The organism is Shewanella sp. ISTPL2, assembly GCF_013283205.1.
Lineage (GTDB): Bacteria > Pseudomonadota > Gammaproteobacteria > Enterobacterales > Shewanellaceae > Shewanella > Shewanella oncorhynchi.
Genome location: NZ_JAAPAV010000001.1, coordinates 4,827,082 through 4,884,752 on the forward strand (window position 1 = coordinate 4,827,082; position 57,671 = coordinate 4,884,752).

The window sequence follows — 57,671 nt, forward strand, 5'->3', positions numbered from 1 at the left end:
AACCGTTTCGATGTCTATGTAAAAGCTGCGATGAAATAGCGAAGATTTTTCTCATCGCGAACATTGTATGCTTTCAGTGACAACGGCTTAGCTCATGTCGATATTTCAGTTTTATGGGCTATTTTCTTTTTTATACCCACTTGTGATTTTTTATATGAAACTCATTCCTCTGCTAAAACAGCCGCGTATTCACTGACTATTCTAATGTAAAACTTCTCATAACATTATGTTTCGTATTAATAATTTTGTTTATAAAGAGGATTTGCAATGCAGAAAAAGCATTGGTCAAAAGTTCAGTTATTGCACGAGGTGGTCACCAATCCCAATATTATAGTCAAAGGCCAACATAGCTATTACAGTGATTGCTGGGATGCTGGCTTTGAGGGATCAGCAGTGAGATATCTTCATGGTGATGAAGTGAGCCGTGAGTGGGAGCCTAAGTGGCCTATCGATAAACTTTATATCGGGAACTATGTGTGTATCGCCGCCGAAGTTGTGATCTTAATGGGCGGAAATCATACGCATAGAGCGGATTGGTTTTGTTTATATCCCTTTATGGATTTCATCGAGGAGGCCTATGTAGGTAAAGGCGATACTCATATTGGTGATGGGGCTTGGTTAGGCATGAGATGTATGTTGATGCCAGGGGTGACGATAGGTGAAGGTGCGGTTGTTGCCGCAAATAGTGTTGTCACCCAAAATATCGAACCCTACAGTATTGTGGCGGGATCACCCGCGAAATTAATCAAGTATCGGTTTGATAAAGACGTTATTACTGAGTTACTGGCGTTAAAAATCTACGATTGGCCTGCCGAAAAGTTTGAAAGCTTAAAGCGGTATTTGTGTTCGGCGGATTTTGACGCGCTCAGCAAAGCGATCACTCGCTATGACCAATCCGTACATCAAAGCAAATAACCGTTAGTCCCAAAGTGAAAGGTCGCGCTCAGTCGAGGCCTTTTACTTATCCTGCCTTAAATCTGCTTTTGGGCGCTTTCGCTAAGTCGACCAGTTCTTCGATGATCACCCGTAGCTTGGGTTGGAGGTAAGGGGTTTTAAGCCAAATCAGGTGGATAGGTGTGTCGTCACTGGCGAGTTCGTCCAGTACCGAGATAAGTTCACCAGTTTTAAGATAGTCCTCAACCAACCATATTGGCACTTGCGCTAAACCCACTCCCGCCAGTGTGGCCGCTAAAATGGCTTCGCAATCAGCTATTTCGTGGCGTACTGGAATGTCATAGGCCTCAGTGACCCCATCCTCATTTTTAAGTAACCAGCGATGTTGCTGCCCAAGCGGCCAGCCGACAATGCATTGGTGCTGGCTGAGATCTTCTTTGTCTTGTGGCGTACCAAGTCGAGCGAAATAGGCGGGAGATGCGCAGATCACTCGGCGTTGTTCCCCTAATCTGCGGGCGACTAAATCCACAGTGTCGCCGAGTTGTCCGACACGCACCGCCAAATCAATGCCATCATTGAACAGGTCAGTCGCTCTATCGTTAAAGGTAATAGATAACTCGAGCTTGGGATATTTTTGCGATAGCGATAATAGGGTTGGCAGTATATATCGCCGCCCAAACGTCACAGGTAAATCTACTCGCACTCGACCTGAGGAATTTGCTGTTCGCTGCCGAGTCGGCTCTGTGCATTGTCTAGGATTGCCATGGCATTTTGGCAATCTGTGAGGTATGAATCGCCATCATTGGTTAAGCTCACACGCCTTGTGGTGCGGTGCAGCAGCTTAGTGCCTAAGCGGGTTTCTAATCGCACTATGCTTTTACTGAGTGCCGAACCAGTCATGCCTAACGCCTGCGCCGCTAAGGTAAAACTGCCGAGCTGGGCAACTGTGACGAAATGGCGTATCTCAACAAATTGATTATTTATCACGGCAATTAATTCCTTATAGGACTTAGTGAAGGTCATTTTAGTGACTTAATCATGGCAAGTGAATCGCGTAAGCAACTACCACAGTATGAAAATGAGCGTTAACGTACAAGCGAACGTCATTTTGTAATTGATTAAAAAGGTTTTTCTATACAATCAACCTTAACCTCCTATTGAGTGAGCTAACTATGAAATCGTCGAATAATCTGCAAGGTAAAGTGGCTTTTGTACAAGGTGGTAGTCGTGGTATCGGTGCCGCCATTGTTAAACGTTTAGCGAGTGACGGCGCAGCGGTTGCCTTTACCTATGTTTCATCTGAGGCGCAGTCGCAATTGCTAGTTGACGAAGTTATCACCCATGGTGGTCAAGTCATTGCCATTAAGGCCGACAGCACAGAGCCGGAGGCGATTCGTCGTGCCATCCGCGAGACCAAAGCGCATTTCGGTGGCTTAGATATAGTGGTCAATAATGCGGGCACGTTGATTTGGGATAGCATCGAGAACCTGACGTTAGAGGACTGGGAGCGAACTGTTAACACTAACGTGCGCAGTGTGTTTGTGGCGAGCCAAGAAGCGGCGCTGCACATGAATGACGGCGGCCGCATCATCAATATCGGTAGCACCAACGCTGAACGTATTCCGTTTGTAGGTGGTGCGATTTACGGCATGAGTAAATCGGCATTAGTCGGTTTAGCCAAAGGACTCGCGCGGGATTTAGGCCCACGAGCTATTACAGTGAACAACATTCAGCCAGGCCCTGTGGATACTGATATGAACCCTGATAACGGTGATTCATCTGAGCCCGTTAAGGCGATGGGCGCCCTAGGGCGTTTTGGTAAAGCCGAAGAGATCGCAAGCTTTGTTGCCTTTATCGCGGGCCCAGAAGCGGGCTATATCACTGGTGCGAGTTTGATGATTGATGGTGGGTTTTCTGCATAAGCTTTGTCTGTATTTATCTTTTCGGCAAAAAGTTTGATTCCAGTCATTAATAAGCCTGCACAAGAGTCACTCTGGCGGGCTTTGCTTAAGTTGTGGCTATTTATGCAGAATCAATATGTTAGAGCATAAAAACTCCTTGAGTATGATGGTAAGAACTTAGGTCGTTGTTACTCAAATTATCCGTCAGCAAAGCGTGGTTTTATTGAAATGGTGGACTATGGCTTGACTCAGGCAAGGCAAAATAATTTGCTTGTTGATGAACTATTGTTACAATCCGCCGGTCTTATCTTCAGCTATCTGTTGAAAGACACTCATTTTTTATCTTTATTATCAAAGAATAAGACGAAGGGAAATCCAAATATCTAAGTTATCGACTAAGCAAACAGGCAACCTATGGGGCGTGATGGTGTTTACCATTCTGACCTTGTTCTGTTTGACTCAAAATAGTGGAATACTTAACTTGTTGCTCAAGGAGTCGAGCGCGCAAGCGATGTCGGCTACGTCTTTTTCTGGTGCTAGTTTTAGCGCCAACTCAGTTTTAAACTCAAGTTCAGCTTTAAACAGCAGCTCAGCTTCAAACAATATGGCTAGCCACGCCGATGCTCAAGCGGCGGGTACTGAGCTGGTCAAAAGTGAACCTAAAAAATGTGAATTGTCTGAGAAATCGATCCGAACCTGTATCGACACTCCGAGTACCATCCCATTTCTTATCCTGCTGTTCCTACTGCCGTTACTTCCCCGCGCCTCCCGCGTGATAACACTGTTACCCATACAAGGTTATCAAGCTAAACCTAGGCGAATACATCTCACACATTGTCGCTTTCAAGAATAAAAACTTATTTATCAATTTGATAGGTGGGTTTGTTTAGGCATGCTTTCTCTCAGTCAATATTTGACTTTTCTCGCCAGTTTGCCGGTAGAAAAGAAAGTTAAGCGGCTGCAGAACATCCGATTTTACACATCACACCTCCCTATCTGACTGCTTGAACTTAAGCCTGCTATCACGCTGATGTTTCTTAAGCCATAACGATATTGGTAACCAGAACATAGCGTTAGCCAATATTTATATGGCCTAGAAGCAAGGTAAGCATGCACGCAGCAGCACAGAGTCTTGTTTAACTTAGTTTGGTCTAACAGCGCTTAAGTATTGCAATGGCAAATGCTGACGATATATCGAAGAGATTAATATGCAATTGAATAACAAACAGTTAATGCATATTTTGGGGGACAAAATGAGTACATTAAAATCCATGTTAACCAGATTCTGGATACTCGCCTTGATAGTGACGAGTCCGTCGCTAATGGCCGCATCGACGGGGTGGTTGGTTAATGATAATCACCCTCCAGCCAAAGTACGTTTTATGCTAACGGGGGAGGTTGATCCTGCAACGAATACTTTGCCCGCTGTGCTTGAAGTACAACTTGAGGGCGATTGGAAAACCTATTGGCGTAGTCCTGGGGAAGGCGGTATCGCGCCGACGATAAAATGGGATGGCTCACACAATCTACAGCAAGTGGATTGGAGATGGCCTGCGCCAGAGGAATTCTTATTATTGGGATTACAAACCTTTGGTTATAAAGGTAATACCACCTTCCCATTAACCCTAAAAGTCGATGATATCGCTGCTCCAACTCAGCTGCGCGGCAAAGTGACCTTGTCGACCTGTACCACCATCTGTGTACTGACGGATTATCAGATTAGTCTCGACTTCACGCCTAATGCGCTGCAAGCGGATACCGATGCTATGTTGGCTTACAACAAGGCCGTGTCGCTTGTGCCACAAAAAGTGTTGACCCAAGAGGGCCAAAATCCTGCCATGACAATGGGTTGGGATGCCGCCAAAGGTCAACTTGAAGTCAGACTCAATGATGCCAATTGGCAGCAACCCACAGTGATTATCGATGGCGAGCCAGATACCACATTTAAGCTAGTGAGCTTAAAACCGAGTGAAAGCGATGTTAACGGCAAGCAATTGGTCGGTATTTTTAGCGGTAAAAGTTGGCTGGGTGAGCCCGAAGTCTTAGGTAAATCGCTGAACATGACTGTCGCCGATAGCGAGCGGGCGTTGGAATACAGCGCCGAGGTTAAGCCTGTGGTAATTACCCAAGAAAGCACCTCGATATTTGGCATGATTTTGTTAGCGCTTATCGGTGGTTTGATCTTAAACGTCATGCCCTGCGTGTTACCAGTGCTTGGCATGAAGCTCAGTTCAGTGGTGGCCGCGCCAGATCTTAAGCGCAATCAAATCCGCCAACAGTTCATCGCATCAGCGCTGGGGATATTGGCCTCATTCTGGTTACTCGCTGGCTTTATCTTAATGCTTAAGCTTACAGGGCAGGCGATTGGTTGGGGCGTGCAGTTCCAAAACCCTTGGTTTATCGGCTTTATGGCGCTGGTGACCACAGTTTTTGCATTCAATATGTTAGGTGTATTTGAGATTAACTTACCCTCTAACGTGCAAACCAAGTTAGCGACGACGGGCGGCAATAATAACAGCGGGCACTTTTTACAGGGCATGTTTGCGACGCTACTGGCGACACCGTGCAGTGCACCATTTTTGGGTACTGCGGTCGCCTTCGCCTTGGGCGCCGATGTACTGAGCTTGTTTGCCATCTTCACTGCGTTGGCCGTGGGTATGGCGTTCCCTTGGTTGATTGTGGCGGCATTTCCGCAAGTGGCGGGTTATTTCCCTAAACCCGGTCGCTGGATGAACACAGTCAAAGTGTTTTTCTCCGGCATGTTGCTCCTCACCAGTTTGTGGCTGATTAGCCTGTTGGCTAGCTTTATTGATGTGTTCTACCTCTGGCCATTAGCTGGTGTCATTACACTGATATTTATGGTGTTTATGGCTAAAAAATATGGCGCGATTGCCATTGTGAGCTGCTTAGGTATCGGCATTTTACTGTCGGCGGTTATTGCATTTATGACGGCGAACCAGTGGGCTAAACCTTTACCTGCGGATCTTGCTTGGACGCCATTGGATCAAGCATTGATTAATCAGCAGGTCGCCCAGGGCAAGACAGTATTTGTCGATGTCACTGCCGATTGGTGCATTACCTGTAAGGCCAATAAAGTTGGCGTGATCCTGCAAGACCCTGTTTATAGCCTGTTGCAACAGCCGCATATTTTGCCGATGAAGGGCGATTGGACTACGCCTTCTGAGCCCATTACTCACTACCTGCAAAGCCATCATCGTTTTGGGGTGCCATTCAACGTGGTTTACGGCCCGGGTGCACCGCAGGGGATTGAGCTGCCGGAAATTCTATCGACTGACCTTGTGCTCGCTGCGATTGAGCAGGCCTCAGCGTCCCTTGAAAAGTCATCAGTAGCGGCAGAGAAATAACGCTAACGAACAGCCATTCACTCGGACATGTCATTCGGCAATATCACTGGCGAGTCTCATTCAATAGCGAGTCGAGTGGCACTCAACAAATACTCAGGTCAGGGATAACTCTGACTTAAGACAATGGAAATCGATTATGAAACAGACAATTGAAGCACAAAACATCACTGAATCAATGCAGAATACTCAAGTCATCGGAGGCACTAAGATGTCGAAATTTAGCTCTTTATTCAAACATCGCAAGTTGCAGATGTTTGCTGTCTCGGGTGTCGCCATGACAATGCTGGTGGTTTCCTTGCCTTCGGTGAGCACCATGGCCTATGCCAAGGACAGCAGTTTATCGGCTGCCCAGCAGCAAGAGGTCCGAGCGATTCTTAAAGATGCCTTGATCAATGATCCTGACCTAATGAGAGAAGCAATTATTGCGTGGCAAGCAAGGGAGCAAGAGGGTGCCAATACAGCCATGCAAACGAGCCTAGTAACCCATCATAAAGCCATGTATGAGACCAAAAGCGATCCGTGGAAGGGCTCTGCGACACCTGAGATTGAGATGGTGTACTTCACCGATTTTAACTGCCCATACTGCAAGAAAATCGAGCCTTCGCTGAACCAGCTGATTGAAGAATTTCCGCAGTTAAAAATCATAGTCAAAATGGTGCCGCTGCAGGGCGAAGGCTCTAAAATGGCGGTCGATTTTGCCCAAACGGTTTGGTTAAACGAGCCTGAAAAGTATCTCAAGGTGAAGGATATGTTGATGTCGAGTCCGCGTGGGCTCGATGCCGCCGCCATCGCTAAGGTCGCTAAACTGACGGCAACCGAGCGTTGGGTTGGCAACACAGATGAGCGCGTGGCTAAAATGGTAGATGACAATGTTAATTTAATGAATGAGTTAGGTATAGGTGGCACTCCAAGTATGATAGTGGCCGATACGCTTATTCCCGGATTAGTGCCTTACGAAGTGTTAAAAGAGCAGCTTGAAGCCGCGATTGCCGCTAAAGATAAGACGCAGAAGAGCAGTTAAGATGCCGCCAAAGGAAACTGAAAATATGAGCGCCGAACAGGTTTCGATATCTTTACCTAAACGCATATTGGGCTGGATTAAGCAGCTGGCACTTTGGCTGCTCATTGCTCTTATCGTGACCAGCGTGATGGACATCTGGCGCGGCAAAGATATCCCGCGGGATAATTTGCCGCAGCTCCAAGGGACGACGTTGGCAGGGGAAGCGCTTGATATTGCCACGTTAAGTCAAGATCAGGCGGTATTAGTGTACTTCTGGGGCACTTGGTGCCCTGTGTGTAATTTTGTCAGCCCGGCAGTCAATCAAATGTCGGCCTATTACCCCGTGGTGACGGTTGCCATGAATTCGGGGGAGGATGAGAAACTGAGAAAATATCTTCAGCATCAAGGCTATGGCTTTGACACTATTAATGATAGTGACAGCAAGATTGCCCGTGATTGGTCATTGCAGGCGACGCCAACCATTATGATCTTTAAAGAGGGTGATCTAAAACACTATACGACAGGCTTTACTAGCCTACCCGGTATGTGGTGGCGAATGATGTTCACTTAGAAGTGATGCTTCAGGGGCTGTTTTAGGAGAGAAAAAAAGCGCTAATCTTGGTTAGCGCTTTTGTATTATCAACTTATTTCAGGACTAGAGAACTAGCTGAAAGCTTAGGATTTACTTCACTAAAGTGAGCAGTGGTGCCTGACTCACAACTTGGAAGTCGAGCGCCATAGTCACACTGAGCGCCGTAATAGTGATGATTGAAAAACCAAACACTTGGCGAGCCCAGCGTTGCATGTCGACGCCGTGGCGATAACCTTTTAGTGCCATGGCAAGCCACCACAGGCTAGTGGCACAGGTGACTGCCATAAAGGCGATACCTGTGTAACCCGCGAGTGGTAACAGCGCACTGACTAAGGCGAACACAGCAATATAAAGCACGATATGCAGTTTTGCCTTGGTCATGCCTTCTGCAACCGGCAGTACTGGAATATTGGCTGCCGCATAGTCATTAAAACGGAAAATCGCGATGGCATAGGAATGCGGCATCTGCCATAGACTGAACATCAACAGCAAAATAGCTGCGCCCATGTCCATTTGCCCTGTCACACTGCAATAGCCAACCACGGGCGGTACTGCGCCCGAGAAGCTGCCAACTAAAGTGCCATACACTGAGTTACGTTTCATGTAGAGGCTATAAACCCCCACATAAACGATGTAACCAATAACGGCAAATAGCAGGGCTAATGCATTGGTAAACAAGGCTAAGATGCTAAAGCCCAACACGCCTAAGGCGAGTCCAAACGCGAGTACGTTACCCACGGCAATTTCGCCCGTGACGGTCACGCGTTTGCAGGTTCGCTGCATCTTGGCGTCGATATCACGGTCAATACAGTTATTGACAGCGCAGCCCGAGGCTACAACTAAGGACAATCCCACTAAGCTCGCCAGCATCAAGACCAAATTTACGTCGCCTTTGGCGGCTAATAAAAAACCGCCAGCAACGGAAATCAGATTCCCGAAAATGATGCCAGGCTTAGTAACCTGCACATACCCTTTGAAGCGTGCTTTCCATTGCGGTGACATAAATCTGTCTTGTGTTTGCATAGACTGTTTCTCGTTACATCATCAAAGCGTTGGCTTCGAGTATGATCCACACCGACAAGCCGACGACCATGACAATAATCAGGGCGGTAAACAGGAAGGAGAAGGTGTTCACTTTGCCTTCTTTCGAGAAATCTAAGTGCAAGAAGTACTTAAGATGTACCACTATCTGCACTATCGCCATCACTAGCACTAAGCTAAGGGTGGTCGCTTTCTCGAAGTGATGGGTCATTACCGCCCAAAATGGAATGGCAGTTAATACCACTGACAGCACAAAGCCCATTAGATATGACTTAATGCTCGCGGCCAGATCGTCAGTGCCATGGCTAGGCTTATCAGTATGACTATGTGCGCTCATTACAGTGCTCCCAATAAATACACGACCGTGAATACACAAATCCACACTATGTCGAGGAAATGCCAGAACAGGCTTAAGCAGCTCAGGCGGGTGATGCTGCGATGACCTAAACCGGTTTTCGCCACTTCAATCATCATGATCGCCATCCAAATCAGACCTGCGGTCACGTGCAAGCCGTGCATACCTACCAGAGTGAAGAAGGACGACAGGAAAGCGCTGCGCTGTGGGCCATTGCCATGTTCAATCAGGTGATGGAACTCATAGACTTCCATCCCGATAAACACACAACCGAGGGCGAAGGTGACGAGTAACCAAGCCAAGGTCGCGGCTTTGTTATGGCGCTTAGCAAAAATCAGCGCCATGCCATAGGTAATACTACTGACGAGCAGGGCGGCAGTTTCGATCAGCACAAAGTCCAATTCGAAAATGTCTTTACCCGAAACGCCACCGTCCGTGTTCATGTAGAGCACTGCATATGTTGCGAAAACCGAGGCAAACAAAATGCAGTCGGTCATCAGGTAAATCCAAAAACCAAACAGGGTGTTGCCACTCGTATCATGGTGTTCGTGATGATCTTCTGCGTGAGCTACTTCTAAATCTGCTGGGATTGCAATACTCATATCAGCCCCTTACTACATTGTTTAAGTGGGCATTTTCAATGCGAGCCACTTCATCGGGTTGCACGTAATAGTCGACGTCATTGTTATAGGCACGGAATAAGAACACGATAAACGCGCCCACTAAGCCCACAATGGCTAACCAGAGAATGTGCCAAATAGCGGCAAAACCCGCGGCAGTGATCCCCAGCGCCATTAAGATACCGCTTGAGGTATTTTTCGGCATATGGATTGGCTGATAGTGTTTGAGGCCTTGATAAGCCACGCCTTTTTCTTTCGCATCGGTAAAGGCATCGATATCAGCAACCTGTGGCAGCTTAGCGAAGTTATAGAACTGTGGTGGTGAAGCGGTTGACCACTCTAACGTATGGCCATTCCATGGATCGCCCGTAGTATCGCGGTTTTGGTCGCGGTCACGGATACTCACATACAGTTGAATAAACTGCAGAATGATACCGACCATGATGATGCAAGCGCCCACAGCGGCTAAGTAGATCCACACGTTCCACGCTGGGTTATCCGTATGGCTAATTCTGCGCGTCATACCCATAAAGCCTAATACGTACAGCGGCATAAAGGCCACGTAGAAACCGATTTGCCAGCACCAGAATGACGCTTTACCTAAACGCTCATTCAAGTGGAAACCTGTCGCTTTCGGGAACCAGTAAGCAAAGCCTGCTAAGTAACCAAATACCGCACCACCAATAATAGTGTTATGGAAATGCGCGATTAAAAACAAACTGTTATGTAGAACGTAATCGGCTCCTGGTAAGGCTAATAGCACACCTGTCATACCGCCTATGGTGAAAGTCACCATAAAGCCTAGCGTCCACAACACAGGTACCGTTAACCGTAGGCGGCCACGGTAGATAGTGAACAACCAGTTAAACAGTTTCACCCCGGTTGGAACCGCAATCACCATAGTCATCACCCCGAAGAAGGCGTTGACGTTGGCACTTGAGCCCATAGTGAAGAAGTGGTGTAACCAAACGATGAAACCTAAAATTGAAATCGCACCGCTCGCCCACACCATAGAGGTGTAACCGAACAAACGCTTAGCCGTAAAGGTTGAGATCACCTCGGAGAAAATACCAAAAGCAGGCAAAATCAGGATGTAAACTTCAGGATGTCCCCACGCCCAAAATAGGTTGATATACATCATGGCGTTACCGCCACCGTCATTGGTGAAAAAGTGGAAATCCATGTAACGGTCGAGCGTTAACATAGCTAACACGGCGGTTAAGATTGGGAATGACGCGACGATCAAAATGTTCGCCCAAGTACAAGTCCAAGTGAAGATTGGCATTTGCATCAGCTTCATGCCGGGGGCGCGCATCTTCAGTACGGTGGCGATAAAGTTCACCCCGGTTAAGGTTGTCCCTATGCCTGAAATTTGCAGTGCCCAGATATAGTAATCGACTCCAACCCCCGGACTGTAAGCCAGTTCTGATAGGGGGGGATACGCCACCCAACCTGTTTTAGCAAATTCACCTAAACCCAATGAAATATTGATCAGCACAGCGCCAGAGGCGGTCAGCCAGAAACTGAGGTTATTCAAGAAGGGGAAGGCAACGTCGCGGGCGCCAATCTGCAGCGGCACCACTAAGTTCATTAGACCTATCATAAATGGCATCGCCATAAAGATAATCATGATCACGCCGTGGGCGGTGAAGATCTGGTCGTAATGTTCTGGCGGCAGATAACCTGCTGCGCCGTTGGTGGCGAGTGCTTGCTGGGTACGCATCATAATGGCATCGGAGAAGCCACGAATGAGCATCACTAAAGCCAACACTATGTACATGATACCGAGGCGTTTATGGTCAACTGAGGTTAACCAATTATTCCAGAGTACGCTCCATTTTTTGTGTTTAGTGATCAAGGCTGCGATATACAAACCTACCACTGCGACGACCGCTAGGGTCACCATGATGATGGGCTCGTGATACGGAATCGCATCTAAGCTTAATTTACCGAGAAATGACATGATTACTCCGCCTCCACTTTGTGAGTGGATGAGTGCTCTAATGATGAAGGTTCTGTGGATGAGTCTTGTGTTAATGACGGTACAGAAGGTGCTGAGCTATCCATGTCGGCCATGTTCTGTGTATTTTCCATCGCGTGCTCGCCTGCCATATGTGCCATGTCGTGCATACCTTTCATGTCTGCCATGTCAGATGTGTGCTCAGTGCCCATGTGTTCCATGCCTGCGTGCATGTCCATTCCTTCGTGACCTTTCATGCCCTCATGTGAGTCCATGTGCATGTATTGCATCACGATTTGGTCAAACATCCCTTTGCTCACTGAGCCAAAGTATTCAACTGGATTGTATTCACTCGGTTTAGCCAGTGTGGCATAGGCCGCTGAGTCCAATGTCTTGCCCTGTTGTTTTAACTTGGCAACCCATGCCTCGAAGTCAGCAGGTGTTTGAGTGGCAATCGCTTTAAACTTCATGCCCGCAAATCCGGCACCGCTGTAGTTAGCCGAGATACCGTCGAAGGTGCCGGGCTCGTTAGCGATCAAATGCAGCTTAGTGGTCATGCCCGCCATAGAATAAATCTGGCTGCCTAACTGAGGGATGAAGAAGGAGTTCATTGCAGTGTCAGAGGTGATCTTAAAGTTCACCGGCACATTGGCTGGGAACGCCAACTCATTGACCGATGCCACGCCTTGTTCTGGATAAATGAATAACCATTTCCAGTCCAGCGACACTACTTCAACCGTGACGGGTTTCGCTTCGTGTTCTAAAGGCTTGTATGGATCAAGATCATGGGTCGAACCCCAAGTGATCACACCGAGCACTATCACGATCACAATCGGCACTATCCACACTACGGTTTCAATCGCCGTTGAGTGTGCCCATTTAGGCGCATAGATTTCCTGATCACGGCCATCGCGGTATTTCCACGCGAAGTACAATGTCATGGCAATCACAGGGATAACGACAATGAGCATGAGTAGGGTGGCGACGATAATCAGGTGTTTTTCATCGATACCGATTTGGCCCTTAGGGTCCAACACACCGCCATCACAACCCGCGAGCATGAGTGCTACTGCCGCGATTGCTGCTTTACTTAATTTTCGAATTAACAAAGGAAGATTCCTCTAACCCTAAGGTTTACAACTCTGCCAAGCGTTAACCGGCAGTCGCACTAAGCGGCGTTATCTGAGCGCAAATCCTGAAACCCAAGAGGCATGACACAACAATGTGCCGCCATCCCGAGGCAAATCTAAGATCAGCTTTCAGTGCTTAATGCTTAATTTGAATTTAAAAACAGAGGGTTAAAATGGCGGAGCGCGACAACCGTGGGCGGTATGTTCGAGGGATTTTAGCCTTGGGGGTGCTAAAAAAAGTGAAGCGTTAGTTAAATCGAGATGATTGAAAAATTTGAAGCAGCAGTCGATTAAATGCCATAACTGCAGAATAACGAGGGGATTGAGTAATAACAGGCTGAGCAAACTAGCGCCGATAAACTCGGCTAAAAAGCCATTGCTGAGGCTGATTAATTCACTAATATCGATACAACCGCCGATCAACACGGATAAAACGTCAGCAATAGGCAGCACAAACAATAACCCGAAAAACAGGGCTAGATTTGTCATGCTAAAGGTTGAAAGCCGAATAGTTAGGTTCAATCTTTCAGCAATGAATTGGCTAAGAGCTAATTTCAATTAATGAGTCCGGCTGAACGGGAAAAGGAGTCAGTTGGCAGAACAAAAAATATTCAGCATGTAACTTTTTTATGCGGCAGGAGGATACCAAGAAGCGGCTATTGAATGAAAGCGGATCCCCGTAGTAAAAGGGCTTAAGTATTAAAAAAACCTTAATTAAAACCAAGTTAGAACGTTAATTTTACAAAATTAACAGTATTTAAACTGATTTTGTTCTCATAAAATAAAAAATTGTGAAGCCTATCATTTATTCATTTTGACTAAAGTTGATTTGCTCGTGGCGTCATTGAGTTGATTACAGCCCCTATAAACATGTTAGCTTTACCCGCAAAAAGACTAAGCTTAACTTCTATGGCGGGGCTAATGTTGCCGATAGTTGTCTTGATGGGTTAGCTTGTTTGTCGCAAGATTGGGCTCGCCAAGTTTGGCTGTGTGATTAAGTGCATTTGAGATCGGCATCTCAAATAAAAACATCACGTTAAATGAGTGATTGTGTCAGTCATTTACGCTATTTACATTAGATAAACCGATTATTAAACTGTGAACTTATCTCGCCCCTGATATGTGCTTGAGATTGAGCCTGTGAGTAGGGCATGATGCTTCTCAATTCTTGAAGTGCGTCATCATGAAGGACTACACATAAAGTCATTTATCCCATACCTTAAGGTAAACATTTTCATCGCCTTAGCTTACGTTATTGTAGGTGAAATTGGTTTGATGATTGCTTTGCCGCCTGGATATTCTGCTGCAATTTGGCCTGCCGCAGGTATTGCCATTGCCGCTTGTGTTTTATGGAAGGAATATGCGCCTTGGATTGGCGTGTTCATTGGTTCTTTGTTGATTAATCTCAACATCAGCGGACATATCCATTGGGGGTGGTTGCCCTTTGCGATTTCAATTGGCTCATCTATACAGGCAGTGCTTTCTGCCTATGTTCTTGGGCGAGTCGATCATTTATTCACCCTAGATAATCCTAACGCCGTCATTAAATCCTGCTTGAGTTTAGCTTTAACTTGTACAGTAGCGACTGTTTTTGGCAATTTCTCCTTAGTGATTAACGGTACGATTCCACAGTCCGATTTACTGGGTAGTTTAATAAATTGGTGGACTGGGGATTTGCTCGGTGCCGTGATTTTTATCCCTCTGACTATGTTGCTATTTGATAAGCGAGTTATTTGGCGTTCTCGCCGCATTCAGACGGGTGTGCCTCTGCTGGTGGGCTTTTTATTTTGCGTGGGGATTTATTACTACTCAGATATGAATCAGCGCCAACAGTTACAGGATAAGTTTCTGGTTCAATCTAATGCGATTATTAGCAATATTGAAAGTTTTCAAGATGCGAACCTCCAACAAATTGTTGCCTTAGCAAGCTTGTTCGATAATAGCGAGCAGGTTTCTGAAGATGAGTTTGTACAGTTTGGCAAACGCAATATGTTGATGAAGGATGGCTTTAGAGCTTGGTCTTGGTCACCGCTTGTGGCGGCAGCCGATCAGCAAAGTTTTGAGGCATCCATTCGTTCTGTGGTTGGTGGTTCCTACAAAGTGACTCGTCCCGAAGGCTGGCAGGCGAATACTGATGGTTGGCTAGTCCCTGTGATGTATATTCAGCCGCAGATAGGTAACGAAGCGGCCTTGGGATTAGATCTCAATAGTGAGCCGACGCGAGCCGCAGCCATCGCAAAAGTGCGTGCGACGTTAGCACCCGTGATGACGGCCAAGATTCAATTAGCACAAGATCCCAATGGTCCTGGTGGTACTTTACTCATTGCTCCTGCTTTTGACCGATTGGGTAAGATCTCAGGGTTCTGTTCAGCCGTAATTGATTTGCAAGGCATTATTGATGATGTTGATAGTGTAAAAGGGTTGCAGTGGCAACTGACAGATATGAGTGCGGGCGGTACCTTACTTTATAGCAATACTCGAAAATCGTTCCCCGAATTTAGCAGCAAGCTCTTCAGCGATAAAACTGGGCAGTATTTTCAGGCAAACCTGATGTTAGCGGATCGTCATTGGCATATAGTGATTTATCAATCCTATGCGGTGCTGATGGGCGATACTTTTAGCTTATCGCTACTGATGCTGCTGCTCGCCTTTATCACTTGTGCGGTCGTGGGCGGCATGACACTGGTTTCCTCCGGCGAGCGCCAACGTATTGCCGAAAAAGTGACAGAAAAAACCATGGCATTGTCGAAGGAAATTGCCCGCCGTCAGGCTTTTCAAGCTACCTTGGTTGAAAGTGAGCAAAAATATCGAAACCTATTTGATAAGGCCCCTGTGGGGCATGTGCTTAAACGTTTAGATGATGGTCAATTTGTGGCGATTAACCCCGCCTTTCAAGCGATTACGGGTTATTCACTCGATGAGCTTAATCAACTTGATCCTTGGGATCTTACCCCAAAGCGTTATCAATTAAGTGAAACTGAGCAATTAGAGCGCTTAAAGCAGACGCGCCGTTACGGCCCCTATCAGAAGCATTATTTACATAAAAATGGCCAATTAGTGGCGGTGCGCCTCAACGGGGCTTTAGTTACTGGTGCTAATGGTGAACAGCTAATTTTGTTTATTGTCGAAGATATTACTGAGCAGGAGCGTACCGTTGCGCGGGTAAATCTCTTGGCGCAAGTATTTCAGCAGAGTGGTGAAGGCATCACGATTATGGATGCCAACGATATTATTGTGGATGTGAATAGCGCATTTTCTCAGATCACGGGTTATTCCCGAGAGGACATTATTGGTAAAAACTGCCGTTTTATAGAGGCTGAACGAACGGATAAAAGTATCGATTCTCAAGTCCGTGCTGCCCTCGAACAAACGGGTTTCTGGCAAGGTGAAGTCTGGGATAGGCATAAACAAGGCTACGATTTCCCGAAATGGTTGATGATGTCTGTGGTGCGGGATGATTCTGGTGCCGTGAGTCACTATATTGGCAGCTTTACCGATATCAGTGAGCGTAAAGTCAGTGAGGAACGCATTCATTTCCTTGCCCATCATGACTCTTTGACCTTATTGCCTAATCGACTGAGCTTGCAGTCGCGCCTCGAAGTGGTGTTTAAGGATGCTCTGGTATCCCACAGCCAAATAGCGGTAATGTTCATCGACATGGACCACTTTAAAAATATCAACGATACCTTGGGCCATCATGTGGGCGATCAACTGTTGCTAGAGGTGGCCCGACGTTTGAAATACATCGTTGGTGATAATGATACTGTGGCGCGTTTGGGGGGCGATGAGTTTGTGGTTGCCTTGTCCGATACGAACCATGATGAAGTGGCCAGTTTAGCCGAGGCGCTGCGCAGTGGTTTGAGTCAAACCTATGTGATTAATAATCAAGCATTACATTCATCGCCAAGTATAGGGATCAGTTTATTCCCCAATGATGGTGACAGTGTTGAAGCCTTGATGAAAAATGCCGATATGGCCATGTACCGCGCAAAAGCGGCTGGACGCAATAACTATCAATTCTTTACTGCGGCAATGAACACTTTGATCACTGAGCGCCAGCATATTGAAACTGGCCTGAGGCAAGTGTTAGCAAACGACGAATTACGACTGCATTATCAGCCACAAATTGATATTAGAAGCGGGCAAGTGGTCAGTGTCGAAGCGCTTGTGCGCTGGCAGCATCCCGAATTTGGCATGATAGCGCCTGACCGTTTTATTCCCATTGCCGAAGAGATCGACATGATCATCCCAATTGGCCAATGGGTGTTAGAAACGGCGATGGCGCAGCTTGCTGTTTGGCGCGCTGCGGGTGCCACTGAGTTGCGAATGGCAGTGAATCTGTCGGCACATCAACTCCGTAAGGATACGATAGTCGCCGATATTACCAATGTGCTGGTGAAGCATAAGTTGGGCAAAGGAGCGCTGGAGCTGGAGATCACCGAGAGTGTGGCGATGCAATATCCTGAGCAGAATGCGCGCCTATTAGCGGAATTACGTCAACATGGTATCGAACTCGCCATCGATGATTTTGGTACAGGATATTCCTCTTTATCCTATTTGAAACTCTTGCCCTTAGACAGGTTAAAGCTCGACCGATCCTTTGTGAAGGATATTGAGACCGACTCGAATGATGCAGCCATTAGCGCTGCAACTATTTCTATGTCCCATGAATTGGGGTTAACTGTGGTCGCTGAAGGGGTTGAAAACGAGGCGCAATTGGTATTATTGTCGAGTATGGGGTGCGACTTAGTGCAAGGGTTTTACTTTAGTAAACCCTTAGCGGCAGAAGAGTGTTTCCGCTTTATCCAGCGTAATTTATAACGGCAGAGTGTTGTTGTTTTTCTAATGCTGGCGCAGAGTTGGACTATACTTGAGTTCGCATTATGCATGCGTTAATCAAAATACTAAGGATGGTTTTATGCAAGTCATCTTCACTAAAGGTACTCAGCGTTATGGCCAGTTGCGCTGTGTGCGCATGGACGGTAGTGCGACCCAAACCCAAATGCCAGAACAAGGTATAGCACCTCACGATATGATCCACTATGTGGTTGAAAAACGCCTGCATATTCAAGGCGCTTTCTTCTCGCAGATCAGAGCTGGCGCCGATATCAGCTTTACCTTAGAGCATAATGAAACCTCCCGCGCCATCGCTGATAAAACGGAGGTGTGGCAAACCGAATCCATAGTTGAGACCCTGCAGTCGCTACTGTGGTCGGGTGAAACGCCAACCTATGACGGCTTTATTTATCTGTTAGAGCAAGCCTGTAGCAGTCGAGACTTAGCCGTTCCTACTGTTAACCAAACAGATTTTGATCATATTCTCAATGAGATTATGGATTTGAGTGTTGAGTGGCAGGGAATGGGTGAAGGTCAGTCCTTGACCTTGAAGTTCTGATCTATTGATTAGGGCGGTGAGTGGCTAAATACCTTCCCCTAAAAAGACTTTGGTATAGCGCGGCTGGATCCAAGCGCTATCACCTTTGTTTATGCCAAGTTGTTTAAATTGCACTTTAGATAATTCAACATGGATCAGTTGGTTATCTAGCTCAGTTAGGACTTCTAATCTTACTGCTGGGCCAACTATGGTTACTAAGTCTAAACTGACTTTAAGGGCATTTTCAGTTGGTTGTGTCAGTACTTCGATTTCGTGTGGGCGCACATAGGCTAAGCCTTGTTGCTCTTCGCTAATAGTGTGCTCTGGTGAGGAAATGTGGATATTGCCTATAGTGCTATGCCCTTGTTTTACCCGGGCATGAAATAGGTTCACATTGCCAAGAAACTCGTACACAAAAGGATTGCTTGGATTGTCATAGACTTCTTCTGGCGTACCTTGCTGCTCGATACGACCTTGATTCATCACCACGATTTTGTCTGCGACTTCGAGTGCTTCTTCCTGATCATGGGTCACAAATACGGTAGTGACATTAATCTCATCGTGTAAGCGTCTTAACCAGCGGCGTAATTCTGCGCGGACTTTTGCATCGAGCGCGCCAAAGGGTTCGTCTAACAGTAGCACTTTAGGTTCGACCGCAAGCGCACGGGCGAGTGCGATGCGTTGCCTTTGACCGCCTGAAAGTTGTGATGGATAGCGATTAGCAGTCCAATCTAATTGGACGAGTTTGAGTAATGAATGCACCTTATCGGCAATTTCTGACTTACTCGGCCGTGTGTTTCGTGGTCGGACTGTGAGTCCATAGGCGACATTTTCGAATACAGTCATATGTTTAAACAGGGCGTAATGCTGGAATACAAAACCGACACCGCGTTCACTCACATGCTGTGTGGTGATGTCTTCGCCATTAAATCTGACTATGCCACTGTCGGCCTGTTCGAGTCCGGCAATAATCCTGAGTAACGTTGTTTTGCCTGAGCCGGATGGACCTAAAAGGGCCGTCAGCTCTCCGGTTTTGATCTCTAAATTGACCGAGTCAACGGCAACAAAATCACTAAAACGCTTATTAACTTGTTGAATGTGTATGCTCATAATGCTCTGTTCCCAAGGACGTTGCGTTTAGTTAATTTGATGTTTGCGCTCATCTTTCCACTCCACAAGGCTTTTCAGCACGATAGTGACCAGTGCTAAACCTGTAAGCAGGGATGACACGGCAAACGCGGCCGTAAACATGTATTCGTTATAAAGCACTTCTATGTGTAGCGGCATAGTATTGGTCTCACCGCGAATGCGCCCAGAGACCACAGCTACCGCACCAAACTCACCCATAGCACGGGCATTACATAGGATCACTCCATAGAGTAAGCCCCACTTAATGTTCGGCAATGTGACGTACCAAAAGGTCTTTAAACCACTGGCACCTAAGGTGAGTGAGGCTTCTTCTTCATCTTTGCCCTGTTGCTGCATCAGTGGGATGAGTTCGCGGGCAATAAAGGGCAAAGTGCCGAACATGATGACAATGACTATGCCCGGAACGGCAAAAATCACTTTTAAATCATGGGCAGCAAGCCAAGGCCCAAACCAGCCTTGAGCACCAAAGAGGATCACAAAAATCAGCCCGACCACGACGGGTGAAATAGCGAAGGGCATATCGATTATCGAGATCAGTATGGTTTTGCCTCTAAACTCAAATTTAGCAATGGCCCAAGCGATGGCGACACCAAAAATAGCATTGGTGGGCACAACAATAATTAACACTAACAAGGTGAGGCGAATGGAAGCGAGCGCATCGGGATCGGTCACGGCTTGCCACCAGACCTTGAGACCCGCTTCGAATGCGCCGTAGAGCACAACCGCTAATGGCAAAACCAGAAACAGTGCGAGAAAGCTTAATGCGATCCCGATTAAACTCCACTTTATCCAAGGTGCCTCAGTGGTAGCGTGATGATTTACAGTCAATATTTGGCCCATAGACTTAACCTCTTTTACTCGCCCACCACTGTAGGCTATTAATTAATAACAATAAGAGGAAAGCTGCTGCGAGCATGACCACCCCGATAGCCGCAGCGCCGTTATAGTCATATTGCTCAGCTTTTGCCACTATCAGTAGTGGAGTAATTTCGGTGCGATAGGGCAAATTGCCCGAGATAAAAATGACGGAACCATATTCGCCCACAGCACGCGCAAAGGCTAAGGCGTAACCCGTTAATAATGCAGGTAATATCGCAGGTAGGATCACTCTTCTTATGGTGGTTAATCGATTAGCCCCGAGGGATGCTGAGGCTTCTTCAAGTTCCTTTGAAAAGTCTGCTAAAACCGGTTGTACTGTTCGCACGACAAAGGGTAAACCAATGTAAGTTAAGGCGATCACAACCCCAATTTGACTGTAGGCGACTTTAATACCCCATAAATGTAAATATTGGCCTACCCATCCGGTAGTCGAATAAAGCGTTACGAGCGCGATGCCTGCGACAGCCGTCGGTAAGGCAAAAGGCAGATCGACTAAAGCATCGACGACTTTTTTACCAAAAAATTGATAACGTACTAACACCCAAGCGACGAGAGTCCCAAAAATGGCATTAATGCTGGCGCCAATAAAAGACGCCGTAAATGACAGCTTGTATGAGGCTACAACCTGAGGATGACTAATTGCGACCCAAAAGTCAGCCCAACTCATTTGCAGCGTAAACAGAACTAATCCGGCTACAGGAATAAGAAATAGCAAACTTAAATATAAAACTGAGAAGCCTAAGGTAATACCAAATCCAGGTAGCACAGATTTTATGACAACCTTGCTCATATCATTATTCCGTTGCGAGATAAGTGAAACCAATGGGCGGTTTCGTATTAATGAAACCGCGTAAAAGATTACTTGCTAATCTTGGTTAAAATAGAATCGAATTGACCACCATCATTAAAATGCGTTTTTTGTGCTTTGTTCCAGCCACCAAAAACCTCATCAATGGTAAAGAGCGTCAGTTGTGGAAACTTGTCTTTGTATTGCAACGCAATGTCTGGGTTTGTCGGGCGATAAAAGTGTTTTGCAGCTAAGTGTTGTGCTTCATCAGTATAGAGATGTGCTAAGTAAGCTTCTGCTAACTTACGTGTCCCTTTGCGATCGACATTTTTATCTACCACTGTCACTGGTGGCTCGGCAAGAATGCTGACACTTGGAACAATGATTTCAAATTCACCTTTTCCTAACTGCTCAACTGATAATATGGCTTCATTTTCCCAAGCGATGAACACATCGCCAATGTTACGCTGTACAAAGGTATTGGTTGCGCCACGGGCGCCAGAGTCCAGCACTGGTACGTTTTTATAAATCTGAGTGACAAACTCTAACGCTTTTTCTTCTGAGCCGTATTGCTTCAGTGCATAACCCCAAGCGGCGAGATAGTTCCAGCGCGCCCCACCTGAAGTCTTAGGATTTGGGGTAATGACTTCTACACCTTCACGAACTAAGTCATTCCAGTCATGGATATTTTTGGGATTTCCCTTGCGAACCAATAGCACTATGGTCGAGGTATAGGGCGAGCTATTGTGTGGTAGGCGACTTTGCCAATTTTCAGGAATTAAATCCGCTTTTTGCCTTAATGCATCAACGTCATAGGCCAGTGCCAGAGTGACAACATCCGCTTCTAATCCATCAATAACTGAGCGAGCTTGCGAGCCTGAGCCACCGTGAGATTGACGTATGGTTGGGGCTTTATGGCCTTGTTTTTGCCAATATTGGCTGAAGAGTTGGTTATATTCCCGATAGAATTCACGGGTTGGATCATAGGAAACATTCAATAGCGTATCTTCAGCGAGTGCGAGAAAACTAGCCGAGGCCAAAACTAAGGTGAGTGTTGCTTTTTGTAGGTGAGATAAAATATTCATACCGAAATCCTCATATTATTTAATAAGGCTTCCGGTTGACCGGTCAGCGATGTGGCCTAACTGTGTTGATTGGGTGGTAAATTTCGTTTTTATTTTGACGGCGTAACTTGGTCTAAACGAATTTTTTCTTTCTTTTCTAATTGCACTAATTTCCCATGGTGAAAGGTTAATTCCACTGTCCCAAACTCAATTCTACCCAGTAGTTTTTCTAAACTATTGACGAGCACGGGGATCACGGTTTGTAGATCTTCTTTGGTTGCCATATCAGTCCTCATGTAAGTGGTTTTTGACAACGTAATTGGAATTATAATCAAATATCGATAACTAAAAAGTTACATTTTGCGATTTGATATTCTTTTATGTAATAAGTGTGTCTTTTGTGTGTTTGAGTTTGCGAGATCGTTAGACTGGATCCGAGTTGTACTTTCTATTTGATAGATAAGATTACCAATAAGCACATCAATGAGGGGCCACTGTCCATGTCCGGAATCGACATTAATGTGGCCACTTAACCCTAAGTTGATTGTTGGGAATCCAAATTTCTTTGCCAGTTTTGCAGCTTGATTAAAGGGCATCCAAGGATCGTTTTCACTGGCAATGACAAGCCCAGTGACACCTAAGGGATGTTTTGGCAACAAGTGTTTGATCGTTTGAGTGCCATCGTGTTCAGGCAGAATGTGTCCATTCTCAGAAAATCGTGCTGGTGATGCTGGCGCGACTAAAATAGCTGCTGCTACCCGCTGTGGATGATGAGCGATGGCAAGGCTTGTCGCTAAACAGCCAAAACTGTGGGCAAGGATGATGATTTCACCTTCGATTTGATCGATTGCGCGGCAAATGGCATTGGCCCAGATATGAATCTTAGGCTCCAATAGTGGTAAGTCATTGACCCATATAGCTGATTCATATTTTTGTGCAATCCAACTTTGCCAATGTAAAGGGCCGCTACCACCAAACCCTGGCACAATTAATAAGGTTGCCATATTTCATCCTCCAAGATGTGAGTTTATAAGAGAGCCAAATGACGACCGGATGAAGCCAGTTTGACTCGCACTCTGACTATATCTACAAATTTGGTTATTAAAATTGTTATTTGTAGTTCATTTTGGAATATGAGATATATTTAGGATATTAACTCTGGAGGAAGTTGCCTTTGTGAGGTGATGTTACAGATAAATAATCCATAAAAATGCCCAGTAAGAGGGTGAGTCTTCTGGGCACTCGTTTTCAGTTTATATCTTGTTATTCCCTATGACGGCGTTCTTGGCTTTGAGTTGATCGACCTTGGTTATGTTCTACCGAGCGAGCGGTTTGCGCATTTTGGCGTGGCTCACTTTGTCTCACTCTCACTTCTTCGTGTTGTCTAGGCGCCGCTTGTCTTGGTTGTTCAATCCGTTGTGGCTCTGTACGTCTTGTTTCAGGTCGTGGCGTTTCAACTCTTGGGGTCATAGTTCTTGGTTTTTCTTGCCTTTGTGACTGTGCCCTTTGTTGATCGATATTACGCGGCTGTGACTCCCGAGTTTGGTATTGCCTTTGCTGAGGCTCCTTTGATGACATTGGCTTTGACTGCACGGGTCTTGATTGCATGTCATTACGCTCCTTGTGGGTTGGTGTTTGTACCATAGTCGCTGCGCGACGCTCCTTTAACTCGGCTTGTGTTTTCTGATAACTCGGCGTGCGGTTATCACGTTCACGGCTGACGTTGTGATAGTCTTTATTATCACGACTTTTATTGCCCTGATTACTCATATTACCCAGATTACTATGGGTATCTTGGAGTTCTTTAGACTTCGAATATTGGCTATTGAAGTGCTGTTTACTGCCGCTTGAGTGTGAATCTCTGCCGCGATATTTATCATCATGGTAATAGCGTTGTTTCACCACTGGATTGTGATAACTCACACCGCGTCTATGTTCGGGTTTATGTTTCCAAGGTTGTGCGCCATGGCTAACACTGTATCTTTCCCGTGGGCGATATCGGTGTGAATGGCGATAGTCGATCACCACCACTTTATGGTTGTGCCAGTGGAACGAACTGAAGAAGTAGTTAAAGGAAATATGGATGCCCGGTGACCAGTAGAAATGGTTATGACTCGGACGATAGGGATAGCCAGCATAGCCGCCAAATTCCCAATATACAGGAGGATAAGCCACACCCCAACGCCATGTGCCGTAAACCACGCGTGGATCGTAATAGGGGACGTAGACGATTTCTCGCTTAGCGGGTTCTATGATGATCTGATTGTTGGCGCGTGTAATTGCCATGTTATCCATGTCTGCTAAGCTATTCGCTTTATCAGCCTGTTGTCTTAGGGACTGAATGCTGTTCATCACTTGGCCTTCATCTTCTAAGAAGGCTTCACCGAGTCTTTGAGTCCATTCGAGATCTTCACTCATTTTTTGCAGCAGCGTCGGGAAGGCCAGCAAGGCTTTGACGCTCGGGTCCCAGTCCTGATCTTCGGCTTGCGACATAATTTGGTCGATCGATGATTTGGGGCGCTGGGTTAACCAACGCTGTGCCTGCACTATTTCGAGTGGATAAGTTGAGGCAATAAGTATGTGGGTCAATAAGCTATCGGGATACAGGGCAATAGGCGCCAGCATTTGTTCGAGTTCGGCTTGGCTTGCCGCTGTGCTCGATCCTTGGCTCGCAGATATGCCTGCAGCCTGTGCTGTGGTAGTGAAAGGCAAGGCCACTAATGCCGCCGTTAACACTAGCCAATTCCATCGATGTAGTCTGTTCATGGTTTGCTCCAATAATCCTGTTCGAGGATGTTATGGGCATATTAGGCGTGTGAATATGAACATAAGCTGAAAGTGTTTTGCGGTTAAATATTTATAGCCAAGTTTTAAGAGAAGTAATAAATCTATTACATTGAAAATAAAGACTTAAACTGAGTGTGCAAAGCTGATGCTAAATTTGGCACCACCTAAGGTTTCTGAGCGAGAGATAGAAATTCTGCCGTTATAGCTGTCGACTAAATCGCGCACGATAGCAAGCCCAATACCATTACCTTGAAGGTAGGAGTCTGCGCGAATACCACGTTCAAAGATTTGATTTTGCAGGGCTTCACTGATCCCTGGGCCATCATCTTCGATACAGATTAGCAGTTGATAGGCATCGCCTGTGACCGTTAATGTCACCGTAGACTTCGCGGCTTTACAGGCGTTGTCGAGTAAATTGCCTAGAATTTCAGTCAGATCTGCTTCATCCCCCTTGAATACTGCGTGTTCTACCATCTCGCCGCTGAGATTGATTTGTGGCTCTCGATAAATTTTAGCTAATGTGCGTAATAACTTAGCGGCGACTTCATCGACACGAATACCTAAATGCCACGAGGCCGCCGCTGCGGTTTGGGCGCGTTTTAGCTGGTGGCCAATGATCCTGCTGATCACTGATACTTGCTCACTGGAGGATTCGCTTAAGTCGGCCTGACTCTTGATCACCGCCAGTGGTGTTTTGAGGCTATGGGCTAGGTCGGCCAAGGCATTACGATAGCGTTTTCGTTGGGTTTGTTCGGTATTGAGCAAAATATTAAGCTGCCGAGCAACCGCTTGTAATTCAGTGGGGTACTGGCTACTTAGCTGCATCGACTTACCTTGCTCGACGGAATGTAGCTCTTGGGTAAAGCGTGCTAAAGGCCGCAACGTCCACAGTAACCAACTCAATTGAAACACTAACATGACTAACATTAAGATCAGCAGCCAAGTCCAAAGCTGTTGATTAAACTGATCAATTTGCTGCTGAAATTCTCGCTCATCTTTAATGATGTGGATTGTCACTGGCACGTTTTGATTTTGGCTGGCAAAACTGACACTAAAGCTATAAATCAAATGGAGTTGATCGGCGAGCTCAATTTGCTCAAATGCGCTTTGACCCGTGGCTGGGATGGTAAAATGTGGCGGTGGCGTAATCCCCATAAAAGATTGCGAATGCCACACTATATCTTGTTTGCCGCTGGCGTCTTCAGTGGTTGCAATGGCATACAGCCCTGATTGAATGAGGTTAAAACGATTCTCTAACACTAACTCTGGGATGGAGATTTGTTTGTTTTCGACTTCAGTCACCGCGAGAATCGAATAGACATAGGCACTGAGTTCATTCTTGGTTGCGCTTTTAACTTGTTCAGTAAAGGCATCGTTTAAGGCAACGCCGATCAAAGGTAATAACACTAAGATAAATAATAGCGCGCTGGCAACTAAGCGTGCTTTTAGGGAGTTCAACACTTGCCACGCCATGGCGCGTTTACTCATCGGCTGCTTGCCCGGACGTTAACGCTTTTAGGCGATAACCTTGGCCGCGCAGAGTTTCAATTAAGTTGTATTGATTATCTGGGTCGAGTTTTTTGCGTAACCGGCGGATAAAGACTTCGATGACGTTAGAATCTAAATCAAAATCCTGATCGTAAATATGCTCTGTGAGTACAGTTTTTGATTTGACTTCGCCTTGATGCAACATAAAAAATTCGAATAGCTTGTATTCAGAACCACTGAGATTAACCAGTTCTTCGCCTTTACGTACTTCTAGACTGCTGGTGTTAAGGCTAAAGGGGCCGTTGTAGATCAGGGGGCTGGCCTTACCGGCAGAGCGACGGATCAGGGCTTTTAGTCGTGCGATGAGTTCTTGGGGATGGAAAGGTTTCGTCAGATAGTCGTCGGCACCGGCGTCGAGTCCTTCAACCTTATCTTGCCAACTGTCCCTTGCGGTTAAAATCAGGATAGGAAAGTCGCGTTTTTGTTCACGCACGCTACGGATCAAGGCGATACCATCGAGTTTAGGCAAGCCGACATCGATAATTGCTGCATCATAGTTGTATTCGAGCGCTTGAAATAAGCCTTCTTCACCATCACTCGCCACATCGATACTGTAATGGGCATCGAGCAGATGTTGCTTTAAGTTAGTCTGTAGTTCTATATCATCTTCAACTAGTAACAATCGCATCGTTAGTTCCTCGAGACTCGGCCCGTTGCGGCATCTACTGAAACAGAAAATACTTGGCCATCATTATTGAGGATTTTAATACGATATCCCGATCCGCTGGATTGTACGCTCAATACTTTGCCTTGAAATTGTCGTTGCGCCATTGCCACCGCTTGATCAGGGCTATTGACCGCTAGACGGCGCTGCTCATTCTTCGCACCTTGGTTACGAGGCTGATTGCGATCATCATGTCTATCATTACCTGCTATGCAACCAAAGGAGGCTGATAAGCAAGTGATTAGGGCCAAGGTCAAACCAAGTTTCATATCGGGTACCCGCAATGTTCAGCGATCTTAAGTTAATGAGTGAGATGGATAACTTATCGAGTCGACTAAGAATACCTCATCACCTTAACAAACACATAGAGATCAGCCAATTGGTTGGCACAATTCCTTCAAAATTAACTCTGGCAGTTATTTTGTTATTCGTGACAGAACTGAAGTTCTGTTGGCGAGTCTATCTCTATGCTCGCGCTTGTATCGTTTAAGTTTTGTGAGTGTTACCCATTCCAGATGAACTCGGGCTGAACGTATCTTCTGGCTGAGAACAGTGGGCGTTGATGTTCAGCTTATGTTCACCTTCATTGCACTTTAATAGCTCCAATTTGAACGGGTTATCCATAGGATATTCAAGATGAACATACTCAATAAGCAAGATATGGCAGCCACAGTTAATATTAAGCTGTTTATGGCAACGGCTATTGCTGCGCTGTTTTTAGCGTCATCTGTCGCTAGCGCTCAGCCCCGCGAACTGGAGTCATCGCAAAGCTTAACGCCATTTACTGCAGCCAGCGTTGGTATTGCCAAAAAAGCAGAAAATAGCGAGCAAGCTGCTGAGCAGGAACAACAAGCTTTAGCTTTGTTACAACAAGCCGCGCCCGCAAAAAATGTCACTGAAGTCGCCGCTGCGGCCGTGAAATCCTTGGCGCCAGCAGCCTTATCATCCAAAGCGCCGACGACAAACCGAGTGCAACTTATGGGCGCCTCGCCTATGACGCGTGAGCAAGTAACTGCGAAACATGCGAGCCAAGGGATTCCGAGTTCGAGCGCGACCAGTGAAGATCCCTACCGCGCACCTGTGTATCACAGCTTTTCGATTTTTGATGCCAGCAGTCGTTTGTTTGAAGACTTTGACTACGATGGGTTTTATCAAACGTTTAGCGTGACCTTCGATGTTGATGTCAATGGTGCATATCTTAATGAAAGAGCTGATTTATTTGCCGAGCTTTATCTCAGTCGTGATGGTGGCCCTTGGGTGCATTACTACACCACAGACGTATTTACCATTTACGGCGATTCGACACAGGACGATTACGAAGTGTTGACCACGCTCTACACGGGTTATGCGACGGATCACTATGATGTGTTGATTGATGTGTATGAAGTGGGTTACAGCGATATTGTTGCGACCATTAGCGCCGATGAGACCGATAGTTTGTATGCGCTGCCATTGGAGAGTAGCGATCGAGACAGAGAGCCCGACATTATCGTTGTTGAGGAAAGTGGCGGCGCCTTCTCAGTATTAGGTTTGTTATGTCTTAGTTTGTGTGCGGGGCTGCGGTTGAATCGAACTCGAGCCTAATCGCCCTTATTTCTCTCGGTGTTTATCTGCGGTAAATAGGGCTAGTATGGATGAGTTATTTTAACTAAATGGAGAAAGACATGATTGCTCAAGGTCAAACATTACCTGCTGCCACATTAGGTCAACTGACTAAAGATGGCATGGTGAATCACCAAGTTACCGAATTGTTCGCGGGTAAAAAAGTCGTATTGTTTGCAGTGCCAGGTGCTTTTACTCCAACGTGTTCTGAAGCGCATTTACCTGGCTATGTGGTATTAGCCGATCAATTTAAAGCGAAAGGCGTGGATTTGATTGCCTGTGTTGCTGTGAACGATGCCTTTGTGATGAAAGCGTGGGGCGAAGCACAAAATGCCTCTGAATTAATGATGTTAGCCGATGGCGATGCCAGCTTTACTAAAGCCTTAGGTTTGGAGATGGATACTGCCGGTTTTGGTGGCGTGCGTTCACAACGTTATGCCATGATCATCGATAACGGTGTAGTGACTCTACTGAATGTAGAAGAGCCAAAGGCTTTTGAAGCCAGTAAAGCTGAAGTTGTTTTGGCTGCTATCTAAGCGTATTTAAGATATGAAGTTTGGATGTGACCAAAGCCAGCCATTCATTGGCTGGCTTTAACTAAATCAATTTATTGTATGATTTGAATGTTGTCTGCATCTATGGTCACTTCAGACCAATCTTTATCCACTTCACCACGAATAATGACCTGAGTCTCAGGTGTTACTGTGTTGCCGCGCCATAAATCATCATCAATTTCGACCTTAATATCACCCGTAGCGTCACGGAAAATATAATCATCGTGTCCAATGGAAGAAATGATATGGCCCGTTAACTCAATTTGGGCGTCATCACTGGCATTGAGCGCGCTTACCACATCATGAATCACTTGTCTTGCGCTCGGCCCTTGGAAGCCACCCTGTATTTGAGGTTCACCCGTTGTAGGTTGAAAGCCTGCTTGGCTGGTCATAGTCGTGAATGAAAGTGCCATTGCGAAAACGGTAAGAGTCATTTTATTCATCTGTTTGTCCTTTCTATGGTTTTATGTAACTCAGCCTCAATGGCTATTACAGTGTTGCGAGCATAGTGCCAAGACAAGCGTGAAGCGGTTGTGAAGATTGGGTTTGCAACTCAGAATTTGCTAAAACGAGGTCATTTATCCAAGCTAACTTCAGTTAATGGGCATTATCTATAAACTGAACATAAGCCTGATAGCTAGCACCATCGTTTTGGGTTGAAAATGCCCAGCCCATTCGCTCGCAAATACGTTCAATAATAATTAATCCGCAGCCATAGCCTGATGTATCAGTACTTTGAGTGCTTAGTGGATTCAGTATCCATAATTGGTTGCTTTGCATCGTAATTTCAATGTTTCCGGCACTGTAATTGAAAGCATTTTTAATTAAATTACCTATCACTATGTCAATAAAGCTCAGTGGCGCCTTGATGCTCAAGCAATCTTTAAGCGTTAAGCTGTAGGTGATTTCTTGCTTGGCAAAATGCTGCGCCATTTCAGCTAAAATGTGTTCAAGGCGTGGTGCTAAATCAATTTGGCTGTAGTGCTGGGATTCAATGTCTTCTTTTCCGAGAAGTAAAAAGGCCTCGGTGAGCGTTTTCATTTGATGCCCTGCGTAATCAATACGTGTAATGGCTTTTTTGACCATTAATTGTTGAGCCTCGGTTGTCGCATTGGGGATTTTTTTGAGCAATTCTACCGAACCTTGGATCACCATAATGGGCGTGCGTAGTTCATGGGAGGCAAAACGGCTAAATTCTTGTTCCCGAGTGAAGTAGGCGGCAATTTTAGCTTTGTTGCTTAATAGGGTTTGCTCAATCTGGCGGGTTTCACGGTATGAAGTACTCGGTGTTGATGTCGGTCTTTTTGGTGATAGTTGATTGATTTTATTTTCAATCTCAGCAAGTGGACTGGATAGCAGACGTACAAAATACAATCCATACGCCATGATAAACAGGAGCAAACCGATCCCCATAATAGAGATCAAAATGTGCATTCTATCTTCATAGCTATCAAGGAAATCGTCCGCGTCATCCTTATAAACCACATACAACAGCCCTTGCCCAGAAGGATGAGCGGATATTAAAAAGTGTTTATCTTCGTCACCCAGTTGATGTTCGTAAAATCCGGTATTTTGATAAGGTTGCAGCCAAGCTGGTACAAACTCTTTGCTCCAATATGTTTTCAATTCATTGATATCGGGGAGCTGTGCTTTATCACCAAACCTTTGATAATTCTTTAGATATTCGCGAGTCTCTGTGGCCAGCGTTTGCTCGAGGCTAATCTTCTCAATTTGTTCTTCGGCGATATAAATGAGGCTCCAAAAAATGGCAAACATCAAGCTAGTTAATACTAAAAAAGTGAGGCGGATTTTTTTATATAAACTCGGAAAATACTCAGGGGATAAGTCGGTAACCTTGGCCATGGATAGTCTCTAATTTTGAGTCTGAAAAACCTTTATCGAGTGCACTGCGTAAGCTGTATATGTGGCTGCGAAGTGAGTCACTCGAAGGAGCATCATCTCCCCATACTGTATCTACCAATTGCTCTTTACTCACGATAGCGGGCGCATGTTTTAGTAACAGTGAAAGAATGGTGCGCTGAATTTTACTGAGCTTAATTTCTTTACCAGCACGGGTAACTTGATGGGTTTGTAAATTTAAACTGATATCACTGAAGCGCAAAATACCCACATCTAAACGTGGGCCACGATTATGCAGTGAATGTAGTCGTAAGCATAATTCTTCCATCGCGAAAGGTTTATTTAAAAAATCATCCCCACCTGATGTAAAAGAATCAATTTTATCCTGCAAACTGTCTTTGGCGGTTAAAAATATAATCGGTGTATTACAATAAATTTCTTCACGCAGTTTTTTGACCGTATTAATACCGTCTAATTTGGGCATCATAATATCCATTATGATGACATCGTAATGGTTTTGTTGAATTAAATTGATTGCACTTTCCCCGTGATATGCACAGTCGGCAATAATACCCTCTAGGGTTAAATAATCCATGATTGTTTCAATAACATCATGATTATCATCAACAATTAATACTTTCATCGGTTAATTCATTTCTTCACATTTGCTTGACGATCTTCATACTAAGATGCCCAGCACTGATTTAACAAGACATAATAGGGAAGAAAATGAATAAACTCTTAGTCTGTATTACGGCCATTTTGCTGGCAGGTTGCGGTGGTAATGATTCATCAACAGATACCTCTAAACCCGATCCTATCGTTCCACAACCTACGTTACCCGCAAAAATTAACGGTACAGTAACAAATATTGCTTCTGACAATAATTCGATTACGGTCAACGGATATAACGTCAATATCGCTAATGCTAAGATTCACTATGGACAACAGCCGTTAGAGGTTAATGCCATTCAAATGGGGATGAGGGTCAAAATTGATAATGAAGGCCAACAGGCTAAAAATGTCATATTAGATCCAAGCCTCGTGGGTGAAATCAGTTCCGTTAATCAAAATACTATTGCCGTTAATGGGATTAATTTAGTCGTTAAACCAGCGGACGCGACCCAGTATAAAGTAGGCGATTGGGTGGCGGTAAATGGTTATCCAACGGCAATGGGAGAATGGCAGGTTAATTCTATAAACCTTATCCCCAATTTTGCGTTTGCTGAAATCGAGGGACGTGTCTCTGGATTAAACAAGGCCACGCAACAATTCAATATCGGTTCGGCAGTGGTTAATTATGCCAACGCACGTTTAGAAGGCAGCTTACAGGAAGGCGCATGGGTTGAAGTGGAAGGCCAGCAAAGTGGTGCTTCATTTTTGGCCTCTGAAGTCGAGGTGGAAGATACGGCGTCTTTTAACGATATGGAGCTAGAAGGGACTATTACTTGGGTCAACCAAGATAAGACGCAGTTTGAGCTTAATGCCCGTACTCGACTCTATGTTACTACAAATACTCAATTTGAAGATGGCAAGCAAGCTAACTTGGTTGAAGGCAAGCTAGTCGATGTAGATATTCAATCTATGCCGCAGGGTTTATGGGCCAGAGAAGTTGAATTTGAAACATCACATGATAATGGCGGGATACCTCCAGCCTTAGGTAAAAAGTTCGAGCTAGAAGGTCTGGCGACACTGACTACCAATAATCAGCTACAAATTAATGGATTTACATTTGATATTGATACCAGAACTCAATTTGATGATGGTTTAACCTTAGCGACACTTGACCAAAAATGGATTCAAATAGAAGGTGTTGAACTCGCAGACAACCAGTGGTTAGTGAAAGAAGTTGACCTTGAAGTGCGAAGCAATGAGCTTGATTTGTCGGGTTTAGTGATGCAAAAGACCTTGTGGGGCTATCAAGCGACTGATGCTTCATTAACGCCATTTGAAGGCAAATGGGTTGATGTCGAATGTCAGTTCGATGGCTCTAATATCCACAATTGTCGAATCGATGATTAAACACAAATAGAGAAATTAAGTGAATAAACGTGCGGTTTTAGGCCGCACGGTTTATTTGGCTTTGCCCAATCCCCAAGCTGGTTTCAATATCTTCTACACTCTGCTGTACTTCTTGGGCTATGACCTCACTCTGCAGTGAACTGGTTTGCGCTTGTTCTTTTAAACTATCCATAGTGCGAACAAATTCATCGAGATAATCGACTTGCTCTTTGGCATTGAGCGAGCCTTGTTTGGCGGTATTAGCCATTTCACTTGCTTGGTTTTGCACTGTTTGCGCCACTTGCCACAGACTCTGAGCACGCAGTTTCTGGCTGCTGGTGGCCTGTGCTATGCCATCGACACTCTCACTGAGGGCATGATTTGATTGGGTCAGTTGTTGCAGAATTTTCACGATCTCATTCAAAGACACTTGGGTGCGTTGGCTTAAATTACGCACTTCATCGGCCACCACGGCAAAGCCGCGACCTTGCTCGCCAGCCCGCGCAGCTTCGATGGCAGCATTAAGGGCGAGTAAGTTAGTTTGCTCGGCAATATTGCCAATCACATCAATGATTTTCGATACATCCGTCACTGAGTTATTTAGGCTTTCAAGGGACGAATGGCACAGACCGACCGCGGTTTGTGTTTGCTCGGTCGCGCTCAATACCGCCTCTGCTTGTGCTTGACTCGACTGCATTTGGCGCATGGTTTCGGCTGCGCTGTCTTCCACGAGTGCCGAAGTGTGGCTCACCTCATTGGCGAGGCTGCGGATATGCTCGGTCTGTGTTTGCGTATCGGCCACAATCGTTTGGGTGTGCTCTGTGTGTTGTGATAGCTGAGTAATGCGCGCCACCAGTTGGCTTAATGATTGAGAAACCTTCGTGATTTGCTGGCGCTGTGCCTCGTCTTCCTGTTCAAACCTGTGCAGTAACTGGTTGAAATGACCTGCGATTTGGCCCGTCTCGCAGCGACGATTAATATCTAAACGCTCGCGGCTGTTCGATTCGCTTAATTTCATAAAAGCTTGGTTGAGACGTTTTAGCGGTTTGACGACACGATTTTGCTGCAGGATTAAATAACCAATCGCAAACAAGGCCATGATGGAAACCATGGTGTAGAGGATTAGCTGTAACTCATATTTCAGCTGCTGGTTCTTTGCTGCCTGAGCCTCACCTAAACCAATAAGCTGTTGTTCCACATTGCTAATCGCTTGAATGAGTTGATCTTGCATCTCTTGGTTGGTTTGCAGTAATTGGTGGGTATTGGCGACTTCTTTGTTGTATCGATTGGCGAGACTGAGCAGTTCACTGCGGTCACTCTCGCCTATTTCAATTTGTTCCGGTTCGCTGGCACCGAGTGCAAATTCATCTGCTTCTTGCTGTTCATATACGCCGATTAACGGCAGTGCGCTGAGGGAGTCGTGCCACGTATTTAGCTCTTTGCTGGTGCTATCTAAAATACCCTTGAGCTGCTGATTTTTACCGATCAGATAACCATCGGTCAGTTGGGAAAGTTGGTAGACGATAGAAGGTAAATCGCGGCTCAATTGCAGATATTGTTCGGCGACCGCCGCATTTGTGGCTAAGCCTTTATCGGCATAACTGCCCAGACGACGGTTATAGTCGAGCATTTCAGATTCGGCGTGGGCCAGCAGTTGCCTAGGGTTGCCAGCGAGTTTACCCGCGGCGCGGTACTTGGTATCTAAATCTTGAATGAAGCCGCTGAGACTTGCTTGCAAGTCATTATCGGTAGCGCCCATGGTAGCGAGATTAAGCTCTGTAAGCTGGTTCTTAATGGCGCTGAGTTTGGTTTTCGCTTGTTCCAGTTGGCTAGCGTTGCCGCTCGCGAGGTAGCCGTCGAGATCGCGGCGTACACCGACGAGGAAGTCTTCTTGTATGCTTTGCAGTGTGAGTGTTTGCTGCTCAATTTGTTGCCGCTGATCACTGCTCCACAGCACTACGGCTGCTAGCAATCCCGCGAGCAATAACAACAGGGCAGAAGCAGAAAGCGACAGCGTTGAAATTTTCATTTTGCAATCTTCATAATGGTCAGAGCCAGTAACTGTGCTGAGTTTATGAATTTAAGGTGACATTAATATGACAAGTGCTCACTTGGATGTCAGCGTTGTCATTTGATTTGCAAATATGTGATCTCGCGTTATTCCAGCGGCAGCCACACTTGGGCTTTTAAACCGCCTTCGGCGCGGTTGGAGAGGGTAATTTGCCCTTGGTGTCTATCTATAATCCGTTTGATAATGGCGAGGCCTAGGCCCGAACCAACACTACCACGGGCGATATCACCTTGGGTAAAGGGTTGAAATAATTTGGTAATTTGCGACTCATCGATCCCTGGGCCGTTATCTTCAACGCTAAAACCGACACGCTTGCCATCGAACTGTGAGCTAATGCGGATCCAGCCAGAACCATAGCGAAAGGCATTTTCGACTAAGTTACTCAGTACCCGCTTGATGGCAATCGCTTGGAATTGGGCTTCGGGGCAGTCAGTTAACACCACTTCTATTTCACCGGCGCGATTGGCTTCTGCTTGAGCGACATCTTGAATGAGTTTATTGATTTGACCTAGCTCACGGCTGGTTTCCTGATCTTGGCGAATATACGCAATAAACTGGCTAATGATGGCGTCCATATCTTCGATATCGTTGACTATGCCATCTTTAAGATATTGATCTTCCTCAACCATCATCTCTGAGGCGAGGCGAATACGGGTGAGTGGCGTGCGCAAGTCGTGGGAGATCCCTGCCATCAATAGCGCTCTGTCCTGCTCCAGTTGCTTCATGCTGTGTGCCATCTGGTTGAAAGCATTGGTAACTTCGACAATTTCACTCGAACCTTTTAGCGGCAAGGGGTCGGGAAATTCACCGCGGGAGACTGAAATCGCGGCTTTTTGTAGTCGCCTAAGTGGGCGGTTTTGCTGGCGAGCAAACCACCATCCCCCAGCGACACTGAGTGCGCCAATCACCATTAAATAAAGGGTGAGTGGCGAAAGATCTGAAACATTTTGGCCGATAAGTGGCACTTTTATCCAAATAGAGGGCGCCTGTGGTGGACGGATCCAAATCTGTAATACGCTGCCATGGGTGACGCGGACTTCAGCATCGCCGCCAAGATATTCCGACATCTGCGATGACCAGAAACCATAGTAAGTGGCTTGCTCAATACCCGCTTCATGCGCTTGCTGTTGATTGTAGATTTTCATGCCATCGTCGTGGACTTTGGCATTAAGGGCATCGACTATGGTTAAGTGTTCGCGGCCAATATCTATGCCGTCGACAAACAGTAATTTGACTTGGCGAGCGATTAACTGATTGATTTGTTGGTAACTTGGCTTAAGTACATAGACGGCGACCGTGACGTAAGACACCAGCTGATTGATCAGTAATAGGCAACCAATCAGCATCACGGTTTGACTAAATGCGCTGCGAGGAACAAACCGCCACCAAAACTTAGGTTTCATCGTGGGCTCAATAACCGCAGTAGATTAAGATGGCGGCGCGGCTCATCGACGCGCTGCGCCATCGGGCACAAACACATAACCTAATCCCCACACCGTTTGAATGTAGCGCGGATTCGCAGGGTCTTTTTCGATTAAACGCCGCAGACGTGACACTTGCACGTCGATGGAGCGTTCTAGCGCCGAATAATCGCGGCCACGGGCGAGGTTCATCAATTTATCCCGAGACAAGGGCTCGCGTGGATGGGTAACGAGCACTTTAAGCACGGCAAACTCACCGCTAGTGAGTGCGATGGATTCGTCGCCGTGGTACATCTCACGGGTCGCTAAATCTAGCGAGAACTCACCGAAGCTAATCTGTGCTTCCTGCTGAGCGGGCGCACCGGGCACATCTTGGGTTTGGCGACGCATCACGGCTTTGATCCGTGCAAGTAATTCCCGTGGATTGAAAGGTTTTGGCAGATAATCGTCAGCACCCAACTCTAAACCAATAATACGGTCGACTTCATCGCCCTTGGCTGTCAGCATCACGATCGGAATGGGGTTACCTTGCTGGCGCAGTCTACGACAGATAGACAGGCCGTCTTCACCGGGCAACATCAAGTCGAGCACGAGTAAATGGAAGTTTTCGCGTTCTAATAGGCGGTCCATCTGCTCGGCATTGGCCGCGCTGCGCACCTGATAACCTTGCTCCATCAGGTAACGCTCGAGTAACGCTCGCAGGCGCATATCATCATCGACGACGAGGATTTTCGAGGTTTCTTGTCCCATGGGATGTCCTTTAATTGCTCAGATTGGTGCTTATTCTACTGACGAGAAACAGTTAAGATTAACCAACTGGCTGAAATTGAAAACGAATCTGCCTAATATAGCCGCATTCAACCAAGGCGACTAGCTCACCTTAGTAACTTGAATGCGATAAATGCTGACATTGATTGCCCAATGTTAATACTAAGCAAATGAAATTGCATGGGAATACTCGCGTTTATTCACGCTATAGCTGAAATTGTAACTAAATTGGCATCAGCAAAAGAGGTGATTTAAAAGCCATTATGCACAGAGATGATTTAGTGGATAGAAATAGTACACATACTTTGATGAATGTACTATTTGCACGTTCAGCTCATAAAGTCATCACAGAACTAAGAACCGTTGTTAGCTCCATAACCATAAAAAGTGGTTATGGAGCCATCTATGGAAATAGAGCTCCAATCATTGATTGTTACAAGCGGTTTGAGACAGGTTACTTCCAATTAATCATATCGATTAAGGGCGTTGAATCGCTATTGGTTCCTGGACACTTAAGTAATGCTCCTGCTGTCGCTTGGTACTCAGGCTTGATGTGCTCTTGTATCCAGCCTTGAGCTCTTATTAGATCCTTACCCATGAGCCCGAAAATACGTTGTGGGTTTACAACTGGGGCATTTGGGAAGAAGTCACCGCTAGTGGCTTCAATCATGCTCAATAAAATGGCGTAGTTATCGTGGTTTTGGTCTGCGAGTGGATCCCCGTTTAAAATCGCATTTGTTAAATGCGCTGTGGTGTACTCTGGCGTGCAGACAATACCATTCTCGCCATCGTTATAATCCGCCGCGACCAGATTTTCCACATCAATATGATGCACATGGCTGCCTTTATAGGTTAGATTTTCAGGTTTAATATCGTGCAGGAATATCTCCTCGCTATGTAAGGAACATAAATCTTCTAAGAGTGATTTAAAGTGAATTAAGGGAATCTTGTCCCCTTGTTCAATTAATTGCGCTACTTCAATGCCACCATTATGGGCAATCATGGTCGAATCGTTTACATAAATAGAAGGACAAATTGAAGGATGCGATCTAAGTTGGTTCATTGCTAATTGGTTGTATTTATTTTTATCTATATCAAACGTGTCATTATGAATATGTAATTGCACAAATTGACTATCTTGGCGTACTAACTGTTTGTAGGTTCCTTTCCCAGCAGGTTGAAACTTAGTTGGTGTTTTTGCGACTAATTCGGTTTGTGCATTATAGAAGTAGCTACGTCCTGCCTTAGCATTTGTGAGTGATTTTATACCTACTGTATTGAGCTCTTTTTCAGCTTTTTTTTGTTGATAAGAGCGATAACTTTTTTGTATTAGCTGAGCCGCTTCGATTTTCACTCGATGGAGAGATTTTTTGACATTGTTGATCTCTGCGAATGAACTTATCGTTTTCACAGGCTTTAGCGTATCAGCTCTACGTTGGGAAAGTTTTACGATATTGAGCGTGTTAGGTATAGCTGCGAATTGATTGTAGCTTTTATAGCTGGAAAAATTAGAATAATTGCTTGTATGAATAGGCATTATCAAATCTCTGAATGGAATATTAATACTAAAATAAATGAAAATTTTATTAATGGTTAATGGCAAATGATGAATAAAAAATGATTAATTTACTTGAGCAATCCTAATTTTTAACTAACTAGTGATTACTTTTTACCTGTCTAAATAAACAGAGTGATTAAGTCATTCCAGTTTTACTCAGAATATTTCAGACAAAGTCTGTGTGTCCCCTTTCTACTTATTTATATAGTGATGGAGTAGATAATTAATTGCTCACATATTTCAAACACTAGTGAGCCTATGACCAGAGGAGTACCGGATGCCAATTTCCAATCACATCATCAATCCACCTTCATCAGATATCAAGAGTGAGGGCGTCAGTAACGCCGCAACTGATAAACTCGAGATTAAGCAGGTGAGTAATAGGCCTAGTATAAAAAAGCGTTTTTTATCGCTGTTTCAATCTATCCGTCTTAAATCTCGCTCGAAGAATGGCAAAGAAAAGTCAGTTGCGAATAAACCGCTTCAGTTAGCCAAACCAGCCCAAGTTGCCAAAATGGCAGTTACAGCGCCGCAGCAAAATGCGGATTCTAGACTGTCATTAATGCAAGCGATTCGTGATGGCGTTGAGTTGCGATCGGTAACGGCAGATCAGAAAGCGCGACCTGTGACGCCCAATGCCGATACTTCATTTTTACAAGAAGTATTGAAAAAAATGCAAGACGCTCGGATGGTTTTATCCAGCCAAAGTACTGCACCATCCACAGTGCAAGGAGATATTCAGCCTCCTGTCGTATTAACTATGGCAAGTGGTACATTGCCACCGCCACCGCCACCGCCACCTTTGCCGCCACCGACTCCGATCCTGCCAGTAGGTGCGATGGCAAGTGACGTGGTTGCGCCGTCAGGTGGAGGAAAGGACGCTTTGCTAAATGCAATTACAGGTTTCAATAAAAACAACCTTAAAAAAGCAGTTACTGGAATCAAAAATGATGATGTTCAGGCACCTGTAACAAAAAATGAGCCCATGGATGAACTCTACTCTGATGAATTACTTAAAACAGCGCCCAATATGAATCAAGCTAATAGAGAGTTGCTCTGCCAACAAATTAGTGATTATGTTGTCAATGCTATGGAGGTTAATTGGGAAGGCATTTTACTCGATCAATATGGGCAGTATGCGGATATTGATGCGTTAGAGGCGGCAATGAACGGGCAGTCTAAATCGATTTCAAGTTATTGGGCCGAAGTGAAACGTTTTCCTGATCTATGGAAGCGAGCCGATGTTGTGTCTGATCAGCCTTTCCAGACGCAGCGTAAAGGTGTTGCCACTGAAACGATGAGTCGCCTCGATTCAGGAAAAACACGGCTTTTCCGCTCGGATAGTAGCCGTGGCGCCATTGAGATGAAAAAAGGGGAAGCCATTTTAGATGGGGCTCGTCGCACAGCCAATCAACTGACGACAAATGAAGAAAAATTGAATTTACTAGGTAGCAATTACCGTCAGTCAGCACTCAAAGTTCTTACAGAAATGCCTTTTATGGAAGGATTCGCTACTAAGAATGGTAAAGATGCGCAGGCAAAATTGGAAAAGCAATTCATGGAAAACATCCATGGAGCCGACAGTCTTAAAGCAGATATATCAAGATTTCTATCGATTCATATGAAAACTGGATTTGAAGACTTTACCTTTTTAGGACAGGAGGCTTTGGTCAAAAAACAGAGTGAGTTAATAAAAACATTACAATTAAAACTGGGTTATTCTAACAGTTAAGCTAAAAATAGTAAGTCGGGTCTAAGTAGATATTTTGGGCCTGGCTTATGACTTAATGTATATAGATTTGTAAACATAAACATATGTGTACACATTAATAAATTAAGTTTCAACACTAAACTTTCCTAAAGGTAAATTTTTAATTTAAAATAATTAAGGTGAGTATAATAAAGTGTGTCATATTTTAAAGTATGAATATTTAGGTTTTTGTTAGTTATATTCTCTGGGGTTCCCGTAGTTCCTTATCACCTTCTAAGCATATCAGCACAATGTACTGTAATCTTAATAATTAGTATTTACATTCGGCAGCTTGATACATTTGGTTTCGTTTGTTTTTCCATTGTTTTCAAAGCTGCAAAAGGTCCGCACCTTGTTTTTTGAGTGTGTTTTTTTCGATTTTTTTCTGGTTAATTCATCTTTTTTTGGCGATTTTTTATTACTTTATTCTGAAAAAAAGACCACAATGTAACTCTGAGTTAATTTTGTGATGAACGAGTAATTCTTAGGAGGAATAGCAATGGCAAGAAACTATGCGTTAGGAAATCAGATGGTTTTTGATGTGCTTAAAAGACAGGTTAGCACTGAGGATAATGTAGTTAGCATAGGTGGACGTGAGGCTGTAATATTAAAACTACTATGTGATCATGTAAATGAAGTTGTAGGTAAGGAGTATATACAAGAAAAAGTTTGGGGTAAGGTTTTCGTGAGTGAAACATCATTGACCAAAGCCATTTCTAATTTAAGAAAATCTCTTGCGCAATTTGATAACTTAGCGTGCGAAATAAAAACCATTTCTAAAGAAGGTTATATACTGATTCTGGATGAAAGTGTTTCAGGCGTTTTAATTGAAGAGGAATATCCGATTTTTGAGATAAAGAATATTAAGCAGAGTCGTAAAGAATCCTTAAGTAATATCAATGTTTCTCCATATTCAATCGAACGAAATTTATCAATTCGTACTGACATACCAATGAGAAATATATATTTTTTATTGGTATGTTTTTTCTCTGCTCTTCTTGCATCTATGTTAACAGTAGGAGCAATAGTCGTTTTCAATAAGTTTTTTTAAAATTATATTTCACGTAAATTTAAACTTATGCGTGCCAAGATTCATATTGGTTGACTTTTGTTTTTTAAAATAATAGTTGATTCAATCTAAAAGATTTTTAGTGTAATTTTTCACGTTCAAATTCAACCTTGAAACGAAATGAAATCATACGCAAGATTGTCTTAAATATTCTACTAGTATTCTATAATTTATGGGCTTCTCTACAGAGATTTGAGCCAAGGATAAGGCTTTTTTTGCTCCTTTAAAGTCACTTTTACATCTTGGTATAAGCGCGACTGTTGGTTGTTATACATGTCGTTCGGTGATAGTTATTTTTTACGGATTTTTTCATAAGTAATCTGGTGATATTGATGTGCAGGATGATGGATAATTAAAGCTCAACCTCTAGGAGATATTATGCTTTCATTAAACAAACTAGCTGCATGCGGACAGACTGAAACATCTGAAATCATGGATAAAAAAAATATTGATTTAGATGTCAAAAAAATTTCCCACATTGAGAATAAAGATCCCATTGTTTCTTTAAGTAAATTGTTGAGTCCAAAACCTTACCAAAAAGTAAAAGTAGAACTAAAAAGCGGCAGTGAAATTTTTTCTTCTTTAATTAAAAATAAATTAATAAATGGTAAAAGTACTGCTTCTGAACGGGCTCTCGATGCAATGGCATCTAGTTTAACTAATATTCTTAATACGGCAACAGATGATGTAGATCTAAGTGGGAAGAAGGTATATGTGAAAAACTTTCTTCAATGCGATCAAAGTAAGCCTGTCAAAGTGACATCTGATCAATTTACATTAGTGCATAAAGCAGAGATCTTTTCACGGTTATCAGTATGTTTTGATGGGTTTATGAATTCTAATCAAAGTGAGTTATCTGAACGTTTGAACACAATCAGAGACAAATTATCAAAAAATGAAAAATTGAATGAAAGTGAAGAGAAACACTTATTTGAAAAATTAACTAAAGATGCATTGAAGGACACTCAAGGTAATAACCTTTATACAAACAAACTCTTGAAACCAGAAAATTTAGTGTTAGAGTTTCCTGGTGATGCTGCGGTTGTTAAAAATGAAACTGAAGCAAGAAATAATAAGATATTAGTTGAGAATTTTGGCTTTCCTAGCAGCCTTTTAGATAGACCAAGCGCTAAGCTCCATGAAACCTATGCATTAAACGCATTTATGAGTGAAAAAGGTGAGCCAGTTGATTTAGGTCAGCTTTTTGGTGGTGCCTTGCAAGGTATTATGCGGGACCCTGTCGATTCCAGTAAAAGTAAAAGTGGCTTATTTAATGAGGGGATTTTAGCTTCTGGGGGGTTACATTTTGATTTTAAGCCTAACGAAAAAATGTATCAAAATAATATCGATACGTTAGGCCAAGATATACTTGATTTAGCTGTAAACCTCAATATGGATAATTTCAGCCGTCCTGATATGGAGGGTTTCACTGCAGGTGTATCTGGAAATGCTCTGCATTATACCATTCAGACAGCTAAACTCTGTCGTGCCACCAATGCTACATTTAATTTCGAACAAGTGCTTGATGTATGCTTAGACCACTTAGTTGGTGATAGCGTAAAGCAGCCTGTGCATCATAGTTTACCTGAAGTGATACAGGGGGCATATATAGCCAATATGCTAATAAATAAAGGTGTATTGGATAAAAATGATAAAATTATGAAGCATGATGAAATGTATAGTAGTTTAAAGAGTGCCATTTCTGATGCAGATAAAAAAATCACAGACTTGATGGCAACGACTTATCGTAGGTAATGAGTTTGTCTCTGGCATTAATTGATATCACAATGTCTCAGTGTTAATAAAAAACCACTTTTAAAAGTGGTTTTTTATTGCAGATGTTATTTAAGATGTGGTTAATGTTTTTATATTTATAAACTAAAGCCATTTGTAGTATGAGAATAATATTAATGTATATTTTGCATAGTCATTGATTGCATTCTTCGTGGAAGATGGTGTGCTTTTCATCAACAAATTTAGAGGTGTATATGTCACTTATTATAATTCCTTCCCTTCGAGAAAAGCTTGGGTTAAATATATCATCGAGTGAATTAAAAAAGTTGGATGTAAAAAGTGTTCGTAATGTGGATATTTTACGCTTAAAGCAAACTTTGATAAGGAGCCTGAATATACAAAAAAGGGAAGTAATAGCCACATTTTTAGCTAAGCTAGCTACACCACAAAAACTACTACTACCAAGACCAAGGTTGAAGCCACAACTGCAGCATGAAGTTCTGCCATTGCATCTAGCACTGTCAAGTCATGTTGACTCAATAAACATCCGTCATCCAGAAACAATATCTCAATTAAAAGAGGAGGCTAAGGCGGGAAAATATGAAAAATTTGAGGGGACAAATCGAGAAGTATTTATCGATAAAAAAACAGGGAGAGGGTATAAGATCTTTAAACAAGATAGTACGTGGGGAGCGTTAACTAATGCCGACTTAAGAGTAAATGATGTATATCGTAATCATAATTTCTATGATGGTAAGTATGCAATTTTTGCGAACAATGACCTTATTACTATGAGGGATGATAGAGTATGTGGCTCTCCACGAGTAAGAGTGTTTACTTTTCAAAAAATACCAGGTGCAAAGCATCTAGATAATCATGAAAAAATTCCATATTCAGTGCTGGTTATGATGGAACAAGCAGGTTTTAGACCTTTTGATGTAAAGCCTGATAATTTTATGAAAGTCAAAAATTCACATGGAAGATATGACTATCTGCCTATTGATGCAAAACAGATAGGATTAACGAGGAGCAATAGCGAACGCTCTAGGGAGGTTCGTGAGTTTAAGCAACAACATGGTCCTTATTATTATGGTCAACGTTATGTTGATTATAATAAATAAAACTCATTAATTTGAATAGTCATTGGGTATTGGTTAGTGTTAAACGGCTGGACAAAAATGGTCGGGAAGTGAATGGTTACTCAATATCCTCACTATAAAGCTGCGAGCAACCAATTGAAGTGAAAAAGGCTAGGTTAATATTTCTCCATTAAGAGTTGCAGATAGTGGAGGTCGCAATGACGACCTCCTTCTTTGAAAAGTGGATTTTACTGGGAAATCAGAGAAATGTTCGGAGCTATGCTAATTATTTTCTTCAACTGCAGTTAATATTAAGTCTTGATCCAGCTTTAAGTCTGTATATATTCTGGTCGATGAAGTCAGAATAAATGACTTCATTTTTTCTGACGTTGAAAAAGAAAACTCTCCAAGATTAGGATCGAAATATTTGTACTGTTTCGCTTGGTCGTCGATAAATGCTGCGACTTCATGTCCATAACCTTTATTTTTGGGAGAAAGACCCAATAAATGGAAACCTGCCTTTTTTATATTAAGGTTTGTTTCATTTTCCGAGACAGCTAACCCACTAGATTGCAAATATGATGCTACTTCTTTGTTTATTTTTAGGTTAACAACTTCTTCTAAACCCTCTTTTGTGTCCATATCATTAAAAAAGTGAACACCCTGATGTTTGTCAGCACACCATTTTATGGCGAGCGTTGAACATAGCCCATCTTTACCTACTTGAATATTCTTCAGTATGCTCGATTGATCCCAAGTGACATCAAGACATCCACCGAAATAATTGGCAAGCAGTTGTTGATTTTGTGGTAATGAAAAAAGTATCGAGAGAATTTTTTTAGTCGCGTTAGGTTTTAAAGCTTCATCAAGTTGACCACGATTTTCATATTTTTTGAAAATGCCATCAACCACACTATTATCTGAGAAGCTTGCTCTTATGAATTCAAATAATTCTCGATAATTGCTAGGGAGAGTGGTCAGCTTAACCCCTACGAGCTGGAAATCTCTAATGATAGCAGATTGGCCAATCGTTTTATCATTAGTCTTATGAATGATGCTTGCAAGCCGTTTATCTTTATTGAATGCTTTTAATACACTTTTCGTTAATCCTTTAGTACTAAGTGTTGATACTTCATTTTTTATTTCTTCTCGTTTTACATCAAAAATTCGACCATATTTTGCATCACTAATTTTATCCTTCAATATTATAACTTTTTCCCGTTTAACAGGCTTTTTTGTTACTAATAATGTTTTGTCTAACCGAGAAATGTCGACTTTATTAATGCTTTTCACATCTATATTTTCAAGATTACTCAATTCGATCGATGAAACACTTAATCCAAGATTAGATCGTATTGAAATTGGAACAAGAGACATAGACACCTAAAATTTTAATTGCAATATTTATAGTGAATATTAGTATATTTAGTTAGATATAATTGTAAGATTGTTTATGAAATATTAAGGCAAAGGTTACCATGCAAGTCTTATGAGTTTAAATTGTCGATTCAACATATAAATGACTATAAGTCATGCAGCTTGATTTAACTTAAATGTATGGGAAGAGATAATATCTATGCAGAATGTTCGGCGCGGCCTACAGCTTAAAGGTTCAGAAGATACAGGTCATTGTGATTTACGGTAATTTGATTTTTTAAAAAACCATATTAATCAGTGGTTTTTGGCCGTGTTCAACAGACGCGCAAAGCGCCAAGGATAAATTAATACATTAGCTGATTGTGCTTTTAATGAGCTTTTTCCGTGTTTTATCAGAAGTTTTCACTGGCTTGGCCTGGCGCAGATGGCTTATATTTTGCGCATTCTAGAGCTATCTAGAAGTTTGTGCATGTGTGCATGTATGTAAAATTAAGTAGGCATGTTAAGTATAAGTAGGCATGTTAAGCATTAGAAATAAACGTATGAATAACTAGGGATGTATTAAATGGCTCAACAATTATCAACTGGGTATATAAGTGGTGTTTTTGGCGGTTTAGTTAATAATGCCGACGATAAGGTCAGTACATTCATTACCGATCATACTGGAAGTGTTGATAAAGATGGAAAATTTACACCAGATAAAGATGGTACACTTATTTTGAGTGCATCTGATTCTTTATCGCTACAACAGTTAATGGCAGATCAAAGCATTACCGCTCAAACCTCAACAACTACATTAAAATCAATTAAAGACTCTATTTCTGCAGCGGCAAGAAACATTTAACTTTAATTTTATAATGCATTATGGGCAATAGAGAGTGCTATAGATGTTGCAATTATTGAATCCAGATAATGCATTTTCAGGAGCAAATTTAATTTTGCTCCTGACTCTGATCTTGTTGTCTACCGTCTTTTTTATCTGTTTCTCTGGATATGTTAAATATAATATTGTACTTAACATCATTAAAAATGCGGTGGGTACACAACAAATTCCACCTACAATAGTAGTGAATTTACTTGCGGCATTAATGGCGCTTAATAGTATTTGGCCTGATATAAAACCCGGATTAGAGAGGGTTAAGCCATATTTTATTGAGCAGATTAATGGAGGAATAGACCCTGACGTCTTGCAATCATCCTCCCTATTTGAGGATAAAAAGCCAGAACAAGTGACTATGTATTATCTGGTCAGCAATGTATTTGAGTTTTTCCCTGAACTGTTGGCGAGGGCGCAGCGTAAAACTAATGAACTAACTGGCATTATTGACATTCCACTTAATTTTGACTCAGGGAGTGATACACTAAAATATTTTCTTGGTAATCTGATTTTAGATTTGTATCAAGGTTTCGAGTTTGGCCTAAAGCTATACATGATATTTGTGAGTATTGATTTTTTAATTGCCGTGATTCTCAGTGGTGTAGGTATGACTATGTTATCACCGACGGTAATATCGACACCTGTAAAACTCGCAGTATTTTATTTTTCTGATAGTTGGACTATTTTATTTAGAGCACTCCAGTGATATGGACATGCTTTTATTTCCTAACTGGCTGTTATTTGCAGGATTATTTTTATTTTTAAAAATTTATAATCCAACACGTCTTTATCTTGATAATTCGACGGCACTTGCTATTGCTGTTGGACTTGCAATTGTTATAGATTCTAGTGATTTAGGAAATATTCCAACTCCTTTTTGGGTATTAAGCGTTATTATTTTTGCTATGTTTTCATCTGTACCTTATTGGCTCAGTGGTATGGTTGGCAGTGTTATACAACAGTTATTATTGCTTAACGAACAGTCTGTACAAGATAAACGTTTTACTGATGAGTCTGAAGCGCTATCTAAGATTAGCTCTTTGATGTTTTTGATGTATGCCTTGGACTCTGGTGTGGTTTTTAGACCTTTGCTGGCGGTGATCTCAGAGAATATTGAACAAGGTGCTAATGTTGGTTTTGATACTTTGTATTTTTACATCACTGATAGCTTAACTATGATGGCTATGGTGACTGGTAAATACATGGTTCTGTTGTTGTGTATTACTATTTGTTGTGGCTATGTTGACCTTTTTTTCAAAAAAGCTTCTTTATCTATTAGTACAACAGCAGATATTAAAGCTATCACCATGATTATTATTCTTAACCTATGGCTGTTACAAGATCAGTTTTATGTTTTTAAACAAATAATGAAAAAGGCAGGGTATGAGTAACATTAATTTATTGAATGTCACATTGAATAGTCAGCAAATTAAAACCACTTCAGAAAGGGATGCCCTTCAGTTTGAGTCAGAACTCAAAGCTGCTGGTGAAGTACATTTAAGTGAACAATTTTCCGATAGCCAAGTAAAAGTACACGCTAGTAAGCAAAATGATTATGTTACTGAAGAAGAGTTTACGATGAAAATAGTAGAGCAAGCCATTATTAATCAAAGTATCAGACAAATGAAAGTTAGTCAGGAACGTATGAAGGAGATACTTGATGAAGTCTAGAATCTTACTTATTTTCCTTTTGTTTACGGCATTTACTTGTCAGGCAAAGGTATTTATTAAGCAGTCTGATATCGATTTGAAAGGCGCCTTGGCGGCAATAGCTAAGGATATGCAGCTAAAGTTAGTTGATGATATTGAAGAAAAAAAGGCTAAACAGCCTATTACTCAAACACTCTCTGGTGACGGTCTCGATTTGTTGGACCAGCTTTCTGATGTTTATGATTTTGATTGGTATGTATATGGTGGGACACTAACGGTTCACTCTGGTCAGGCTTATATAAATCATGCATTTAAACCCAGAAATATTACACCAGCTAGCCTGCTTAAAGAATTAAAGAGTACGTTCAGAGCCAATAATACAACGAAAATTGAACTCGTGGGCAGTGGCAACTCTATCTTTATTTCAGGAACACGTAAGTTTGTTAATGACGTTGTTGTCTACTCTAATATGATTGATAAAAATCAGTTTTTAGAGAATGGTAATAATTTGGAATTGGCACGGATCGAGTTTGATTATATATCTGTTATGGATCGCCAAATTGATTCATATGACGGTAATGTTATTTTTCCTGGTGCGCAGTCTTTAATCTCATCGGCAATTGAGAAAATTGGTCAGTTTGAGAATATTAGCGATGGAGAAATGGTTAAGCGCGCTTATAAACTAAAACTTAACCAAAATGATAAACAACAGCTTGAAGAGGATGAGTTTACCTCTAAAGTCCAGGTATTACCTGGAAGTAATGCATTGCTAGTTCGTGGTACCCCTGAGGAGATCCAGTTAGCTAAGCGTATTGCCACTCTTATTGATGTTAAACGGCAGCAGTTGCTATTTTTCCTTCGGGTTTATGATGTTTCGGTAGAACGAACTGAAGCACTAGGTGTTAATAGTTCATGGTTGAATGGCAGTCGAGGTCTGTACGATATTATCGTTCCACCCTTTACGGATACAGTAGATTTTTTCAAAAATTTTCAAGCTTTGTATACTAATAATATGGCTAGAGGAGTATATGAAACTAATCTCTTAGTCTTAGAGAACCAGCAAGGGCATTTTGGTAAAAAAGAAACGGCTACAGTTGTACTTATATCTGATAAGCAAGTATCAACTCAAAAAATTGAGGCCGAAAATAGTTTGTATGTCACTGGCCGTTTATTGCCATCAGGAAAAGTGCAGGCGAAATTTAGCTATATAGAAGAGTCACTGAGTGATGATAAGACAGAAGGCGGAGCGACTCAGGCGCCTAGAGTTAACTCTCAATCTTTGACATCAGAAGTCTATATTGAACCAGGGCAGACCGTTATTCTTGGAGGATTTGACAATACAGTGACTGATAGTGTCGAGAGTGGTGTCCCTATCCTTTCAAGTATTCCTTGGTTAGGTGAATTATTTAAGAGTAAGAAGGAAACTAAACGTAAATATAAACGTTACGTATCAGTGTCATTTAAGGTTATCTAGTCATGATCAAACATTTTTTTAAGGTTAAAGAATCTTATCAAGATACAGTGATTTGTCATGTCAGTATAAATACTTTTGTGGGGCAGGAGTGCTTCATTATCACAGTCGCTAATGAGCGTATTCGTGGTGAGATAATGAAAATTACTGGTAAAAGAGTAGAAATTAAGTTGCTCCAGCCTGGGGCTATTCAACGGGGAAGTAAAGTTGAAATTACCCCACGGCGCTTCTGTTTCCCGCTGAATGAAACCGCTCTTATTGGTAAGGTCATTAATTGCTATGGCGAGTCATTGTATGGTGAACAATATTTGGGCGGTGAGGGTGATTACTATGATCTACCCATTATCGATAAGCCTATACCGCTTAATATTCGCGCACCAATCGACACTGTCTTTCCAACAAAAATTAAAATTATTGATGGCTTATTCACCATTGGAGTAGGGCAGCGTTTGGGCCTATTTGCCCCCGCAGGTGCTGGCAAAACTACTACGGTTTCGATCATGGCAAATAACATGGATGCCGATGTGGTGATTTTCGCCATGATTGGTGAGCGTGCAAGGGAGGTGGTTGAGTTTTTGGAGGGGGAGATTGGTCCTGCTGTGATTCAAAAATCGATCACTATAGTGTCTACATCCGAAGCAAATCCGTTGGAGAAAGTGAGATCGGGTTTAGTCGCTGTATCTATTGCTCGGCATTACATGGCTCAGGGCAAGAAAGTGGTGCTCTATTTCGATTCATTGACACGTTTTGCACGTGCACAAGCCATGTTAGATGGTACTCCCATCGAGGGCGGAATTCCGATCGGAGTCTCTTTGGCACTGTCACGACTGGTAGAGAATTGTGGTAACTCTATTCATGGCTCAGTGACTGGAATTTTTACGGTATTGATTGAAAAAGAAATTGATGAAGATCCTATTGCACATGAAGTTAAGTCACTGATTGATGGACATTTGGTCTACTCAACGACAATTGCTTCTACTGGCCGTTATCCTGCTATTGATGTACTAAAGAGCAAGAGCCGTCTACAAAATAAAGTTCAGGATCCTCAATATGTAAGTCTTTCTGAAAAGTTCAAAGATATGGTGTATCGCTATTTTAATGTTGAATTGTTAATCCGAGTCGGCGAGTACGAGAAAGGTAACGATTTGGCGACCGACGAAGCGATAGAGCGCTTCCCATATATCATGGAGTTTTTGAAGCAAGGTTACGACGGGGTCGAATATGAAGAAACCCTCCAAGCAATGGATCGAATTTGGTCAACTTATTGATGTAGTTGACATCAGAATTGGCAAGCAACAACGTAAATTAGCCAAACTAAATTTGAAGCATCAAGAGCTATTGGATTCGATAGAGGCCTCATGGGCATTAATCGCCAATGAGCAACAAAAGTTAAAAAGTCTAGTCGTTAAAGACGAATTAAATGGGCTTTCTCGTTTGTTTCAGCGAAGAGAAAGCGTTAAGTCTCATATCGAGTCTTTATTCTTCGATGCGTCTGTGACCCAGCAAAATGCTAATGAATTAGCTGCCGAGATTGCCCTTGTTATCGCTGAAAAGCGAAGGCAAGAAAAACGAAAGGACGCTTTAGCTGAGATCCAAGAACAGTTAAGAGATGAGTGACAAAATGACAAAGATGGATAGACTTGCCCCAGTTGCCCAAATAGCCTGTTTGAGCCCAGTAGAGAGCGAATTTGAACAGCTTTTGAATCTATCAAAACGGCAGGCTTCTTCTCATGATGCATCAACATTTGATGGTGAAAAGGAGGCCATTGAAAGCCATGAGGCTGAGCATGAAGAGGGTTTTATTTGGGGGCATGTTGTACCTGTCACGGCTTATGTACCACTTCGGCAGCATATATTTTCGGCGAGTAAAGCTATCAGAATCCATTCGTCTGATGCAGTTAGTGGCAGTCGGCTTAAACTCGAGACCAGTGAACCATTAGCAAATGTGGCTAATTTGCAGCGGCCTAGACGTGCAATACCAGTAGCGAATCATGTTCAATCTCAGTTAAAAGTGAGCAACACTGATGAGGTTGCGATGAATACCCAGGTGTCATCTTCAACGGTGCCAGTCAGCAAGTCTTTGAACACAGCTCAGTCAACAGTAGGTGCGGATAAGATTACGCTCCCTCTGAGGGCAAAGTCTGAACTTTCTCAGCCATTACTCAAGTCGTCACTAATAAAGCAACCTACTACGGCAATGGGGTTTGAGTCAGTAGTGAATGCTCAAGTGTTAGAGGCGCCTGTCGGCAAATCCTTGATAGTAGAGCGCCCAGTTGTGAATTCAGAACAGGCTACGCGCTCACTGACGCGATTACCTCAATCTATTGCGGCAGTGCCTCAACCGACTCAGTCGTCACCAATTAAGTCGCCACTAATAAGTCAGCCGCCCGCTGTTATCGGACGAGAGTCTGGCGCGAATGCTCAAGTGTCAACGACGCTGGTTGGCAAATCCTTGATAGTAGGGCAACCAGTTGTGAATTCAGAACTGGCTACGCGCTCACTGACGACACCACCCCAGTCTATGGCGGCAGTGCTTCAACCGACTCAGTCGTCACGAATTAAGTCGCCACTAATAAGTCAGCCATCCGCTGTTATCGGACGAGAGTCTGGAGCGAATGCTCAAGTGTCAACGACGCTGGTTGGTAAATCCTTGATAGTAGTGCAACCAGTTGTGAATTCAGAACAGGCTACGCGCTCACTGACGACACCACCCCAGTCTATGGCGGCAGTGCCTCAACCGACTCTGTCGTCACCAATTAAATCACCACCAATAAGTCAGCTGGCTGCTATGGAGGGGGAGTCTGGAGTGAATCTTCAAAAGCAATCAGAATTAACAGTTGCTCACTCTAATGTACCTGTTTTGGCTCGAGTACAGCGAGAATCGAATGCTAATAAAGGCTTATCCGCCGGAGAGAAGAAAGAAGACCCGGTTATTAAAGCTTTTGTACCAGTTCATTCAAATTTAGAAGTAAAGGAGGGAGGTCAGCACATAAATAAGGTTTTTATTGAGGAAAAATCTTCAGTTTTAGTAACTCAGATGGAATTACCAAGTCTAGGTTCTAAACTTGTGGCGATTGGAGCTGTGAGTGCAGGCATGACTGTCCAACCTGTATTGTCTTCGTTGATGCTGCATTACCAAATCGCACCCGAGTATTTTACCCAATATGCGCAATTGAACACCTATCGAGTATTTTTTCGCAATAAGTACTACGTATTCCAGTTTGAGGATAACAAAGTGACTAACTTTCTTGAGGATTATTATGACCGTCATTGATGTCACAGCGGCATGCTTAGACATTCTCAAGAGTGCGATTATTATTTTTTCGCTTAGTTTTGTCGTCACGGGAGTTATTGTCGGTCTGTTGCAAACTGTGTTTAGTGTGCAAGATCCAGGCTTACCTATGGCGGCTAAATTAGTTGTATTTATCGTTTTACTTACACAAGTTGGCGGTGGGATTTATGATCAATTCCATCTGCTTTTTGGGCAACTCTAACATTGAATAGTTAAATATTAACTTTTAAACGGAAGGTATTATGAAAAAACTCAGAGAAATTGTTTATAAAACACTCGTAGATGATTTTAATGTGTCACCAAGCTTATTATCTCGCATCGAGGGTGATGATCCTATCGCAATCGAATTGAATGGCGGAGAGGAGATATTTGTTTATATAAATGATAGAACATTGCAAACTTTTATTGAAATCCCCTTGCGTGATCAACGCATGCTTAAAAATAAAGCGCCTAAAATAATAGAGAGTCTCATGTCTGATGAAGACGTTTTCTTCAATATAAAGAAAGAGAAATTAACAGTAGTGACAGAATTTTCCGCAGATATCGCTAATGTAGAACGAGTGTTGGCCGGTAAGCTGAAACTGTTCAATAACATGGTTGCATATATCAAAGTCTAGCCAGTAATTTACATCATTATTCAGGAATGAAATTTCTGCAGTTGATGATTCAAGAGGAATGATTTAGTTAATTTTAATGTTCTTTCATTATTATCTGTTCATCAACTGTCTCCAGTATATCCGACTAAGCTGGCTCCATAATGCACTGAAAAAGTGGCTATTGATTCTAAATCCAACGCAACGCGTGTTCGTCATGTGACTAATGGTGTCATCTATAGCCCTTTTAGCAATCAATTGTCTACCCGATAAAGTATTAAGAATATTTATGTTGTAGGCCATAGCGAAGCTGTTCGACTACAAATGACTTACTTAGAGAAGGAAAGGTGTTGAAGTTTTGGGTAAAGCGTAAAACTGAAGCCGATAAATACTTTCCTAAAGCGCATATATTTGGATATGACGGGTTAGGAGTTTAACTAATAACTCGGGGTCTATTAATTAACTCATTGTATTAAAAAGTTATTTTTAAACTCGTGTTTTTTCACTTTGATTCCAGTTTGTTCATTTGCTTGCTAACGATGGCAGCGGTTAAATATCAAACATTGTGAAGCGTATTGATTTAAAGAGTTGTTTAGAAATGGTAGATCTTAATGTACAAGCGATACAACCTTCTGTATTTGAAGATACCTTTAATAATATTGGTGAAGGTTTTCAAGAGATTATGAATAATTTACAGAAGATAAATGATGGCAAAACGATTACCTTGCAGGATACGTTGGCCTTACAGCAATCGGTATTTCATTACAGCATGTATCAGGAAACAGTAACTAAAATTGCTTCGAAGTCTGCCACTGCAATAAATGATGTCATGAAGGCCCAGTGATGAAAAAACTGTACTGGATAGTTTTTCTTGTACTCTTTGGATGTAATGATCAGGGCCGAGTAGAAGTTGCCAATTTTGATTCCGCTGATGCAGCGAACAAAGTGGTTGTTCTGCTGGCCCGATATCAGGTTTCCGCTTCTTTATCTATTAGTAAGGATCGTCATCTTGTCTATGTTGATAAAGATCACTTAGCTCAGGCGAGAGAAGTGTTAACAAAATTCAATTTCTATTTTGAACGAGAAGATCTCAATGATCTGCTTGAGTCAAAATTTGCTAGCTTGAGTAAGTTAGAGATAGTGAAGGGAAACTTGCTTGAGAGCCGCGAAATATATAACAAAATTAGTGTTATTCCCAATGTGCTACGGAGCAGTGTTATCGTCACTGGGGAAAAAAATAAGCGAGTCTCGGTTATTATTTTTAGCTTTGATGAAATCGAACGTGAAAATAAGTTGAATATTGAGCGTTTTTTGAAAGGCTTAGTTTCAGAGTTGGATACATTAACTGTCAGTTATTTTTTTCAGAATACGGGTAATGAAAAAGTATAAAAAACTTCATCAAACATACTTACATTATTTACTGGTCAATCGGCGACTTTCCCCGGATCAATATAGTGTGCTTACAACACTAACCGAGAGTGAGGTACAGGTATGGTTTACACCTAGACGTTCAAAAATTACTGCTTTAGTGAAAGTATTGGGTAGCGTAGTCATATACCAAGCTCGCAAAGGTGACGCAAGTGATCGATCTTGGCTGCTGAGCAAGCAATATCTCAATCAAAGTCAATATCTCTGGTCAAGTACACTAGGAATTAAACTCGATTCTAATGTGTCAAAAAATATGTGCACCCAAAAACTTGGAGTAGCATTATTGGCTATTCACAATCCACGTCATGCCATCATTTGGGCTTTAAGACTAGGTATATCACTGCCAGAATCCATATTAGCAGTAAAATCTTCAACTAGACTTGATGCCTTTATCTTACAAGTCGCCAAGGATACAGATATCGAACTCAGCGGCGGGTAAAATAACCGTTAAAATTGGATTGAATTTATATGAAAAAAAATACAATACGCCCAGGTGAAACCTGTGATGACTTTTTTGAGCTATTGAGTGGCACAGTCATTGAAAAAGATATTGCAGCTATGCGTAAGTCGCAGAAAATCACAATAACTCAACTAAAATCAATTTATGAATTAGGGGTTAAGTTTTATACTGACTTCCAATTTAAGGAAGCTGAGATTGTTTTTTCTGCCTATGTTGGTTTAAATCCGTATGATCATCGAGGCCCAGGATGTCTAGCTGCCATTTTTTTGGAAAAAGGGCAATTTAAAAAAGCTTTGGAAGTGCTAAACATATTAAAGACTTTCCCGACAAATGATCTAGATGAAACTATTCTCAACATTTCTTTGTGTCATTATAAGTTAAATGAATATACCGAGGCTAGTGTTACCTGGCTTATTGTAAAAGAAGATAATTTAAATGATTTCTATCTGCAACGATATCATTATCTTAAGTCGCAGCTGAGCCCGTATTTACCTTAATTATAGATAGTATTGCAGAGTCAATATGAAACAACCATTTGAATCTAAGTTTTTTCTTGAGATATAAGCCAATTTCATGACTCACACATTTAGCTGTTCTGTGTGAGTGCATTCCCAACCTGTACCATCAAGAGGATACAGGATTCTTAAATTGTAGAGACTCTATAAATGATAGTGAATAATGCACGAGTGTTATCAGATGCGCTAAATTTTGAACAAAAAAGTTCATCTTTGACTGATGCCGATAAAAAAAATCTAAATGATATAGAAAAGTTAGTTAAGTCTGCCTCCCAGCAAGAAGAAAAAACAAATAAAGCTCTGCCATTTACTAAGAGTGAGCCATCTCCATTTCAGACGCTTGCTACTTTTGCTGCCCATCAGAAAGAAGTTGTACGCTCAATGGTTGGCCTGAGCTCTGAAAGCGCGATCGCCTCTGCTTTGGCGGGAAGCATTGAAGCTTATGGTAAACAATTAGCACATATACAAGGTTGGACAACTGGCGGTCTGCCGATGTTCGAAAGTGCAATGAGAGAAATGTTCGAAGGTTTTCTGAAAGATGGTATCACAGGTAATGAAATTGAAGATTTATTTCAGCTAGCCATTATGGATTACATTTCACACTCAGCTGACTTTCCAGATCTCACGCCACAGATGATGGAAGACATGATGCATTTTTTAGAGAGCACGGGTTCTGGTTCACATGGATATCATGAGGGCTGGAATGGACAGAAATTCGCAGATAAAAGTACAGCTATCTTTGACTTTATGTTGAAAAATGCTCCGAAAGACAGCCTGTGTAATGAAGTACTGACATTTTTAAAAGATAAACAAGGCGCACCATCTGCATTAGTCGACCACTTTAAAAATAATTTTGAAAATAAATATTCGTTTATTGGTGATGCTGGATATCCAAGTGATGCAGGTGTCTCGCCTATGTTACGTATGGCACTAATGGCTGCCTATTTAAATAAGTATCCTGACGTAACGCAAGATACGATAAATTTATTTCTCACTGGGTCAGTGGGTGAGTTGAATGACTTTATTAAAAATAATACACCGGGCGGAAGTTATACATCTGCTATGGATTTTCTCTTTAAAAATGATGGTCACGGGGAAGATAGCGGTTGGCGTGAAGTCACTCAAAATGGGCATAAGGTGATTGATTGGGAGGGGGTTGGATTGGATTCCGGTTATTTTAAAGATATGTATACCGACTTTCCACCACGCGAGTTAACCGATGAAGATATTAAAGAAATTAACCGTATCGGCGATCAAGTGAAAATGATCCAGCAGACCCTTAAGTACTGGATTCAGATCTGCCGGGATGAACTCATGGCATTCGCTAGAAATATCTAACAATCAACAGGGAGTTTGCTATGAGTATTAATGGTGTTTCTGGTCTTCAGCCCCAGTGGACATTGCCGTCTACAACCGAAAATGCACCACTTA

The 57,671-nt window shown here is 43.0% G+C and carries 56 protein-coding genes and 1 pseudogene (2 of these 57 only partly in view); 32 read left to right on the forward strand and 25 right to left on the reverse strand.

The window, feature by feature from the left end:
• Window positions 1-39: the 3' end of a class I SAM-dependent methyltransferase gene (locus HUB64_RS21525; RefSeq protein ID WP_107949945.1), read on the forward strand. 708 nt of this gene lie to the left of the window's left edge; only the last 39 of its 747 coding nucleotides appear in the window; its start codon lies off the left edge, out of view; it ends in the stop codon at window positions 37-39.
• Between the two features lie 228 nt (window positions 40-267).
• Window positions 268-915, forward strand: coding sequence for a CatB-related O-acetyltransferase (locus HUB64_RS21530; RefSeq protein WP_012588864.1), 648 nt, complete (start codon window positions 268-270; stop codon window positions 913-915).
• Between the two features lie 46 nt (window positions 916-961).
• Here HUB64_RS21530 and HUB64_RS21535 read toward each other — a convergent pair.
• A pseudogene (locus HUB64_RS21535) lies at window positions 962-1,881 on the reverse strand (LysR family transcriptional regulator).
• A 185-nt stretch (window positions 1,882-2,066) separates the two neighbouring features.
• Here HUB64_RS21535 and HUB64_RS21540 point away from each other — a divergent pair.
• The 5 genes from HUB64_RS21540 to HUB64_RS21560 all read left to right on the forward strand — a co-directional run bounded on the left by HUB64_RS21540 (window position 2,067) and on the right by HUB64_RS21560 (window position 7,731).
• Complete coding sequence (locus HUB64_RS21540; RefSeq protein WP_173497836.1) at window positions 2,067-2,816, forward strand: 3-oxoacyl-ACP reductase family protein; 750 nt, start codon at window positions 2,067-2,069, stop codon at window positions 2,814-2,816.
• Window positions 2,817-3,219: 403 nt separating this feature from the next.
• Window positions 3,220-3,648 (forward strand): hypothetical protein, encoded by a 429-nt coding sequence (locus HUB64_RS21545; RefSeq protein WP_173497837.1) that lies wholly within the window; start codon window positions 3,220-3,222, stop codon window positions 3,646-3,648.
• Window positions 3,649-4,048: 400 nt separating this feature from the next.
• Window positions 4,049-6,160, forward strand: a complete 2,112-nt coding sequence (locus HUB64_RS21550; RefSeq protein WP_173497838.1) for a protein-disulfide reductase DsbD — start codon at window positions 4,049-4,051, stop codon at window positions 6,158-6,160.
• A 136-nt stretch (window positions 6,161-6,296) separates the two neighbouring features.
• Window positions 6,297-7,181: a thioredoxin domain-containing protein gene (locus HUB64_RS21555; protein WP_173497839.1), complete on the forward strand. Its 885-nt coding sequence runs from the start codon at window positions 6,297-6,299 to the stop codon at window positions 7,179-7,181.
• Window positions 7,182-7,206: 25 nt separating this feature from the next.
• Window positions 7,207-7,731: a protein disulfide oxidoreductase gene (locus HUB64_RS21560; RefSeq protein ID WP_173497840.1), complete on the forward strand. Its 525-nt coding sequence runs from the start codon at window positions 7,207-7,209 to the stop codon at window positions 7,729-7,731.
• 111 nt (window positions 7,732-7,842) lie between these two features.
• Here the strand turns inward: HUB64_RS21560 and cyoE are convergent, their stop codons facing one another.
• From cyoE to HUB64_RS21590, 6 genes are all read right to left on the reverse strand, one after another.
• On the reverse strand, window positions 7,843-8,775 hold the full coding sequence (cyoE, locus tag HUB64_RS21565; protein WP_131525506.1) for a heme o synthase: 933 nt from the start codon (window positions 8,773-8,775) through the stop codon (window positions 7,843-7,845).
• Between the two features lie 13 nt (window positions 8,776-8,788).
• Complete coding sequence (gene cyoD, locus HUB64_RS21570) at window positions 8,789-9,130, reverse strand: cytochrome o ubiquinol oxidase subunit IV (protein WP_011787512.1); 342 nt, start codon at window positions 9,128-9,130, stop codon at window positions 8,789-8,791.
• A complete protein-coding gene (gene cyoC, locus HUB64_RS21575) occupies window positions 9,130-9,750 on the reverse strand; it encodes a cytochrome o ubiquinol oxidase subunit III (protein ID WP_011787513.1) in 621 nt (206 codons plus the stop codon). The genes cyoD and cyoC overlap by 1 nt, the downstream gene beginning before the upstream one ends.
• A 1-nt stretch (window position 9,751) precedes the next feature.
• Window positions 9,752-11,731, reverse strand: a complete 1,980-nt coding sequence (gene cyoB / locus HUB64_RS21580) for a cytochrome o ubiquinol oxidase subunit I (RefSeq protein ID WP_105250684.1) — start codon at window positions 11,729-11,731, stop codon at window positions 9,752-9,754.
• 2 nt (window positions 11,732-11,733) lie between these two features.
• Complete coding sequence (gene cyoA, locus HUB64_RS21585; RefSeq protein WP_173497841.1) at window positions 11,734-12,837, reverse strand: ubiquinol oxidase subunit II; 1,104 nt, start codon at window positions 12,835-12,837, stop codon at window positions 11,734-11,736.
• A 189-nt stretch (window positions 12,838-13,026) separates the two neighbouring features.
• Window positions 13,027-13,416, reverse strand: a complete 390-nt coding sequence (locus HUB64_RS21590) for a hypothetical protein (protein WP_173497842.1) — start codon at window positions 13,414-13,416, stop codon at window positions 13,027-13,029.
• A gap of 615 nt (window positions 13,417-14,031) precedes the next feature.
• On the opposite strand from HUB64_RS21590, the gene HUB64_RS21595 reads away from it, so the two are divergent.
• Together HUB64_RS21595 and HUB64_RS21600 are read left to right on the forward strand one after the other, a co-directional pair.
• A complete protein-coding gene (locus HUB64_RS21595) occupies window positions 14,032-17,679 on the forward strand; it encodes an EAL domain-containing protein (protein WP_173497843.1) in 3,648 nt (1,215 codons plus the stop codon).
• A 97-nt stretch (window positions 17,680-17,776) separates the two neighbouring features.
• Window positions 17,777-18,253 (forward strand): cytoplasmic protein, encoded by a 477-nt coding sequence (locus HUB64_RS21600; protein WP_113940220.1) that lies wholly within the window; start codon window positions 17,777-17,779, stop codon window positions 18,251-18,253.
• A gap of 24 nt (window positions 18,254-18,277) precedes the next feature.
• Here HUB64_RS21600 and HUB64_RS21605 read toward each other — a convergent pair whose 3' ends face one another.
• From HUB64_RS21605 to HUB64_RS21650, 10 genes are all read right to left on the reverse strand, one after another.
• Window positions 18,278-19,342, reverse strand: coding sequence for a sulfate/molybdate ABC transporter ATP-binding protein (locus tag HUB64_RS21605; RefSeq protein WP_173497844.1), 1,065 nt, complete (start codon window positions 19,340-19,342; stop codon window positions 18,278-18,280).
• Window positions 19,343-19,369: 27 nt separating this feature from the next.
• Entirely contained in the window at window positions 19,370-20,221 is an 852-nt protein-coding gene (cysW, locus tag HUB64_RS21610; protein ID WP_173497845.1) for a sulfate ABC transporter permease subunit CysW, read from the reverse strand.
• Window positions 20,222-20,225: 4 nt separating this feature from the next.
• Window positions 20,226-21,050 carry a sulfate ABC transporter permease subunit CysT gene (cysT, locus tag HUB64_RS21615; RefSeq protein WP_173497846.1) on the reverse strand — a complete coding sequence of 275 codons (825 nt, stop codon included), beginning with the start codon at window positions 21,048-21,050 and terminating at the stop codon, window positions 20,226-20,228.
• A gap of 68 nt (window positions 21,051-21,118) precedes the next feature.
• Window positions 21,119-22,132 (reverse strand): sulfate ABC transporter substrate-binding protein, encoded by a 1,014-nt coding sequence (locus HUB64_RS21620; RefSeq protein ID WP_173248321.1) that lies wholly within the window; start codon window positions 22,130-22,132, stop codon window positions 21,119-21,121.
• Between the two features lie 89 nt (window positions 22,133-22,221).
• Entirely contained in the window at window positions 22,222-22,395 is a 174-nt protein-coding gene (locus HUB64_RS21625; RefSeq protein WP_105250676.1) for a YezD family protein, read from the reverse strand.
• 69 nt (window positions 22,396-22,464) lie between these two features.
• Window positions 22,465-23,115, reverse strand: coding sequence for an alpha/beta hydrolase (locus HUB64_RS21630; protein WP_173497847.1), 651 nt, complete (start codon window positions 23,113-23,115; stop codon window positions 22,465-22,467).
• A 259-nt stretch (window positions 23,116-23,374) separates the two neighbouring features.
• Window positions 23,375-24,877 carry a DUF3300 domain-containing protein gene (locus HUB64_RS21635; protein ID WP_173497848.1) on the reverse strand — a complete coding sequence of 501 codons (1,503 nt, stop codon included), beginning with the start codon at window positions 24,875-24,877 and terminating at the stop codon, window positions 23,375-23,377.
• A 144-nt stretch (window positions 24,878-25,021) separates the two neighbouring features.
• A complete protein-coding gene (locus HUB64_RS21640; RefSeq protein WP_173497849.1) occupies window positions 25,022-26,386 on the reverse strand; it encodes an ATP-binding protein in 1,365 nt (454 codons plus the stop codon).
• Window positions 26,379-27,074 carry a response regulator transcription factor gene (locus tag HUB64_RS21645; RefSeq protein ID WP_105250672.1) on the reverse strand — a complete coding sequence of 232 codons (696 nt, stop codon included), beginning with the start codon at window positions 27,072-27,074 and terminating at the stop codon, window positions 26,379-26,381. The genes HUB64_RS21640 and HUB64_RS21645 overlap by 8 nt, the downstream gene beginning before the upstream one ends.
• 2 nt (window positions 27,075-27,076) lie before the next feature.
• Window positions 27,077-27,379 carry a PepSY domain-containing protein gene (locus tag HUB64_RS21650; protein ID WP_105250671.1) on the reverse strand — a complete coding sequence of 101 codons (303 nt, stop codon included), beginning with the start codon at window positions 27,377-27,379 and terminating at the stop codon, window positions 27,077-27,079.
• A gap of 367 nt (window positions 27,380-27,746) precedes the next feature.
• Between HUB64_RS21650 and HUB64_RS21655 the strand changes: the two genes are divergently transcribed.
• Window positions 27,747-28,694: a choice-of-anchor H family protein gene (locus HUB64_RS21655; RefSeq protein WP_173497850.1), complete on the forward strand. Its 948-nt coding sequence runs from the start codon at window positions 27,747-27,749 to the stop codon at window positions 28,692-28,694.
• A gap of 80 nt (window positions 28,695-28,774) precedes the next feature.
• Window positions 28,775-29,248, forward strand: coding sequence for a peroxiredoxin (locus HUB64_RS21660; protein WP_113940228.1), 474 nt, complete (start codon window positions 28,775-28,777; stop codon window positions 29,246-29,248).
• Window positions 29,249-29,319: 71 nt separating this feature from the next.
• On the opposite strand, the gene HUB64_RS21665 is transcribed toward HUB64_RS21660, so the two are convergent.
• The 3 genes from HUB64_RS21665 to HUB64_RS21675 all read right to left on the reverse strand — a co-directional run bounded on the left by HUB64_RS21665 (window position 29,320) and on the right by HUB64_RS21675 (window position 31,769).
• Entirely contained in the window at window positions 29,320-29,709 is a 390-nt protein-coding gene (locus tag HUB64_RS21665) for a YgiW/YdeI family stress tolerance OB fold protein (RefSeq protein ID WP_173497851.1), read from the reverse strand.
• 154 nt (window positions 29,710-29,863) lie between these two features.
• Window positions 29,864-31,129 (reverse strand): HAMP domain-containing sensor histidine kinase, encoded by a 1,266-nt coding sequence (locus HUB64_RS21670; RefSeq protein WP_105250667.1) that lies wholly within the window; start codon window positions 31,127-31,129, stop codon window positions 29,864-29,866.
• Entirely contained in the window at window positions 31,101-31,769 is a 669-nt protein-coding gene (locus tag HUB64_RS21675; RefSeq protein WP_131525518.1) for a response regulator transcription factor, read from the reverse strand. Before HUB64_RS21675 ends, HUB64_RS21670 begins: the two co-directional genes overlap by 29 nt.
• 86 nt (window positions 31,770-31,855) lie before the next feature.
• Between HUB64_RS21675 and HUB64_RS21680 the strand changes: the two genes are divergently transcribed.
• Window positions 31,856-33,148, forward strand: coding sequence for a DUF5666 domain-containing protein (locus HUB64_RS21680; RefSeq protein WP_173497852.1), 1,293 nt, complete (start codon window positions 31,856-31,858; stop codon window positions 33,146-33,148).
• 37 nt (window positions 33,149-33,185) lie between these two features.
• On the opposite strand, the gene HUB64_RS21685 is transcribed toward HUB64_RS21680, so the two are convergent.
• The 4 genes from HUB64_RS21685 to HUB64_RS21700 all read right to left on the reverse strand — a co-directional run bounded on the left by HUB64_RS21685 (window position 33,186) and on the right by HUB64_RS21700 (window position 38,924).
• On the reverse strand, window positions 33,186-35,156 hold the full coding sequence (locus HUB64_RS21685) for a methyl-accepting chemotaxis protein (RefSeq protein ID WP_173497853.1): 1,971 nt from the start codon (window positions 35,154-35,156) through the stop codon (window positions 33,186-33,188).
• Window positions 35,157-35,284: 128 nt separating this feature from the next.
• A complete protein-coding gene (gene envZ, locus HUB64_RS21690) occupies window positions 35,285-36,601 on the reverse strand; it encodes a two-component system sensor histidine kinase EnvZ (RefSeq protein ID WP_173497854.1) in 1,317 nt (438 codons plus the stop codon).
• Window positions 36,602-36,643: 42 nt separating this feature from the next.
• Window positions 36,644-37,369 (reverse strand): two-component system response regulator OmpR, encoded by a 726-nt coding sequence (gene ompR / locus HUB64_RS21695; RefSeq protein ID WP_006079507.1) that lies wholly within the window; start codon window positions 37,367-37,369, stop codon window positions 36,644-36,646.
• 472 nt (window positions 37,370-37,841) lie between these two features.
• A complete protein-coding gene (locus HUB64_RS21700) occupies window positions 37,842-38,924 on the reverse strand; it encodes a hypothetical protein (protein ID WP_173497855.1) in 1,083 nt (360 codons plus the stop codon).
• 298 nt (window positions 38,925-39,222) lie between these two features.
• Between HUB64_RS21700 and HUB64_RS21705 the strand changes: the two genes are divergently transcribed.
• The 4 genes from HUB64_RS21705 to HUB64_RS21720 all read left to right on the forward strand — a co-directional run bounded on the left by HUB64_RS21705 (window position 39,223) and on the right by HUB64_RS21720 (window position 44,619).
• The gene (locus HUB64_RS21705) at window positions 39,223-40,677 is read left to right on the forward strand and encodes a WH2 domain-containing protein (RefSeq protein WP_173497856.1); all 1,455 of its coding nucleotides are present in this window, start codon (window positions 39,223-39,225) and stop codon (window positions 40,675-40,677) included.
• Window positions 40,678-41,194: 517 nt separating this feature from the next.
• Window positions 41,195-41,746: a winged helix-turn-helix domain-containing protein gene (locus HUB64_RS21710; protein WP_173497857.1), complete on the forward strand. Its 552-nt coding sequence runs from the start codon at window positions 41,195-41,197 to the stop codon at window positions 41,744-41,746.
• A 396-nt stretch (window positions 41,747-42,142) separates the two neighbouring features.
• The gene (locus HUB64_RS21715; protein ID WP_173497858.1) at window positions 42,143-43,519 is read left to right on the forward strand and encodes a hypothetical protein; all 1,377 of its coding nucleotides are present in this window, start codon (window positions 42,143-42,145) and stop codon (window positions 43,517-43,519) included.
• Window positions 43,520-43,752: 233 nt separating this feature from the next.
• Window positions 43,753-44,619, forward strand: a complete 867-nt coding sequence (locus tag HUB64_RS21720) for a hypothetical protein (RefSeq protein WP_168826328.1) — start codon at window positions 43,753-43,755, stop codon at window positions 44,617-44,619.
• A gap of 240 nt (window positions 44,620-44,859) precedes the next feature.
• Here the strand turns inward: HUB64_RS21720 and HUB64_RS21725 are convergent, their stop codons facing one another.
• Window positions 44,860-45,954: a YopT-type cysteine protease domain-containing protein gene (locus tag HUB64_RS21725; protein WP_173497859.1), complete on the reverse strand. Its 1,095-nt coding sequence runs from the start codon at window positions 45,952-45,954 to the stop codon at window positions 44,860-44,862.
• 565 nt (window positions 45,955-46,519) lie between these two features.
• On the opposite strand from HUB64_RS21725, the gene HUB64_RS21730 reads away from it, so the two are divergent.
• The 16 genes from HUB64_RS21730 to HUB64_RS21805 form a co-directional block, all read left to right on the forward strand.
• Window positions 46,520-46,798: a hypothetical protein gene (locus HUB64_RS21730; RefSeq protein ID WP_014620520.1), complete on the forward strand. Its 279-nt coding sequence runs from the start codon at window positions 46,520-46,522 to the stop codon at window positions 46,796-46,798.
• 43 nt (window positions 46,799-46,841) lie between these two features.
• Window positions 46,842-47,537: an EscR/YscR/HrcR family type III secretion system export apparatus protein gene (locus tag HUB64_RS21735; RefSeq protein WP_168826332.1), complete on the forward strand. Its 696-nt coding sequence runs from the start codon at window positions 46,842-46,844 to the stop codon at window positions 47,535-47,537.
• Window positions 47,538-47,544: 7 nt separating this feature from the next.
• Entirely contained in the window at window positions 47,545-48,222 is a 678-nt protein-coding gene (locus tag HUB64_RS21740) for a type III secretion system apparatus protein VscT2 (protein ID WP_242068364.1), read from the forward strand.
• The gene (locus HUB64_RS21745; protein ID WP_168826336.1) at window positions 48,215-48,502 is read left to right on the forward strand and encodes a hypothetical protein; all 288 of its coding nucleotides are present in this window, start codon (window positions 48,215-48,217) and stop codon (window positions 48,500-48,502) included. Before HUB64_RS21740 ends, HUB64_RS21745 begins: the two co-directional genes overlap by 8 nt.
• Window positions 48,492-49,955: a secretin N-terminal domain-containing protein gene (locus HUB64_RS21750; RefSeq protein WP_168826338.1), complete on the forward strand. Its 1,464-nt coding sequence runs from the start codon at window positions 48,492-48,494 to the stop codon at window positions 49,953-49,955. The genes HUB64_RS21745 and HUB64_RS21750 overlap by 11 nt, the downstream gene beginning before the upstream one ends.
• A gap of 2 nt (window positions 49,956-49,957) precedes the next feature.
• Window positions 49,958-51,220 (forward strand): type III secretion system ATPase VscN2, encoded by a 1,263-nt coding sequence (vscN2, locus tag HUB64_RS21755; RefSeq protein WP_168826340.1) that lies wholly within the window; start codon window positions 49,958-49,960, stop codon window positions 51,218-51,220.
• Window positions 51,174-51,569 (forward strand): hypothetical protein, encoded by a 396-nt coding sequence (locus tag HUB64_RS21760; protein ID WP_173497860.1) that lies wholly within the window; start codon window positions 51,174-51,176, stop codon window positions 51,567-51,569. The genes vscN2 and HUB64_RS21760 overlap by 47 nt, the downstream gene beginning before the upstream one ends.
• Before the next feature lie 4 nt (window positions 51,570-51,573).
• Window positions 51,574-53,226, forward strand: coding sequence for a hypothetical protein (locus HUB64_RS21765; RefSeq protein ID WP_173497861.1), 1,653 nt, complete (start codon window positions 51,574-51,576; stop codon window positions 53,224-53,226).
• Window positions 53,213-53,446 (forward strand): flagellar biosynthetic protein FliQ, encoded by a 234-nt coding sequence (locus HUB64_RS21770; protein WP_173248286.1) that lies wholly within the window; start codon window positions 53,213-53,215, stop codon window positions 53,444-53,446. Before HUB64_RS21765 ends, HUB64_RS21770 begins: the two co-directional genes overlap by 14 nt.
• A gap of 40 nt (window positions 53,447-53,486) precedes the next feature.
• A complete protein-coding gene (locus HUB64_RS21775; protein ID WP_173248284.1) occupies window positions 53,487-53,861 on the forward strand; it encodes a hypothetical protein in 375 nt (124 codons plus the stop codon).
• Window positions 53,862-54,402: 541 nt separating this feature from the next.
• On the forward strand, window positions 54,403-54,681 hold the full coding sequence (sctI, locus tag HUB64_RS21780; protein ID WP_263162474.1) for a type III secretion system inner rod subunit SctI: 279 nt from the start codon (window positions 54,403-54,405) through the stop codon (window positions 54,679-54,681).
• Entirely contained in the window at window positions 54,681-55,226 is a 546-nt protein-coding gene (locus HUB64_RS21785) for a type III secretion protein (RefSeq protein ID WP_173248282.1), read from the forward strand. Before sctI ends, HUB64_RS21785 begins: the two co-directional genes overlap by 1 nt.
• Entirely contained in the window at window positions 55,213-55,704 is a 492-nt protein-coding gene (locus HUB64_RS21790; RefSeq protein WP_173248280.1) for a regulator, read from the forward strand. The genes HUB64_RS21785 and HUB64_RS21790 overlap by 14 nt, the downstream gene beginning before the upstream one ends.
• A gap of 29 nt (window positions 55,705-55,733) precedes the next feature.
• Window positions 55,734-56,222: a M48 family metallopeptidase gene (locus HUB64_RS21795; protein ID WP_173248278.1), complete on the forward strand. Its 489-nt coding sequence runs from the start codon at window positions 55,734-55,736 to the stop codon at window positions 56,220-56,222.
• A gap of 168 nt (window positions 56,223-56,390) precedes the next feature.
• Window positions 56,391-57,578: a hypothetical protein gene (locus HUB64_RS21800; RefSeq protein WP_173248276.1), complete on the forward strand. Its 1,188-nt coding sequence runs from the start codon at window positions 56,391-56,393 to the stop codon at window positions 57,576-57,578.
• A gap of 20 nt (window positions 57,579-57,598) precedes the next feature.
• Window positions 57,599-57,671, forward strand: the 5' end (the start) of a protein-coding gene (locus tag HUB64_RS21805; protein WP_173248274.1) for a hypothetical protein. It continues 1,100 nt past the right edge of the window; the window shows 73 of its 1,173 coding nt (coding positions 1-73); its start codon is at window positions 57,599-57,601; its stop codon lies off the right edge, out of view.

Coding starts and splice junctions, on each gene's coding strand:
- HUB64_RS21530 (WP_012588864.1), top strand. CDS start 268: ATGCAGAAAAAGCATTGGTCAAAAGTTCAGTTATTGCACGAGGTGGTC.
- HUB64_RS21540 (WP_173497836.1), top strand. CDS start 2,067: ATGAAATCGTCGAATAATCTGCAAGGTAAAGTGGCTTTTGTACAAGGT.
- HUB64_RS21545 (WP_173497837.1), top strand. CDS start 3,220: ATGGTGTTTACCATTCTGACCTTGTTCTGTTTGACTCAAAATAGTGGA.
- HUB64_RS21550 (WP_173497838.1), top strand. CDS start 4,049: ATGAGTACATTAAAATCCATGTTAACCAGATTCTGGATACTCGCCTTG.
- HUB64_RS21555 (WP_173497839.1), top strand. CDS start 6,297: ATGAAACAGACAATTGAAGCACAAAACATCACTGAATCAATGCAGAAT.
- HUB64_RS21560 (WP_173497840.1), top strand. CDS start 7,207: ATGAGCGCCGAACAGGTTTCGATATCTTTACCTAAACGCATATTGGGC.
- cyoE (WP_131525506.1), bottom strand. CDS start 8,775: ATGCAAACACAAGACAGATTTATGTCACCGCAATGGAAAGCACGCTTC.
- cyoD (WP_011787512.1), bottom strand. CDS start 9,130: ATGAGCGCACATAGTCATACTGATAAGCCTAGCCATGGCACTGACGAT.
- cyoC (WP_011787513.1), bottom strand. CDS start 9,750: ATGAGTATTGCAATCCCAGCAGATTTAGAAGTAGCTCACGCAGAAGAT.
- cyoB (WP_105250684.1), bottom strand. CDS start 11,731: ATGTCATTTCTCGGTAAATTAAGCTTAGATGCGATTCCGTATCACGAG.
- HUB64_RS21600 (WP_113940220.1), top strand. CDS start 17,777: ATGCAAGTCATCTTCACTAAAGGTACTCAGCGTTATGGCCAGTTGCGC.
- HUB64_RS21605 (WP_173497844.1), bottom strand. CDS start 19,342: ATGAGCATACACATTCAACAAGTTAATAAGCGTTTTAGTGATTTTGTT.
- cysW (WP_173497845.1), bottom strand. CDS start 20,221: ATGGGCCAAATATTGACTGTAAATCATCACGCTACCACTGAGGCACCT.
- cysT (WP_173497846.1), bottom strand. CDS start 21,050: ATGAGCAAGGTTGTCATAAAATCTGTGCTACCTGGATTTGGTATTACC.
- HUB64_RS21620 (WP_173248321.1), bottom strand. CDS start 22,132: ATGAATATTTTATCTCACCTACAAAAAGCAACACTCACCTTAGTTTTG.
- HUB64_RS21625 (WP_105250676.1), bottom strand. CDS start 22,395: ATGGCAACCAAAGAAGATCTACAAACCGTGATCCCCGTGCTCGTCAAT.
- HUB64_RS21630 (WP_173497847.1), bottom strand. CDS start 23,115: ATGGCAACCTTATTAATTGTGCCAGGGTTTGGTGGTAGCGGCCCTTTA.
- HUB64_RS21635 (WP_173497848.1), bottom strand. CDS start 24,877: ATGAACAGACTACATCGATGGAATTGGCTAGTGTTAACGGCGGCATTA.
- HUB64_RS21640 (WP_173497849.1), bottom strand. CDS start 26,386: ATGAGTAAACGCGCCATGGCGTGGCAAGTGTTGAACTCCCTAAAAGCA.
- HUB64_RS21645 (WP_105250672.1), bottom strand. CDS start 27,074: ATGCGATTGTTACTAGTTGAAGATGATATAGAACTACAGACTAACTTA.
- HUB64_RS21650 (WP_105250671.1), bottom strand. CDS start 27,379: ATGAAACTTGGTTTGACCTTGGCCCTAATCACTTGCTTATCAGCCTCC.
- HUB64_RS21655 (WP_173497850.1), top strand. CDS start 27,747: ATGAACATACTCAATAAGCAAGATATGGCAGCCACAGTTAATATTAAG.
- HUB64_RS21660 (WP_113940228.1), top strand. CDS start 28,775: ATGATTGCTCAAGGTCAAACATTACCTGCTGCCACATTAGGTCAACTG.
- HUB64_RS21665 (WP_173497851.1), bottom strand. CDS start 29,709: ATGAATAAAATGACTCTTACCGTTTTCGCAATGGCACTTTCATTCACG.
- HUB64_RS21670 (WP_105250667.1), bottom strand. CDS start 31,129: ATGGCCAAGGTTACCGACTTATCCCCTGAGTATTTTCCGAGTTTATAT.
- HUB64_RS21675 (WP_131525518.1), bottom strand. CDS start 31,769: ATGAAAGTATTAATTGTTGATGATAATCATGATGTTATTGAAACAATC.
- HUB64_RS21680 (WP_173497852.1), top strand. CDS start 31,856: ATGAATAAACTCTTAGTCTGTATTACGGCCATTTTGCTGGCAGGTTGC.
- HUB64_RS21685 (WP_173497853.1), bottom strand. CDS start 35,156: ATGAAAATTTCAACGCTGTCGCTTTCTGCTTCTGCCCTGTTGTTATTG.
- envZ (WP_173497854.1), bottom strand. CDS start 36,601: ATGAAACCTAAGTTTTGGTGGCGGTTTGTTCCTCGCAGCGCATTTAGT.
- ompR (WP_006079507.1), bottom strand. CDS start 37,369: ATGGGACAAGAAACCTCGAAAATCCTCGTCGTCGATGATGATATGCGC.
- HUB64_RS21700 (WP_173497855.1), bottom strand. CDS start 38,924: ATGCCTATTCATACAAGCAATTATTCTAATTTTTCCAGCTATAAAAGC.
- HUB64_RS21705 (WP_173497856.1), top strand. CDS start 39,223: ATGCCAATTTCCAATCACATCATCAATCCACCTTCATCAGATATCAAG.
- HUB64_RS21710 (WP_173497857.1), top strand. CDS start 41,195: ATGGCAAGAAACTATGCGTTAGGAAATCAGATGGTTTTTGATGTGCTT.
- HUB64_RS21715 (WP_173497858.1), top strand. CDS start 42,143: ATGCTTTCATTAAACAAACTAGCTGCATGCGGACAGACTGAAACATCT.
- HUB64_RS21720 (WP_168826328.1), top strand. CDS start 43,753: ATGTCACTTATTATAATTCCTTCCCTTCGAGAAAAGCTTGGGTTAAAT.
- HUB64_RS21725 (WP_173497859.1), bottom strand. CDS start 45,954: ATGTCTCTTGTTCCAATTTCAATACGATCTAATCTTGGATTAAGTGTT.
- HUB64_RS21730 (WP_014620520.1), top strand. CDS start 46,520: ATGGCTCAACAATTATCAACTGGGTATATAAGTGGTGTTTTTGGCGGT.
- HUB64_RS21735 (WP_168826332.1), top strand. CDS start 46,842: ATGTTGCAATTATTGAATCCAGATAATGCATTTTCAGGAGCAAATTTA.
- HUB64_RS21740 (WP_242068364.1), top strand. CDS start 47,545: ATGCTTTTATTTCCTAACTGGCTGTTATTTGCAGGATTATTTTTATTT.
- HUB64_RS21745 (WP_168826336.1), top strand. CDS start 48,215: ATGAGTAACATTAATTTATTGAATGTCACATTGAATAGTCAGCAAATT.
- HUB64_RS21750 (WP_168826338.1), top strand. CDS start 48,492: ATGAAGTCTAGAATCTTACTTATTTTCCTTTTGTTTACGGCATTTACT.
- vscN2 (WP_168826340.1), top strand. CDS start 49,958: ATGATCAAACATTTTTTTAAGGTTAAAGAATCTTATCAAGATACAGTG.
- HUB64_RS21760 (WP_173497860.1), top strand. CDS start 51,174: ATGAAGAAACCCTCCAAGCAATGGATCGAATTTGGTCAACTTATTGAT.
- HUB64_RS21765 (WP_173497861.1), top strand. CDS start 51,574: ATGACAAAGATGGATAGACTTGCCCCAGTTGCCCAAATAGCCTGTTTG.
- HUB64_RS21770 (WP_173248286.1), top strand. CDS start 53,213: ATGACCGTCATTGATGTCACAGCGGCATGCTTAGACATTCTCAAGAGT.
- HUB64_RS21775 (WP_173248284.1), top strand. CDS start 53,487: ATGAAAAAACTCAGAGAAATTGTTTATAAAACACTCGTAGATGATTTT.
- HUB64_RS21785 (WP_173248282.1), top strand. CDS start 54,681: ATGAAAAAACTGTACTGGATAGTTTTTCTTGTACTCTTTGGATGTAAT.
- HUB64_RS21790 (WP_173248280.1), top strand. CDS start 55,213: ATGAAAAAGTATAAAAAACTTCATCAAACATACTTACATTATTTACTG.
- HUB64_RS21795 (WP_173248278.1), top strand. CDS start 55,734: ATGAAAAAAAATACAATACGCCCAGGTGAAACCTGTGATGACTTTTTT.
- HUB64_RS21800 (WP_173248276.1), top strand. CDS start 56,391: ATGATAGTGAATAATGCACGAGTGTTATCAGATGCGCTAAATTTTGAA.